This window comes from Blastococcus sp. SYSU DS0617, assembly GCF_054051075.1.
Window position 1 is genome coordinate 1 of sequence record NZ_JBJHAO010000013.1, and the last position, 53,629, is coordinate 53,629.

Below are 53,629 nucleotides of genomic sequence, written 5' to 3' on the forward strand. Positions count from 1 at the left end.
CCCCGCGCGCCCCCCCGCGCCGCGCGGGCGCCCGCCGCCGCCCCCCACCCCCCCCCCCCCCCCGCCGCTGGGGTCAGGGGGTGACGTCCTCGGCGGCGGCCAGCCAGCCCGCGAGCTCCTCCATGTAGGCGGCCTGCGCGGCGTAGTCCATCCCGATGTACTTCCACGGGTGCACCTGGTCGGCCTGGACGGCCGGCAGCAGGTTGTAGGTCGGCTGCTCGGCCATCTGCTCCGGCGGGAGCGCACCGCGCAGCGAGTACAGGAGGATGTCGCTCGGGTACTGCGGCACGTCCTCCCAGCCGGCGGTCTGCCAGTAGTACCCCTCGCCGCCCGGGTCGACGAACTGGACGCCGAGGTCGGCGTACATCCGCAGCGAGGGCTCGTCCTGGGCCTTGGCCATGTAGAAGCCCTCGTCGGCGTACGCGGCCACCGGGAGCACGGTCAGCCCCGGCGCAGCGGCCTCGGTCAGCGCCTCGCCGGCGGCCTCGAAGTCCTCGCGGGCCGCGCGGACCTCGTCGCTGTCCATGTCGGCACCCAGCGCCTCGGCCAGCTCGGCGGTCCGCTCGATGACGTCGGCGGCCGAGCCGCGCCACGCGATCGCGATGATCGGGGCGATCCTGCCGATCTGCTCCTGCTGCTCGAGGGACTCGAAGCCGTACAGGGGCTGGCTCTCGTCGAGGGTGCCCTCGGAGTCGGTCGGGTAGGCCGTCGTGACGATGACGTCGGGGGCGGCGGCCGCGAGCTGCTCCAGGTCGATCTCGCCGTAGCTCTCGCCGAGGATCTCCACGTCGGAGAGGTCACGGCCCTCGAACGCGACGTCGTCGGCGGTGGAGGTCTGACCGAAGGTGACCACCGGCTCGATGCCGTAGTTCCACAGCGAGGACATGACGTCGTTGATGCCGGCGACGCGGTCGGGGGCCTCGTCCAGCTCGACGGTGTTGCCCAGGTCGTCGGTGAACGACCAGCCCTCGCCGGAGGCGCCGGCGCCCCCGCCGCCGTCGTCGTCGTCGCCGCAGGCGCTCAGGCCGAGCACGGTGAGTGCGAGCAGGCCACCGAGCAGGCGGCGGGATGTGCGGTGCACGGCAACTCCCTCAGCTCGAGGGATGACGATCATCCCTGTCGCAGGGAAGGTTAGCCTGCCCTAACTCAACACCGTACGGGGGTCCGGCGCGGGCAAGGGGTCAGCGCAACCGGCGCACCGGGACGACCATCGGGGTGCCCGTCACCGGGTCGGGCACGATGCGGGCCTCGAGGTCGAACACGTCGGCCAGCAGTGCCGGGGTGAGCACGTCGGCGGGGGTGCCCGACGCCACGAGGACGCCGTCCTTCATGGCAACCAGCCGCTGCGCGTAGCGGGCGGCCAGGTTCAGGTCGTGCAGCACGACGACGACGGTCCGGCCGCGCTCGGCGTGCAACCGCCCGACCAGCTCCAGGACGTCGATCTGGTGGGCCAGGTCGAGGTAGGTCGTGGGCTCGTCCAGCAGCAGCAGGTCGGTGCCCTGGGCCAGCGCCATCGAGATCCAGGCCCGCTGGCGCTGGCCGCCGGACAGCTCGTCCACCGGACGGGCGGACAGCGCGGCCATGTCGGTCCACTCCAGCGCCTCCGCGACCACGGACTCGTCGTCGCGGGACCACTGCCGCACCCAGCTCTGGTGCGGGTGCCGGCCCCGGGCGACCAGGTCGGCGACGGTCAGCCCCTCGGGCGCGACCGGTGACTGGGGGAGCAGGCCCAGGACCTTGGCCACCTCGCGGGTCGGTGTCCGTGCGATCGCCCGGCCGTCCAGCAGCACCTGGCCGCCGGTCGGGCGGAGCAACCGGCCCAGCGCCCGCAGCAGGGTGGACTTCCCGCAGCCGTTCGGGCCGACGACGGCGGTGAAGGAGCCCTCGGTCAGCTCGAGGTCCAGGTCGTGGACGACGACGGTGTCGTCGTAGGCCAGGCGGACGCGCTCGGCGGCCAGCCGCACCCGGTCCGTGCCGGCCACCGGGGCGGGCGCGGTGTGGGGCCGTACCTCGGTTCCGCTGTGGATGGTGGTCATAGCGTCGATCGCCTTCCGCGGACCAGGAGCCAGAGCAGGTAGGGCGCGCCGATGACGGCGGTGAGGATGCCGACGGGCAGGGCCTCGGGGAGCGCGGTGCGGGTGACCAGGTCGGCGCTCACCACGAGGGCGGCGCCCAGCAGGCCCGAGGTCAGCAGCGGGGGCCGGGAGCCGCCGGTGAGCCGGACGGCGACCTGGGGGACGACGAGCGCCACGAAGGTGATCGGCCCGGCGGCGGAGACGGCCGCGGCGGTGAGCGCGACGGCCAGCAGTACGACCGCCGTCTGCGCAGCCGGCAGGCGCAAGCCGAGGCCGCGGGCGGTGTCGTCGCCGAACTGCATGACGCCCAGCGCCCGGCCGGTCGCCAGGGCCAGCGGCAGCAGCACGGCCAGCGCGATGGCGAGGGGCACCGCCTGATCCCAGGTGCGCGCGTTGAGCGACCCGGTGATCCAGACGTAGGCCGCGGCGGCGTCGTAGATCTGGGCGTTGGTCAGCAGCCAGTCGACCAGGGCGGTGCCCATCGACCACAGCGCGATGCCGACGAGCACCAGCCGGTACCCGTCGATGCCCGCCCGCCAGGCGAGCAGGAAGAGCAGCACGCCCGTGCCCAGGGCGCCGCACAGCGCGGCCAGGGGGACGCCGAAGCCGCCGAGCACGGCCCCGACGGAGCTGCCGCCGCTGAGCACGATGGCGGCCACGGCGCCGACCGAGGCGCCCATCGTGATGCCGAGCGTGTCCGGGGAGGCCAGCGGGTTGCGGGCGAAGGTCTGGAACAGCGCGCCGGCCACGCCGAGGGCCAGGCCGACGAGCAGCCCGACGATCACCCGCGGCGCCCGCAGCTCCAGCACGATGAAGTTCTGCGGGCCTTCGCCCAGGCCCACGAGGGTGCGCAGGACGTCGGGGATGGCGATGGGGTAGTCGCCGCGGCCGATGCTGACCGCCGAGACGAGGACCAGCACGACGAGCGCGATCAGCGGGACCAGCAGCTGCCGCCAGCGGAGCACCGCCGACACCGGGCCGATGCGGACCGCGGTCCGGCCGCGCGGTCCGCCGACCGGACGGTCGAGGGTCGCCGTCACGCGGCCTCCTCGCTGGCGCTCGTCGCCCACGTGACGGACCGTGCTGTGCTCATCTGTGAGCTCGCAAGCTCGCTCACAGCGCCATCGTCCGGCGGCGGCGCACCAGCGCGACGAAGAACGGCGCGCCGATCAGGGCGAGCACGATGCCGACCTGGAGCTCGCCGGGGCGCGCGAGCACGCGGCCCAGCACGTCGGCGACGAGCAGCAGCGCCGCGCCCAGGAGCGCCGAGCAGGGGACCAGCCAGCGGTGGTCCGGGCCGGTGAGGGCGCGCACCACGTGCGGCACGACCAGCCCCACGAAGGCGATCGGGCCGCAGGCCGCCGTGGCCGCGCCGCACAGCAGCGTGATGGCGGCCAGCCCGACGGCGCGGGCCAGCCAGATGCGCTGCCCGAGCCCCCGGGCCACGTCCTCGCCGAGGCCCAGGAGGTTCAGCGCCGGGGCGTTGGCCAGCGCCAGCACCAGCCCGACGGCCATGAACGGCGCGACCTGCCAGGCGACCTCCGCGCCCCGGCCGGCCAGCGCGCCCACCTGCCAGAACCGGAAGGAGTCCAGGGTGTCGGTGTCGCTGACCACGATGGCGCGGACCAGCGCGTAGAGCAGCGCCGAAAGCGCCGCGCCGGCCAGCGCCAGGGTGATCGGCGTCGCGCCGCCCCGGCCGGCCGAGCCGATCGCGTAGACCAGGACGGTGCCGGTCAGCGCGCCGGCGAAGGCGAACCAGACGGTGCCCGAGACCGACGTGATGTCGAGGAACGCGATCGCGAGGACGACGGCCAGCGAGGCGCCGGCGGTGACGCCGAGCAGCCCGGGGTCGCCGAGCGGGTTGCGGGTGTGGCCCTGCATGAGGGCGCCGGACATGCCCAGGGCGGCCCCCACCATCAGGCCCAGCACCGTCCGCGGCACCCGCAGCTGCTGGACGATGACGGCGGCCTCGCTGGTGGGGTCGCTGTCGAAGAGGGCGCGCCACACCTCGCCGGGCGCCAGGGACCGGGTGCCGACGGCGACGCTGGCCAGCGCAGCCGCCGCGACCAGCCCGAGCAGCGCCAGCAGCACGAGCAACCGCCGGGCGCGCGGGCCCCGGGCCGCGGGCGTGGGGACGGCCGCGCCGCTCCGCACGGGAGCGTCGGCCGTGGTGGTCACGAGCGGCTCCTGGACGACGGCGACGGTTTGCTAAGGCTTACCTTAGCTGCGCGCCTCGCCCGCTGTCCGCGCCGGGCGTTACCGCTTCTGCCGGCGACTGCCGCCGTGCCAGTCCTCCTGCCGCCCGGTCTCCCCCTTCGGCACGCCGAACGCCGGCAGCTGGGGGCGCTCCCGCAGGCTTCGCTTCAGCTCGGCGAAGCCGGGGAAGGCGGCGAGGGCGACCACGTGGTCCCAGAGCGCGACGGCGTCCGCGTCGTCGGGCAGCCGGCTGATCACCGGGCCGAAGAACGCGACGCCCTCGGGCGGCTGGAAGTGCAGGATCGGCGTCCCGACGTCCTTGCCGGTGAGCGCGAGGGCCTCGTCGGTCTCGGCCTGGATCTGCTCGTCCCAGGACGTGTCGTCCAGGGCTCCGGCCAGGTCCGCGGGCAGCCCGAGCCCGGCCAGCACCGGCGTCAGGAAGTCCTCGGTGCCACGCCGCCCGGCGCCCGGAGCGGCATCGACCTCGAAGATGCCCTCCCCGAGAGCCGCGTAGAGCGGGCCGACCGCGTCCGGGCCGTGCTCGGCGCGCACCCGCGCGGCCACCCGCAGCAGCCGCAGGCCGTCGGTGTGCCCGGCCTCGTACTCGGGCGGGAAATGGCTGGCGTAGTCGATGTGCGCGTTGAGCAGCCGCAGCGAGATGAACCGCCACTCGACGGCGTAGTCGCGCTGCGCGCTCACCTGGCGGACCCACTTGCTGGTCATCCAGGCGAACGGGCAGACCGGGTCGAACCAGAAGCGGAGGTCGGCCATGGCCCGACGGTAGGTGCTCCCGCCCGTCCCCGCCGGACGTCCTCGGCCACGCCCCGGAGCAGCGGTCCGCGCCGTCGAGGGCGCGGGCGGCTGCCACACCGCGCGGTCGAGGTCGCCGACCGCGGTCCGCTCAGCCCGGGAGGACGGACTCGATCGCGGCGCGCACCTCGGGAGCGTCGGGGCTGGTCATCGGGCGGAACCGCGCGACCACGTCGCCCTGTCCGCTGATGACCCACTTCTCGAAGTTCCACTTCGCCTCGCCGGCCTCGCCGTCGGCGTCGGGCACGGCCGTCAGCTGCTGGAACAGCGGGTGGGCGCCCTCGCCGTTGATGTCCACCTTCTCGGTCATGGGGAAGGTGACGCCGTAGGTGGCCGAGCAGAATTCCTGGATCTCCTCGGCGGTGCCCGGCTCCTGGCCCATGAACTGGTTGCACGGCACGCCGATGACGGTGAACCCGCGCGGCGAGAACTCCTCGTGCAGCGCCTCCAGCGCCGTGTACTGCGGGGTCAGGCCGCACTTGCTGGCCACGTTCACCACGAGCGCCGGCCCGCCGCCGGTCAGCTCCCGCAGCGTGGTCGCGCTGCCCTGGAGGGTGGTCACCGGCACGTCGAGGAGGTCACTCATGACGGGGGAACCCGCGGAGGGGCTCCAGGCATTCCGGCCGGGGGCGCTTCTGCGGGCGCACCGGTCCGCCTCGCACGGCCGACGCGAACCGGGGCCTACCGTGACGGCCATGGAATGGGTCCTCGTCGTGCTCGCTGTCGCGGTGGTGGTCGCCGCGACGCTGTACCTCGGCCGGCGGCGGAAGCCGGAGCGTTGGACCGACGAGCTGCCCGACGGCCGCCTCGACCGGGACCGCCTCGACGGGCCCGACGCCCGCGGCGCGGTCAACAAGAACAGCTGGATGCTCGGCGGCGGGGGCAGCGGCGGCTGACCCCGCGATCAGTCCAGCGCGCTGAGATCGTCCGGGACGTCGACCGCGAGCTGCCGCAGCGCCTCGATCGGCACGATCTCCAGCGCACGCCCGTTCGTGGCGGCCAGGACGACGCCCGCCGCGGCCCCGGCCTGGTAGGCCTGCAGCCACCGGACGGCGACGACGCACCAGCGGTCGCCGGGCCGCAGCCCGGGGAACCCGTACTCGGGGCGCGGGGTGGACAGGTCGTTGCCCAGCTCCCGCTGCATCGCCAGGAACTCGGCGGAGACGACGGCGCAGACGGTGTGCGAGCCCAGGTCCTCGGGGCCGGTGGCGCAGTGCCCGTCGCGGTAGAAGCCGGTGACCGGGTCGGTGCCGCAGGGCTCCAGGGGTCCGCCCAGCACGTTCCGCTCGCTCGATGGCACAGGCACTCCTGTTCGCCGGGGCACGCCATGGCCGGCGCCGTCCCAGGATGGCAGGGTCGGGGCGTGTCCGACGTCCTCTGGCAGCCCTCCGCCGAGAGCATCCGCGGAACCCGGATCGCGGCCTTCGCCGAATGGGTCGCGCGGCGGCGGGGGCTCTCCCTCGGTGATCCGGTCGACTACGACGCCCTGTGGCGCTGGTCGGTCGAGCACCTGGACCAGTTCTGGGGCGACCTGGCGCGCTGGGCCGGGGTGCTCGACGTGCCCGACGACCGGGTGCTGGCCGACCGCCGGATGCCGGGCGCGCAGTGGTTCCCGGGGACGACGGTGAACGTCGCCGAGCAGGTCTTCCGGCAGAGCACCGAGGCCCATCCGGCGCTGGTCGTCACGGCCGAGGACACCGATCCGATCGAGGTCTCGTGGGCGGAGCTGCGCGGGCAGGTGGGCGCGTTCGCCGCCACGCTCCGGCGGCTCGGCGTGGGCCCCGGCGACCGGGTGGCCGGCTACCTGCCCAACGTGCCCGAGGCGGTGGTCGCCTTCCTCGGCGCGGCGGCGGTCGGCGCGGTGTGGTCGGCCTGCGCGCCCGACTTCGGCACCCGCGCCGTCCTGGACCGGTTCAGCCAGATCGAGCCCACGGTGCTCGTCGCCGTCGACGGGTACCGGTTCAACGGGCGGGAGTTCGACCGGCGCGACGTCGTCGCCGAGCTGCGGGCCGCGCTGCCCAGCGTGCGGACGACGATCGCCGTCCCCCGGCTGTTCCCGGCGGAGCTGCCCGACGGCGCGCTGGCCTGGGCCGACGCCGTCGCCGACGCGCAGGAACCGGTGTTCGAGCCCACGGCGTTCGACCACCCGCTGTGGATCGTCTACTCCTCGGGCACGACCGGGCTGCCGAAGGGCATCGTGCACGGGCACGGCGGGGTGGTGCTCGAGCAGCGGAAGTCCGCCGAGCTGCACATGGACGTCGGCGTCGGCGACCGCTTCTTCTGGTACGCCTCCACCGCCTGGATCATGTGGAACATCGCCACCTCGACCCTGTTGTCGGGCTGCACGCTGGTGGTGCACGACGGCGCTCCGGCCTACCCGGGCCCCGACGCCCAGTTCGCGCTCGCTGCGCGCACCGGGATGACCTACCTGGGCACGAGCGCCGGCTACCTGAGCGCCTGCGAGAAGGCCGGGCTGCGGCCGGGGGAGCAGCACGACCTCTCCGCGCTGCGCGGCGTCGGCTCGACCGGCTCGCCGTTGCCCGCGTCGGCGTTCCGCTGGGTCTACGACGCGGTGGCCGGCGACGTGCTGCTCGGCTCGCTGTCCGGCGGTACCGACGTCGCGACCGGGTTCATCGGCAGCTCGCCGCTGCTGCCGGTGACGGCGGGGGAGCTGCAGCGCCCGATGCTCGGCGTCGCGGCGGCCGCGTGGTCACCGGACGGCGAGCCGGTGACCGGCGAGCTCGGGGAGCTGGTGATCACCGAGCCGATGCCCTCGATGCCGCTGTACTTCTGGAACGACCCGGACGGCGAGCGCTACCGCGCGGCCTACTTCGAGCCGTGGCCGGGCGTCTGGCGGCACGGCGACTGGATGGAGATCACCGAGCGCGGCACGTGCGTCATCACCGGGCGCTCGGACTCCACGCTCAACCGGGGTGGCGTGCGCATGGGGACCGCCGACATCTACGCCGCCGTCGAGTCGGTGCCGGAGGTGCTCGACTGCGTCGTCCTCGGCGTGGAGCAGGCCGACGGCGGCTACTGGATGCCGCTGTTCGTGCAGCTGGCGCCCGGCGTCGAGCTGGGTGACGGACTGGTCCGCCGCCTGCGCGAGGTGATCCGCGAGCAGGCCTCGCCCCGGCACGTGCCCGACGAGATCCTGGCCGTGCCGGCGGTGCCGCACACCCGCACCGGCAAGCGTCTCGAGGTGCCGCTCAAGCGGCTGTTCCAGGGCATCGACCCCGCGAAGGCGGTGAACGTCGGCACCGTCGACGACCCGGGCGCGGTCGAGCACTACGTGGCCCTGGCTCGCGAGCGCGCTAGCTCCTGACCGGGCCGCACCTCCGCCGCACGAGCTGACCTCTCGCCGGTGTGCACCGCGGCGGGACGTGACGCCGTCCGGCTGGAGCGTCCCGGTGAGGCTGGTCACCAGCGCGGATGAGCGCGGCGTGCGGGGGCACCGTGCAGCCACCAAGGTGAACGGAACCACCCTGCGTCGAGGAGGCCGACCGGCGATGACGTCGAGCGCCAGCACCGAAGAGACCGAGACCCTGCTTCCCCCGCCGCCGGCGCTGCTGCCCCCGTGGCACACGCCCGAGCGCGAGGAGCTCCAGCTGCAGGCGCGCCGGTTCGCGATGGACGAGGTGCTGCCGCTGGCCGACGAGCTCGACCCGCAGAAGGGCCTCATCCCGGCGTCGCTGCTGTCCCGGCTGGCCGAGCTGGGCTACTTCGGCATCACCGTGCCCGCCGAACAGGGCGGCCTGGGCCTGGGCGTCTTCGAGTACTGCATGGTCAGCGAGGAGCTGGCCCGCGCCTGGATGTCGACGGCCAGCATCCTGGCCCGCTCCCAGGGCCTGGGGACGGCGGTTCCGGATGCCGAGCGGCGCGAGGAGCTGCAGCGGCGCAGCGCCCGTGGCGAGTGGATCGGTGCGATCGCGCTGTCCGAGCCCGACGCCGGGTCCGACCTCGCGGGCGTCTCCACCCGCGCCGTCCTCGAGGGCGACGAGTGGGTCGTGACCGGGCGCAAGCGCTGGTGCGGCAACGCCGAGGCGGCCGACTTCATCCAGGTGCTGGTGCGCGAGCGCGACCCGGAGGAGGGCGAGTCCCGCTCGGCCGGACTGATCAACCTGCTGCTGGAGAAGGAGCGTGGCTCGTTCCCCGAGGGCCTCTCCGGGCACCCGATCGACAAGATCGGGTACCACGGCTTCCTGACCTGGGACCTCACCTTCGACGGCGTCCGGATCCCCAAGGACAACATCATCGACGAGGCCAAGGCGGCGCGGGAGGACAGCGGCGAGGAGGGCGAGGCGGCCAAGCAGGCCGGGTTCGCCGAGGCGCAGAAGTTCCTCAACACCGCCCGCGTGCACACCGCGGCCCGCGCCGTCGGCCTGGCCCGCGCCGCGCTGGAGGACTCGATCCTCTACCTGCAGGAGCGCGAGCAGTTCGGCCACCCGATCGGCGACTTCCAGGCGCTGCGCTTCGCCGTCGCCGAGATGGCCGCGCAGATCGAGCAGGCCCGGGCCTTCTACCGGCAGGTCGCCCACCTCATCGACCTCGGCCTGCCCGTGGCCAAGGAGGCCTCGATGGTCAAGCTCGAGGCGACCGAGATGTCGGTGCGGGTGACCAACCAGGCCATGCAGCTGCACGGCGGCAACGGCTACACCACCGAGCGGCAGGTCGAGCGGCACTGGCGCGACGCCCGGCTGACCACGATCTTCGAGGGCACCAGCGAGATCCAGAAGCGGATCATCAGCGACCGGTTGCTCCCCCGCTCGCCGCTGTCCTAGGCGGATCGCGGGCATCGACCCCCTACCGGCCGTTCCGCCCGCTGGAACGGCTGGCACGGGGACAAGGCTCGGGAGTCGGCCGGGCGACGGCGGGTAGGGGCGCGCGGTGATGATGACCGCGCACCGCTCCGGATCCGGACCACCGCTTGTGCTCGTCCACGGGCTCGGAGGGTCGTGGCGCACCTGGGAGTCGGTGCTCGACGGGCTGCGCGCGCACCGCAGCGTCGTCGCCGTCGACCTGCCCGGGTTCGCGGGGGACACCCCGCCCCTGCCCGATCCGTCCATGGCGGCGCTCACCGACGCCCTGCAGGAGTGGCTGCGCGCCGAGGGGCTGTCCGGGGCGTCGCTGGTGGGCACCTCGCTGGGCGCCCGCATGGTGCTGGAGCTCAGCCGACGCGGCATCGGTGCCGACAACGTCGCGCTCGATCCGGGTGGGTTCTGGACCGACCGGGAGGCGGCTGTCTTCCGCACCAGCATCGCGACGTCGGTGGCGCTGCTCCGCCGCATCCGCCCCGCGCTGCCCGCTCTCCTGGGCAACCCGGCCGGCCGCACCGCCCTGCTGGCGCAGTTCTCCGCCCGCCCGTGGGCCCTGGACGGCGACACGGTCCGCACCGAGCTCGAGGGATACCTCGACTCGCCGTCCTTCGGTGCGGTGCTCGACGACCTGGCCCGCGGGCCGAAGCAGCAGGGCGCCCCGGCCGGCACGCTGCCCGGGCGCCTGACCATCGGCTGGGGCCGCCGGGACCGGGTCACCCTCGCCCGACAGGCGTCCCGGGCCGCCGCGGCGTTCCCGGACGCCGAGCTGCACTGGTTCCCGCGGTCCGGCCACTTCCCGCTCTGGGACGAGCCCGCGGAGACCGTGCGGCTGGTCCTGGACCGCACCTCGCACTGATCACCCCGATGCGCGGAGACCGACCCCACGACCCCCCTCGAGGCGTCGGTTTCCGCGCAATGGCCGCGCCGGGCTCGGGATCAGGGCAGGCGGATCGGCATGAGCATGCTGACGTCGCCGGGGCGGCTCGGGTCGCGGAGCGCCAGCGGGGCGAGCGGGCCGTCGAGGTCCAGCACGAGCTGGCCGGCACCCTCGGCGTCCAGGGCCTGCAGCAGGAACTCGCGGTTCACGCCCAGTTCGACGTCGCCGACGGTCAGCACGGTGGCGGTCTCCTCCACGCCGTCGGGCCCGGTGGGCACCGTGCGCGTGGGCGCGGCGGCCAGCTCGTCGCGGAACCGGGCGACGTCGACGTCCACCTGGAGGCTGCCGGACTCGCGGACCAGCGGGCGGTAGTCGGGGAAGTCGGCGTCCACGCGCCGGCCGTGCAGCTCGCGGCCGCCCGCCTCGACGCTGACGTCCGGACCTGCCACGCGCACCGTGGCCGCCCCTGACGCAGGCAGGTCGAGCAGGTCGTCGACGAACCCGACGGGGAGGATCGCGCTGAGCGGCGGCCCGTCGACCTCGGCGGACAGGGTGCGCACCCCCAGGCGGTAGCGGTCGCTGGCCACGAGGCGGACGCCGTCGTCGCCGGCGTCGAGCAGCACGCCGGTGAGCATCGGCAGCTCCGGATCGGTGCCGACGGCGAACCGGACGGCGCGCAGCGCGTCGAGCAGGGCGGCGGTGGTGGTGTGGACGACGGTCATGGCGCTCTCCTGGGCCAGTAGGGATCGGGCGGAGAGAAGCTCGCGGCGGGCGTCGGCCAGGCCGTCCTCCAGGCGCGTGAGGTGCGCCTGCAGGACCGCGTCGACGACGGCCGGGTCGTCCCGGTGCGCGAGGACCCGGCGGATCTCGGCGAGCGGCATGCCCACCCTCCGCAGCCGGGCCACGAGCCGGGCGACGACGACCTGGTCGTCGCTGTACCAGCGGTAGGAGCTGTGCGGGTCCACGTGCGCGGGCACGAGCACGCCCGCGCCGTCGTAGAACCGCAGCGCGCTCACCGTCAGGCCCGACTCCCGGGCCAGCCGGCCGATCCCCCGCATGCGTTCCTCCACGTCCCTCACCGTCGGGCCTCGACCGGGTCGAGGGTCAAGGGTCCCCGAACGGGTGAGGGCGCCGGGGCGCGAGGGGGAATTCCTCACGCGCAGCGCCGAACCGTCGTGTCGTCGCCCGCGGCCGTGCACCGATCGGACACCTGGGCTCCCCACCCTGCGGGATGTCCGGGCCCGTCCGGGGCCCTCCGGCACGCGAGGTGTCGTCGTGACCACTGTCCTGCCACTCTCCCCGCCCGTCCCCCGCTACCGCGCCGCGCTGGCCACCAGCGCCGCCGAGGTCGAGGCCGCCCAGCGGCTGCGCCACCAGGTGTTCGCCGGGGAGTGCGGTGCCCGCCTGCTGGGACCGCGAGCCGCCGAAGGCCTCGACGACGACGGGTGGGACGAGCACTGCGACCACGTGCTCGTCCACGACGACAGCACCGGTGCCGTCGTCGGCACCTACCGGTTGCTCCCCCCGGAGCGGGCCGCGGCGCTCGGGCGCGGGTACTCCGACGGCGAGTTCGACCTCTCCCCGCACGCCGCGCTCCGGCCGGACCTGGTCGAGGTGGGCCGCAGCTGCGTCTACCCGGACCACCGCACGGGCGCCGTCGTCTCCCTGCTGTGGGCGGGCGTCGTCCGCTACGCGCTGGGGCGCGGCTACCGGTACCTGGGCGGCTGCGCGTCCATCCCGCTGGCCGACGGCGGCGCGACCGCCGCGGGGGTGTGGGACGTGGTCCGCGAGCGGCACCTCGTGCCCTCGGCGCTGCAGGTGGTCCCGCACGTCCCCTTCGACGTCGGGACGGCGGTGCGCCCCGCCCGTCCCGAGCTGCCTCCGCTGCTGCGCGCGTACCTGCGCATCGGCGCCCACGTGTGCGGCCCACCCGCGCTGGACGCCGACTTCGGCACCGCGGACCTCTACGTGCTGCTGCGCATGGTCGACATCGCCCCGTGGCTGCTGCGCCGTCTGGCCGCGCAGTCATGAGCGCCCCCGTGCACGCCTGGTTCCCGACGTCGGACTGCACTCCCGCCTGCGTGGACGCGCCGCCCCTCCCGGCCGGGCGGGCGACCCGGGCCCGGCGGTGGACCGGGCTGACGAGCGCCCTCGCCGGCGCCGCCGCCGGTGTCCCGGGTGCCCCCGCCCGCACGCTGGCCGCGCTGGGCGTCGAGCTCCGGGTGCTGCCGCCGGCGGTGCCGTGGCGGGCGCCGGGGGAGGGGCCGGCGCCGCTGGTGGTGGCCAACCACGTGTCCTGGCTGGACGACGTGGCGCTGCTGGCCGCCTTCCCGGCGCTGCGTCCGGTCGCCAAGGCGGAGGTCGGCGGCTGGCCGCTCATCGGCCCGGCGGCCCGGCGGTCGGGGGCGGTCTTCCTCGACCGCGGCAACCTGCGCCGGCTGCCGGGCACGGTCGCCGAGGTCGCCGCCCTGCTGCGCAGCGGCATCCCGGTGCTGGTCCACCCCGAGGGGACGACGAGCTGCGGCACCGCCCCCCGCCGGTTCCGCCCCGCGCTGTTCCAGGCGGCGATCGACGCCGGCGCCCCGGTCTGCCCCGTCGCGCTGCGCTACCGCACGCCCGCCGGGCCCACCGCGGTCGCCGGCTACCTCGGGAGCGACTCGCTCGGCCGCAGCCTGAGCCGGGTCGTCGCCACCCGGGGGCTGGTGCTGGAGCTGCACCAGCTCGCGCCCCTGCACCCGGGCGAGGACCGGCGCAGCCTGGCGGCCCTGGCGGAGTACGCGATCGCCACGGCGGCCGGTGTGCGCGCCAGGCCGGGGACGGCGCACCGGCCGGGTGCCGCGCCTCCGGTCGCCCCGCGTGTCGTGGCCCCGCGGGCGGCGTCCGTGGGGCCGGTCGGGCGTGCGGACCTGGTGGCCCCGTGACCGGCCGGGGGACGACGCCCCCGGGACTGCGGGTGGCCGTGGTGGCCGAGACCTTCTCCCCGGCGGTCAACGGGGTGGTCAACTCGGTGCTGCGCGCGGTGGACCATCTCGCCGTCCGGGGGCACGAGGCGGTCGTGGTCGCGCCCAGCGGCGAGTCCTACCAGTCCCGCTGCGGCGCGCACGTGGAGGTGGTGACCGTCCCCGCCATGCGGCTGCCGCGGTACCGCCGTCTGGCGCCGGCCCGGCGCGGGGCCGAGGTCACCGCGCTGCTCGCCGGCCTGGCGCCCGACGTGGTGCACCTCGCCTCGCCCGCGCTGCTGGGATCGGCTGCCGGGCAGGCCGCACGGGCGCTGGGCATCCCGTCGGTCGCGGTCTTCCAGACCGATCTGGCCGCCTACGCGCGGCGGTACCGGGTTCCCGGCAGTCCGTCGGCCGCCTGGCGGGTGCTCCGCGCGGTGCACGGGGCGGCGGATCTGACGCTGGCCCCCTCGACGGCCAGTGCGGCGCTGCTGCGGCGGAACGGCATCGCTCCGGTGGCGCTGTGGCCCCGGGGCGTGGACCTCACCCAGTTCACGCCGCGACGGCGGGACGAGGACCTGCGCCGGCAACTGGCACCCGGCGGCGAGCTCGTCGTCGGCGTGGTCGCCCGCCTGGCCGTGGAGAAGCGGCTGCACCTGCTCGCCGAGGTCGCCCGGTTGCCCGGCGTGCGGCTCGTCGTCGTCGGGGACGGGCCGCAGTCCCGGCGGCTGGCCCGGGCGATGCCCGGGGCGGTGTTCCTCGGGCAGCGCACCGGCACCGAGCTGGGCCGCATCGTCGCCTCCTTCGACCTGTTCGTGCACCCGGGCGCCGACGAGACGTTCGGCCAGGCGGTGCAGGAGGCGCTGGCCGCGGGCGTGCCGGTGGTCGCGGCGGCCTCCGGCGGGCTGCTGGACCTCGTGCGGCACGGGGAGAACGGCTGGCTGTGGGCCGGCGGGGACCCGGAGGTCCTGGCCGCCGTCGTCGCGGGCCTGCGCGACGACCGGTCCGCCCTGAGCGCCGCCGCGGCCCGGGCCCGGACGTCGGTGGCGGAGCGCACGTGGGCGCGGGTCGGCGACGAGCTGATCCGCCACTACGGCACGGTCCTCGCCCGTGAGTCGGGCCCGGTCCCGGATCCGGAGCCGGCCGCGGAACCGGATCCCGCCCCGGAATCGGAGCCGGAACCCGAGGCGCTGCCGGTGCACGCCTCGTCGCCGGGCGCTCAGAGCCGGAGCACGCGGGCCTCCCAGGGCCGCAGCACGTCCGCCGCGTCGGGCAGGTTGCCCAGCACGAGTTCCGCGCCCACCGCCTCGGGCAGGAGCGTGGCCAGCTCGTAGGGCGTGCGGGACAGGTTGCAGACGACGAGCAGCGTGTCGCCGTCCAGCGTGCGGGTGAAGGCGTACACGTGCTCGTGCTCGGGCAGCAGCATGGCGAAGTCGCCCAGCGCTACCACCGGGAGCTCGTGGCGCAGCGCGATCAGTCGGCGGTAGTGGGCGAGCACGGACGTCGCGTCGGTGCGCTGCGCCTCGGCGTTCCACTCGACGTGGTCGGGGTTGACCGCGAGCCACGGCGTGCCGGTGGTGAACCCGGCGTGGGGAGAGGCGTCCCACTGCACCGGCGTGCGGGCGTTGTCGCGGCTCATCGTCCGGAGAGCTGCCAGCACCTCGGCGGGGTCGTGCCCCGCCGACACCGCGTGCACGTGGTGGTTGAGCGACTCGACGTCGGCGAACTCCTCGAGCGAGGTGAACGGAAAGTTCGCCATCCCGATCTCCTGCCCCTGGTAGACGTACGGCGTCCCCCGGTGCAGGTGCAGCAGGGTGGCCAGGCAGGTCGCCGAGTCGCGCCGGAACTCCGGGGAGTCGTCACCGAAGCGGGAGACCGCGCGCGGCTGGTCGTGGTTGTCCCAGTAGAGCGAGTTCCACCCCACCTCGGCCAGGCCGCGCTGCCAGCGCCCGAAGGACGCCTTGAGGTCGCGCATGCGCAGCGGCTGGATGTCCCACTTCGACGTCCCGTGGTCCAGGCCGACGTGCTCGAACTGGAACACCATGTCCACCTCGGCGCGGGCCGGATCGGTGAACCGGCGGGCCTGCTCGACGGTCACGCCGGGCATCTCGCCGACGGTGAGGAACGTTCCGTCCCGCCCGGCGAACACCTCGCGGTGCATCTCCTGCAGGAACTCGTGGATCCGCGGCCCGCACAGGTAGGAGGCCGAACCGTCACCCAGCGAGGACCCGGGCAGCGGTGGCCCGTCGTGGAGGTGTCCGTCCGGGCTGCCGTCCCGACCGCGGAGGTCCTTGCTGATCATGTTGATGACGTCCATGCGGAAGCCGTCGACCCCGCGGTCCAGCCACCACCGCATCATGTCGTGGATCGCCGCCCTGACCTCGGGGTTCTCCCAGTTCAGGTCGGGCTGCCGGCGGTCGAACAGGTGCAGGTAGTACTCGCCGCTGGCCTCGTCGAGCTCCCAGGTCGGCCCGGAGAAGAACGACTGCCAGTTGGTCGGCTCCGCGCCCGGTTCGCCTGCCGCCATGCCCTCGCGCGGGGGGCGCCACCAGTACCAGTCGCGCTTGGGGCTGTCGGGCGAGGACCGGCTGTCCACGAACCAGGGATGGGCGTCGCTGGTGTGGTTGACCACGAGGTCCATCAGCAGCTTCATCCCGCGCGCGTGCAGGGCGGCGATGAGTTCGTCGAGCTGCTCCAGCGAGCCGAACAGCGGGTCGATGTCGGTGTAGTCGCTGATGTCGTAGCCGTTGTCCGCCTGCGGTGAGGGGTAGACCGGCGAGAGCCACAGCACGTCGACGCCGAGATCGGCCAGGTGGTCCAGGCGCTGGAGGATCCCGCCCAGGTCGCCGACGCCGTCGCCGTCGGAGTCCTGGAACGAGCGGGGATAGACCTGGTAGACGACGGCGCGGGTCCACCAGGGCTGCCCCTCGTCCGCGGGCTGGGGTTCGGTCATCGGCCCAGCCCAGCACGGCGCCCGCCTCCGCGCACCCGCGGGACGGCCCGGCGAGGGCCGGACCGTCCCGCGGTGCGGGTCAGTGCCAGTCGCTCTTCTCGGTCCACCAGCCGGACAGCCCGTCCAGTGTGGTGAGCGCGTCGTACACCTGCCGCGGCGAGGAGTGCTCGACGCCGACGCGGTGCCGGATGTCTGCCATCTCCGTGGTCCTCTCTAGTGCTCCTCCTCGTTCGACTGTTCGTCGTTCTCGTCCGCACGGCGCTGGATCTGCTCGGCGATGCGCCTGATGCGGTGCAGGCGGGCGTCCCAGGCCGCGCCGACGTCGGCGAGCTGGGCCACGGCCCGCGCGAGCTGCTCGGGGTCGACGCGGAACTGCTTCTCCCTGCCGATGGCGGTGGCGTGCACCAGCCCGACCCGGTCGAGGACGACGAGGTGCTTGGCCACCGCCTGGCGCGTCACCGGCAGGCGCTCGCTCAGGCTGGTCGCCGTCCCGCCGCCCTCGCTCAGCAGGAGGTCGAGCATCCGACGCCGGGTCGGGTCGCCGACGGCCGACCAGAGGTCGTCGTCCACCAGCGTGCTCATGCGTTCGCGGCGACCTTGGCGGCGTACCCCGGCAGCCGGGGCAGGTGGAAGTCCCAGCCGGTGACGTGGTCGGCGTGCTCGGCCGCGACCTTCGCCTCGTCCCAGCCGCGCTCGCGAAAGCCGGTCTCGGTCATCCGCAGCCGCGTGCCGCTGCCGGCCGGCTCGAGCTCGAAGACGACCAGCATCGAGTTGCCGGGCGCGGCGACCTCGCCGTCGGCGTGGGTCCAGCGGAAGGAGAACAGCCGGTTCGGGACGGCGTTGACCACGGTGAACCGCACCCACGTGCGGTCGCCGGCATCGCCGAAGCCGATCCGGCCCTCGCCTCCCGGTACCGCCGGGTACTCCGCCTCGTCCGGCCACCACTCGCGCACGTGCTCGGGGTTGCTCACCACGTCGAAGACGACCTCCGGTGAGGCGTCGATGTGGAGCTCCCGCTCGATGGTCCCGTGTTCCATGGCCTCCCACCTTTCTGCAACGTCTGGTTGCGGGTGACCCTAGCGCGGTGAGTCAGGGAAGCGCAACCACTTGTTGCGGGTGCGGGGCGACGCCCGATCAGGCGGGCTCGGGGAACCTGTGGTGCACGGCCTCGACGTTGTTGCCGTCGAGGTCGCGGAGGAAGACGCCGTAGTAGCCCGGGTGGTACTCCGGCCACTCGCGGGGCTCGTGCAGGATCTCGGCCCCGGCCTCCCGCGCGGCGGTGAAGACGGCGTCGACCGCGTCGCGGGACGGCGCGGCCAGCGCCAGGTGCACCGGCCGGTTGCCGGGGCCCTCCAGCGGCGACGTCCACAGCTGGGGCATCCCGTCCGGCCCGGCGAGGCCGATCACCGGCCCGTGCGGGGTGTCGTAGCGCATCATCTCGCGCACGCCGCACGACGCGAAGACCCGCTCGTAGAACGCCGCTGAAGCCGCGGCGTCGGCGCACTGCAGACCCAGGTGGTCGATCATGGCGGGACCGTAGCGACGGCCACCGACAGCCGGGACCCCTGCGCGCATGCCCCTCCGATGAGAAACGGGATGGCCGCCCGTCGTACTGCTGACGGCACGCGAGGGCGTGCCGCCCAGCCGGCCGGACGGCCGCGGACCGAGGAGACCCCCGTGCGCATGATCTTCGTCAATCTTCCCGTCGCCGACCTGGCCCGGGCGAAGGCCTTCTACGGCGGCCTGGGCTTCGGCTTCGACGAGCAGTTCAGCGACCAGAACGCGGCGTCCGTCGTCGTCAGCGAGCAGATCACCGTCATGCTGCTGACCCGTGAGCGGTTCGCCGACTTCGTGCCGGGCGGCGTCGTGGGCGACCCGGCCCAGGCCACGACGGTGCTCAACGCGCTGTCCGTCGACTCCCGCGAGGAGGCCGACGAGATGCTGGCCCGCGCCCTGGCTTCCGGCGGGAAGCCATGGCAGCCGGCGCAGGACCACGGCTTCATGTACGGCACCAGCTTCACCGACCCCGACGGGCACGTGTGGGAGACCATGTGGATGGACCCCTCCGCGGTGCAGTGACCGCCCGGGCGGCCTGCTCCGCGCGCTGATTGGATGGGGCGCGGCGCCGGGAGAGCCCCGGCGCAGGAGGGAGCACCGTGGCCGAGCTGACCCGTCCGGACGTCGAGCCGCCGACCGGACCCGCGCCCGACGACCTGGTGATCGAGGACCTCGTCGTCGGTGACGGTCCCGAGGCCAAGGCCGGCGACCTGATCAGCGCCCACTACGTCGGTGTCACCCACGACGGCGGCGAGCAGTTCGACGCCTCCTGGGACCGCGGCGACCCGCTGGAGTTCCGGCTGGGCGTCGGCATGGTCATCCAGGGCTGGGACGAGGGCATGACCGGCATGAAGGTCGGCGGTCGCCGCCGGCTGACCATCCCGCCGCACAAGGCCTACGGGGAGCGCGGTGCCGGCGGCGTCATCAAGCCCGGCGCCACCCTCGTCTTCGTCGTCGACCTCGTCGGCGTGCGGTGACATGGCGATCCTCCGGATCGCACCGCGGCCACGAGCCATTCCTCTGGTGAGCTGAGCCGTTCCGTCGTGCCTGCGCGGGACCCTTCGGGCCCCACTCGGCGCGACACCGCTCCGCGGAATCCCCCGGCGGGCGACGACGTTGGGCCGGGCATGCGCGTAGAGGTCTGGTCCGACGTCGTCTGTCCGTGGTGCTACGTCGGCAAGCGCCGGCTGGAGACCGCCCTGGAGCGGTTCCCGCACCGCGACCAGGTGGAGGTCGTCTGGCGCTCCTTCCAGCTCGACCCGACCGTCCCCGAGGGCAAGACGCACCCGACGCTCCCCGCGCTGGCCGCCAAGTACGGCACCAGCGTCGAGCAGATGCGCGAGAACATGCGCGGCCTCGAGGAGACCGCGGCCGCCGAGGGGCTGGAGTACCACCTGGCCGACGGTGTCAGCGGCAACACCCTCCTGGCCCACGAGCTGCTGCACCTGGCCGCCGAGCACGGCAAGCGGAACGAGCTCAAGGAGCGCCTGCTGCACGCCTACTTCGAGGAGCAGCGCTCGGTCTTCGACGTCGACTCGCTCGTGCCGCTCGGGGTCGAGGTGGGCCTGGACGAGGCGGAGATCCGCGAGGCCCTGACCGACCGGCGCTTCCGCTGGGCGGTCAGCGAGGACAGCGCGACGGCCATCGAGCTCGGCGCGCGGGGCGTGCCCTTCTTCGTCGTCGACCGGAAGTACGGCGCCGCCGGTGCCCAGCCGGCCGAGCAGCTGCTGCAGCTCCTCGAGCGCGCCTGGGCCGACGCGAACCCGCTGATCACGGTGCCCGCCGCCGAGGGCTGCGAGGACGGCAGCTGCGCCGTCTGACTCGGGCTTGGCCCGTCAGGCGCTCGAGCTAGCCCAGGAGTCTGGGGGACGGCGCGGAGCGCACGTGCGTCACCCACTGCACCCACGACGCCTCCGCGGTCTGGCGCCCGTCCGTATGTGCACATACCGGTCTATCGGCCGGCCCGTGACGTCGTTACCTGCACATTCGTGCGCGCTGAGCTAGCCGAGCAGTCGGGGAACCGCTCGCAGCGCCTTCTCCGCGTCGTCGCTCAGCTGCCGGACGACGTCGGCCGCGGACCGCTCCGCCGTCACCAGGCCCACCGCCTCCCCCGCGTAGAGCGGGGCGGACGCCGGATCGCCGGTGCGCCGGCCCTCGACCACGAGCTGCCGCGCGGCCTGATCGTCCACGAGCTCGTCCTCGCGGCCGTGCCAGGAGCGCGAGAAGTCGTTGACCAGTGCCCGCCCCGGCCAGCGTTCCGGCCAGGCGATGCCCTCCGCGACGTCGAAGGCGCGGGTCAGCACCGTCTCGTCACCCGTCGCTTCCCGCACGCGCTCCCGCGCTGCGGCGGCGTTCAGCCCCTCGGTGCACGACAGCAGCGCCGTGCCGACCCACACCCCTGCCGCTCCGGCCACGAGCATCGCGGCCATGGCCCGGCCTGACGCGATCCCCCCGGCGGCGACCACCGGCCGGTCGGTGAGGGCCAGCACCTCCTGCAGCAGGGGGAGCAGCGCGCGCTGACCGGTGTGCCCGCCCGCCTCGGTGCCCTGGGCGACGAGCACGTCGACGCCCGCGTCGATCGCGCGCCGCGCGTCGGCGACGGTGTTCACCTGCGCGGCCACCGCGATCCCCGCGTCGTGCAGCGGCCCCACGTAGGGCGCGGGGTCCCCGAACGACATCGACACCAGGCTCGGCTGCGCGGCGACCGTGGCGTCGAAGAGCTCGGGCCGCTCGCCCAGCGTCCAGATCATCAGCCCGACGCCGAAGGGCAGCTGGTCCCGCGCGGCGACGGCGCTCTCCGCCGTCACGAACTCCGCGCTGTGCCGGCCGCTCACGCCGATCATCCCGAGGCCGCCGGCCCGCGACACGGCGTGCGCCAGCGCACCACCCGAGACGCCGGCCATCGGCGCACCGATGACCGGCGTCGAGAGGTCGAACCAGCGGGTCAGCGGAGTCCCGATCACGGCCCCATCGTGCCCCGCGGTCCGCTCACTGCGTGGCGGGACCGCCCTGGTCGGTGCCCTGCAGCCGGCCCAGGAACTCGTGGCAGCGCTTCGCCCGCGCGGAGTCCTGCTCCATCACCTCGCGGAAGAAGGCCGCGACGTCGTCCAGGCCCGCGTTCTCGGCGTCCCGGACGTACTGGCCGTAGTCGTGCCCCGCCTTCAGCGAGTGGTACTGGACGGACACGAGGTCGTAGAAGACGTCTTCGAACCCGGTCTCACCCGTGGCCATGGGTCCTCCTCGAATGCTCGACGACAGGACTCCGGGCCTACCCGTGCCGGACCGATCCGTCACATCCGCACAGGTTCTGCGGGATCAGGAGACGCCGCCGCCCAGGACCTCGCCGGTCTCGTCGTCGGCGGACGCCAGCTCGTCCTCGCCGGCGGCCACCGGGTCGTCGGCGGCGGAGGCGAGGTCCTCGCCCTGACCCAGCGCGCCGGGGTCGGCCTGCAGGGTCCGGGGGTCGTTGAGCGGATCCGGGGTGTCGGGATCGGTGACGGTCATGCCAGGCGCATGCCCCGTCCGGCGGTGCAGGAATCGCTTCCTCTCGCGTAACCGACGTGTTACGCATACCCGGTGGACGCGCTCGCTGCCCTCGCCGACCCGGTCCGCCGGGAGCTGGTGGAGCTCCTGGCGCAGGGGGAGATGGCCGCCGGCGAGCTGGCCGACCGCTTCCCGGTGAGCCGGCCGGCGATCAGCCGGCACCTGCGGGTGCTGCGGGAGGCGGGGTTGGTCACCGTGCGCGCCGAGGGGAAGCGGCGCCTCTACGTACTCGACCCGCGGCCGCTGCGCGAGCTCGACGACTGGCTGGAGCCCTACCGCGACCTGTGGGCCCAGCGGCTGGACGCACTGGACACCGAGATCGCCCGCGGTCGGCGGGCGCGGAGGAACGGAGGACCGGCATGACCGAGCACCTGGAGACGCGGCGCGGCGTCGTGACGCGGCTGGACGACGGGCGGCAGCGGCTGGAGTTCCGCCGCTCGTGGCCCGACCCGGTCGAGGACGTCTGGGCGGCGCTCACCGAGCCCGACCGCATGGCGCGCTGGATCGGCACCTACGAGGGCGAGCGGGCCGTGGGCGGGACCGGCACCTTCACGATGACCCACGAGGAGGAGCCGGTGGGCGAGCCGATGCGCATCGTCGAGTGCGATCCGCCGCGGCGGCTGGCCGTCGAGTGGGTGCAGCAGGACACCGACGCCTGGCGGGTCGACCTCGACCTGAGCACCGAGGGCGACCGGACGGTGCTGCGCTTCGTGCAGGTCTTCGGTGCCGACGCCGACGTCACGGACTTCGTGCTGGGCTGGCACTGGTACCTGGACAGGTTCGGCGCCGAGGTGGACGGTTCGCCCGTCCCGGGGGAGTGGGACGCCTTCCTCGCCGAGGTGGGACCCGCGTACGGCCGCTCCTGAACCGGGGTCGGCTGCGGACAGGGCCCGCGATAGCGTGCCCGGGATCCGACCGCCGACAACGGCGTCGGCGGCCGGGTCGACCCACCGCGTGGCGCCCGGCTCGGCCGGTGTCCGCGCTCCCGGTCGGTTAGCGTGGGAGAGCCGCAACCCGTTCGACGGAGGCTCTTCCCCACGTGGCCAATCCCTACCTGCAGGTGCTGCGCACGCCGCACACCTTGCCCATGGTGCTGGCTGCCTTCATCGGTCGGCTGCCGCTGTCCATGGTCGGACTGGGTTGCGTCCTGCTCGTGGCGGACCAGACGGGGTCCTACGGGCTCGGCGGCGCCGTCGCCGCGGTCGGCGCGGTCACGACGGCGGTGGCCGGGCCGTTCATCGGCCGGCTTTCCGACGCCCACGGCCAGCGCCGGGTGCTGCTGCCCGTGCTGGCCGTCTTCGTCTCCGCTGGGACGCTGTTCCTGCTGGCCGTCCGCCAGGACTGGCCGCTGGTCCTGGTGTTCGCCTCGGCCGGCCTGGCCGGGGCCTGCCTGCCACCGGTCTCCTCGATGATCCGCGTGCGGTGGACCCATCTGCTCCGGGGCAGCCACCGGCTACCGACGGCGCTGGCCATGGAGTCCGTCGTCGACGAGATGGTGTTCGTGCTCGGCCCCGTGCTGGTCACCGTCCTGTCCACCACCGGCCATGCCACCTCCGGTCTGGTGACGGCGTTCGTGCTGGCGACCGTCGGCAGCCTGCTGTTCGCCGCGCAGCGCCGCACCGAACCCGTGCCGACCGCCGTCGAGAACCGGAGCATGTCCTCGGCCATGCGGTCCGACGGGCTCAAGGTGCTGTTCGTCGTGTCCGCCGCGGTGGGCACCGTCCTCGGCACGCTGCAGATCTCGCTGGTCGCCTTCGCCGACGAGCTGGACGAGAAGCCCATGACCGGCGTGCTCATCGCCGCGCTCGCCGTCGGGTCGATGATCAGCGGCATCGGCTGGGGGGCCGTCCACTGGCGGCTGCCGCTGCGCCACCGGCTGGCCGGCGTGCTCGTGCTGCTCACCCTGCTGAGCGCGCCGCTGATCCTGGTCCGGGACGCCTGGCTGATGGTCCCGTTCGTCGTGCTGGCGGGCATCGCGGTGTCGCCGGCGCTGATCAGCGCCTTCACCCTCGCCGAGCAGCTCGTGCCGCGGGCCGCCGTCACGGAGGCGTTCACCTGGATCGGCACGGCGCTGGCTCTGGGCGTGGCCCTGGGGGCCTCGGTGTCGGGCAAGATCGTCGACGTCTCCGGCGCCAACGCCGCCCTGGCGGTGGCCACCGTCGCGGCCGCCGTCGCCGCCCTCGTCGTCGCGCTGGCGCAGCGGGCGCTGCACGTCCCGGCGGAGCACGCGGCCGTGCCGGCGCTGGCCGGCTAGGTGGACGAGCGGTACGCCATCCCGGGGGCGCTGGTCCGGGACCGGACGGTGACCGTGCCGCTGCACTGGTCCGCCGACGACGGCGAGGGCATCGACGTCTTCGTCCGCGAGCTCGTGCACCCGGACAGGCGTGACCGCGAGCTGCCGCTGCTGCTGTTCCTGCAGGGCGGCCCCGGCGGGAAGTCGCCCCGGCCCACGCGGGGCGGCTGGCTGCCGCGCGCGCTGCAGGACTTCCGCGTGGTGCTCCTCGACCAGCGCGGCACCGGCCGCAGCTCCCGGATCACCGCCGCCACCGTGGCGCGCTTCCCCGACGCCCGGGCCGCGGCCGAGCACCTGCTCGCCTTCCGGGCCGATTCCATCGTGGCCGACGCCGAGCACGTGCGCGCCGCCCTGTACGGCGGCCGGCGCTGGACGACGCTGGGGCAGAGCTACGGCGGGTTCGTCACCCTGGCCTACCTCTCCACCGCGCCGCAAGCCCTCGACCGCTGCCTGATCACCGGGGGCCTGCCCGCGCTGGAGCCCGACGCGCGCGAGCTCTACCGGCGCACCTATCCCCGGGTGGCGGGCAAGGTGCGCCGCTTCTACGAGCGGTATCCGCACGACGTCGTCCGCGCCGCCGCGGTCGCCGACCGGCTCGCGGCCGCCCCGGTGCGCCTCCCCGACGGCGACGTCCTGTCCGTGCGCCGGCTGCAGACCGTCGGGCAGGTCCTGGGCACCCAGGCCGGCGCGGAGGAGCTGCACTGGCTGCTGGAGGAGGCCCTCGACGACGGCGCCCCGAGCGGCCTGTCGGACACCTTCCTCGACCAGGTCGCCCGCCGGACCTCCTTCTGGGACAACCCGCTCTACGCGGCCCTGCACGAGAGCATCTACGCCTCGGGCCCGGGCGCCACCGCCTGGGCGGCGGAGGCCGAGCGCACCCCGGCCTTCGACGGCGACGTGCGCCCCCTGCCGTTCACCGGCGAGATGATCTACCCCTGGATGTTCGACGAGGTCGCCTCGCTGCGGCCCTTCGGTCCCGCGGCGCACGCGCTCGCCGCCCGCGAGGACCTGCCGGAGCTGTACGACCCGGCCCGGCTGGCGGCCAACGCGGTGCCGGTCGACGCCGCCGTCTACTTCGACGACATGTACGTCGACGCCGAGCTGTCGCTGGAGACGGCCGCCGCCGTGGGCAACGTGCGGACGTGGGTCACCAACGAGTACGAGCACGACGGGCTGCGGACCGGCGACGTCCTGGACCGGTTGCTCGGCCTCCGCACCCGATGACCCGTCCCCGTCCGGCGCCCGGGGGCGGACGGCGGCTCGGCGTCGCCCCCGAGCGGCTGGGCAGGTGGCTGGACGGGGTCGCCGAGCGGCACGGCGCCTTCGCCGACGTGATCGCGGACGACGACGGCACGGTCCGGCTGACCTGCGCGGACACCACGACCGTCGCGCTCCGGGCGCCCTTCGGGTGGAGGCCGGAGCAACCGCTGCTCGCCGGCTTCACCGCGGCGGCCCGCGCCGACCGGACGGCGGCGGTCCTCCTGGTCCGCCGCGGCCGGTGGGCCGTCGGCGTCTTCACCGGGGAGCGGCTGGTGGTCTCCAAGGTCGACGCGCGCCAGGTCCAGGGGCGTACGGCGGCCGGCGGCTGGTCGCAGCAACGGTTCGCCCGCCGGCGCGGCCACCAGACCGACGCCGTCGTCACCGCTGCCGCCGACACCGCGGCCCGGGTCCTGCTCCCGCACCTCGCGGACGTCATCGCGGTGTTCACCGGCGGGGACAGGGGGCTGGTCGACGAGGTCCTCGCCGACCGGCGGCTGGCGGGGCTCGCCGCCCTGCGCCGGGAGCCGCACCTCGACGTGGGCGAGCCCACCAAGGCCGTGCTCCTGGAGACGCCGGCGCAGCTGCGCGCCGTCGAGGTGACGATCGTGGAGCCCGCCGACCGCGCATGATCGCGGACCGCGATCCGGCCGGAATTGTCCCGAATGGCGAATAGTGTCCGAGGCCACTCTCTCGGAGTGGCCTCGGACACTATTCACCATTCTAGTGAGCAGCATCTCAGGCTTTGCGGGTACTGATCCGCGCCTTCGGCGAGTTATCACTAAAGCAACACCCGGTGTGGCCGATGAAGAAAGCGACCACGGACCACTCGTCAGGAGACAGTCATGGGAACGCGTACCGCTCACAGGCCCAGCACGATGGGCAACATCCCGATGAGCTTCGCCCCGATGCTCTTCGCGGACCCCTCCTACCTCGAGGCCGACCGCGCCCCGATCGGCGCGTCGCAGGGTGAGGGCGTGCGGTTCATCGCTCGTCTGGGACGGATCCTCCGCACCCACAGCTGAGCCATTCGCCCGCGCTCCGGAATGGAGCGACGGCCGCGATACCGACGCGAGAACCGCCATTCACGGCGGCTCTCGCGTCGCTGTCGTTACGGGCCCTCTGTCCCGACCGTGCCGCGGGGGCCGGAGGTTCCCCGCAGGTCCGGTCGACCCGCCCGACGGCGCCGGTCAGAGCGCTCCGCGGGCGAAAGGCCCTCGACCCGCCCGGCGGTGCGGCGTAGCGTCCTCCGACCGTGTCTCCCGTCGCCCGCTCCGAGACCGTTCCCCCTCCCGATCCCGTCCTCGTCGCCGAGCGCGCCCACCTGGCGCGGGCCGAGGAATGCCTCTCCCGGATGCGGGTCGCCACCACCGCGGTGACCGACGCCGGCGTCGACGCCTGGGCATCCGAGCGACTGGGCGCCGCGCGCGCCGAACGGCTGCGCGCGCTGGCCGCCGATCCGGACGTCCCGCCGTTCTTCGGCCGCACCGACAGCACCGGCCCGCCGCCCGAGACCTTCCACATCGGCCGCCGGCACGTGCGCGACGACGCCGGCGACCCGGTGGTCATCGACTGGCGCGCCCCGATGAGCCGGCCGTTCTACCAGGCCACCGCCGCCGACCCCCAGGGCGTCGCACGCCGCCGCCGGTTCGGGTTCGCGGGCGGCGAGCTCACCGGGTACGAGGACGAGCGCCTCGAGACCGGCGACGACGGCCCGGGGGAGTTCCTGCGTGCGGAGATCGAGCGCCCGCGCAGCGGCCCGATGCGCGACATCGTGGCCACCATCCAGCCCGACCAGGACGACATCGTCCGCGCGCCGCTGAGCGAGTCGATCTGCGTGCAGGGCGCCCCGGGCACCGGCAAGACCGCCGTCGGCCTGCACCGGGCGGCCTACCTGCTGTACACCCACGGCGGTCAGCTGGCGCGCACCGGCGTCCTCGTCGTGGGGCCCAACCGCGCGTTCCTGCGCTACATCGAGCAGGTGCTGCCCACCCTGGGCGAGGTGGACGTGGCCCAGTCCACGGTCGCCGACCTCACCGGCCGGGTGCCGGTGCGCGCCGTCGACCAGCCGGCGGCCGCCGTCCTCAAGGGCGACGTCCGGATGGCCGAGGTGCTGCGCCGGGCGCTGTGGGGCGAGATCCGCAAGCCGGCCGACGACGTGATGGTGCCCCTGGCCGGACGTCGCTACCGCGTCCCGGTGGAGCGGCTCAAGCGCTCCGTCGACGACCTGCGCCGCCGTGCCCGGGGCGACGACGACCAGCAGCTGCTGCACTACGCCGCCGGGCGGGACCGGCTGGCCATGCTGCTCGCCGGGGATGCCCGGCGGCAGAAGGAGGCCGCCGGCGGCAGCCCGACCGACGCCGAGACGCGCAGGGCCGCGCGCAGCCCGGAGGTGCGCGCCTTCTGCGACCAGGTGTGGCCCGCCCGCGACGCCGCCGGTCTGGTCGCGGCGCTGTTCACCGACGCCGCCCTGCTCGCCCGCGCGGCCCGGGGCGTCCTCGACGACGCCGAGCAGGCGCTGCTGGTCTGGGCCGCGCCGCCCCGGTCGGTCCGTTCCGCACCCTGGACGGAGGCCGACGCCGTGCTGGTCGACGAGGCGGCGGGGCTGCTCGAGCGGACCCAGGGCTTCGGGCACGTCGTCGTCGACGAGGCGCAGGACCTGTCCCCGATGCAGTGCCGGGCCGTGGCACGTCGGCTGGCCGCCGGATCGCTCACCGTCCTCGGTGACCTCGCGCAGGCGACCAGTCCCTGGTCGGCGGCCGACTGGGGGCAGACCCTGGCCGGGCTGGGCCGCCCCGGCACCGTCGTCCGCCCGCTCACCCGCGGCTACCGGGTGCCTGCGGAGGTCCTCGACTACGCCAACCGCCTGCTCCCGGTCATAGCGCCCGGCCTGCCGGGCGCCACCGCCGTCCGGGGCGAGCCCGGATCACTGCGTATCCGGTCGACGGCCGATCTCGCCGGCCCGCTGGTCGGGGTGGTGGAGGAGCTGGCCGTGCAGCCGGGGTCGATCGGGGTGGTCTGCGCCGACGGCGTCGTCGACGAGGTGGTCGGCCTGCTGACCGGCGCGGGGATCCCGGCCACCGCCCTGGTCGACGACGGCGAGCCGCCGTCGCGGGTGGCGGTCGTGCCCGCCACCCTGGCCAAAGGGCTGGAGTTCGACGCGGTCGTCGTGGCCGATCCGGCGGCGATCGTGGCTGCCGAGCCGCGGGGGCTGCACCGGCTCTACGTCGTGCTCACCCGGGCGGTGAGCACGCTGGTCGTGCTGCACCGGGACGACCTGCCCGCAGAGCTGGCCGCCGTCCCCGGCTGAGGCCGACGTCAGGCCGCCGCTGCCCGGCGCCGCTCCAGCAGCTCGTCCAGCGAACCGGTGAGCAGCCAGCCGGCCAGCATCACGAGGTGCAGCAGCCACAGCCAGAAGCCGACGGCGACGACGCCGCCGACCACGGTCAGCCCGCCGAAGGGGGCGCCGAGGTCCAGCGGCAGGGACAGGAAGAGCACGAATCCCTGCAGGAAGCCGGACAGGCACGCGGCCGTGAACAGCGCGCCGCACACGAGCGCCGGCCACCGCACCCGGTCCCCGCCCACGACGCGGAAGCCCCAGGCCAACGGGAGCGTGAGGGCGGCCAGGACCGCGTAGAAGCCGACCGCCACCCGGCCGACCGTCGCCCAGACGCCCCCGCTCTCGGCGAGGCCGGCCATGGCGTCGGCGGCCAGCAGCAACGGATAGAGGAGGAAGGGGGCGAGCAGCAGGAGCGGCAGGGCGGCGAGCCGGCCCCGCCAGCTGGTCAATCCCTCCTGGCGGGTGCTGAACCGCAGCAGCGCCCGCCGGACCCCCTCGCCGTACAGCGACATGGGCAGCAGGGCGAGCAGCGCCTGCAGAGGGTTCAGGCCCACCCCCGCCTCGACCAGCCGGGCCACCGCGTCCGGCGCGCCCAGCTCGGGCGGCAGGAGACCGGCCAGCCGCTCCCCGAGTTCGTGCACCCGCTCCGGGGACCGGAGGCGGGCGGTGAGCGAGAACGAGAGCACCAGCAGCGGTACCACCGCGATGCCCGCGTAGAAGGTGAGCCCGGCCGCGATCAGCGCGAGGTCACGGCCCTGCAGGCGCCGGCGTACGCCTGCCAGGAGCGCCCTCGTCCACGAGTGCACGGAGCCGGACTCCGACGTCAGGGGTCGGCTCCGTCACTCGGGGTCGTTGAAGCCGGTCTCCTCGCAGCTGGCGTCGTGCGGGTTGCCGGCCTCCTCTCCCTGGGAGTCGCAGTTGGTCTCACCGCGCTCCAGATCCGTGTTGTCGCCACAGGCGACCAGCGATCCGGCTACGGCGAGCAGGAGGAGGGGGCGGCGGAGGTCCATGCCTTCGTAGTGCGCGAGCCGGGACGTTCCGAAACAGCTCCCCGGCGGGGTGTGCTCGCCTCACCCGCCCGACAGCGGCGAGTGAACGGGTCCGTCACAGTCCGGTCGCCGCAACCGCGCCCTGTTACCCACGCCTCACCTGGGCAAACCACATAGTTGTGATTCACCCGTTGTCACGGGTCGGTAACGGGCTTACCGTCAGTGTGCCTGCCGAGGCGTTCAGTCACCACCGGGGTGGCAGCCCGTCGCAGCAACCGAATGAAACGGAGAGCCGCCGCTCATGGCGCTTCCCCTGCAGCCCGCTCGCGGCCGCACCGTCCGACGTGCCGCCCTCTCCCTCGTCGGCGCCTTCGGCATCCTGCTGGCCACCGTGCCGGCCTCGGCCGCTCCCGGTACCCCGGGCACGGCCGCCGAGGCAGCGGAACTGGTCGCCGCCCGCGGTCACGACCTCGAGGCGCTCTCCGAGCAGTTCAACGAGGCGCGCGAGGTGCTGCGGGCGCAGCAGGCCGCGGCCCAGGCCGCCCAGGCCGAGCTGGACCGGGCCACGGCCGCGCTCGCGGTGGCGCAGCAGCGGGTGCGCGGCATCGCCCGCACCGCCTACACCGGCGAGGGGCTCAACTCCTTCCAGGCCCTGATGATCAGCGGCTCCGCCGACGAGTTCGTCAACCGGATGTCCACGCTCCAGATGGTGGCCGGGCACCAGAACGAGCTGCTCACCGTCGCGGCCGACGCGAACGCCGCGGCCGCCGCGGCGCAGGAGCAGGTCCGGACGTCGGTCGCCGAGGCGCAGCGCCAGTACGACGCCGTCCTCGCCCAGCAGACCGATCTCGAGGGCCAGATCGCCGAGTACAAGGCGATCCACCAGCGGCTCAGCGCCGCGGAGCAGCGGGCGGTCGCCGCCGCCGCGGCCCAGGCCCACGCCGACGGCTCCGCGCACTCCGGCGGTTCCACGGCCTCCTCGCGGGCCAGCCGCGGTGAGCGGACCGAGCAGCTGGCCGCCGCCTCGGCGCCCGTCGTCGCCGACAGCGGCGCCGCCCAGATCGCGATCGACACGGCCATGGCCCAGCGCGGCAAGCCCTACGTCTGGGCGGCCGACGGTCCCGGATCGTTCGACTGCTCGGGTCTCACCCAGTACGCCTTCAAGGCCGCCGGCATCAACCTGCCGCACTCCAGCCGGATGCAGGCCCAGATGGGCCAGTCCGTGCCCCGCGGCAGTCTGCGGCCCGGCGACCTGGTGTTCTTCTACAGCCCGGTCAGCCACGTGGGCATCTACATCGGCGGCGGCCAGATGGTCCACGCGCCGACGTCCGGCGACGTCGTCAAGGTCGCGCCGGTCGACGCGCTCGGCGGCTACGCCGGCGCCCGCCGCATCGCCGCCTGATCGACCCGCTGCAGCAGCCCCCACACGAAGGTCGTCCGCACGCCGCCGGGCAGGTGCACCTCCCAGCGGGTCACGACGCCGGGGTCGACGCTCCTCGCCCCGGGCAGGCCGACGACGTCGTCGAGCACGTGCTCCCACACCCCCAGGTCGCCGGCCCGTGCCGGCGGGACGGGTGATCCGGGTGCGCGGGCCAGGTGCTCGTGCAGCACCGATCCCCCGGGGCCGCTGAGCACCTCCCACCACAGGTGCGGCCACAGCGGGAGCGGCCAGCGCCGCACCTGGACGTCGAGATCGCCGAACCTGCGGTCCTCCAGCTCGTCGGCCGGGCCGAGGACGGCCGTGCGCAGCGCCAGCCCCCGGGGCGCCCGGGGCGCGTGGTGCAGGGCCTGCCACCGGGTGTGCGCGGCGTGCGCCTCGGCACGGGTCGCGCCCAGCCGGGGGATCGCCTCGGCCACCAGATCCGGCCGGACGTCGGCCATCCGGCGCAGCAGGACCAGGCAGAACTCCCGCCGCGCCAGCCCCCGCACGGGGGCGACCCTGCCACTGGCGGCAGGATCACACCGCACGTGGGGACGTCGGCCGCCGTCCGGCCGTTGAGCCCCGTGGCCGAGAAGCACGCCGACCCACCGCCGCACACCCGAGGACGTCGCCCCGATGAACCCCCGCACCGTCGCCACAGCGTTCCGCGTCGCCGCCGTCGCCGAGGCCCTCTCCTGGGTCGGCCTGCTGATCGGGATGTTCGTCAAGTACGTGCCCGAGACCAGCGAGCTCGGCGTCAAGATCTTCGGGCCCATCCACGGCGGCATCTTCGTGGCGTATGTGGTGATCACGCTCCTGGCCGCCCGGGTGCTGCGCTGGTCGGCCGGCACCACGCTGCTCGGACTGGCCGCCTCCGTGCCGCCGCTGGTGACGATCTGGTTCGAGCGCTGGGTGACGCGGACCGGACGGCTGCCCAGCACGCATCCCGTCCCCACCAGCTGATCTGGCCGGACGTGTCGGCGATACGGTCGCCGGCATGCCCGAACCCGTGCTGCCCGCGACCGCCCGCACCCTGCTCGCCCGCGTGGCCCGCGTGCAACGGGACGGGCGCGCGCCCAGCCTCGTCGCCGGCGTCGTCCGCGACGGCGGGCTGGCGTGGTCGGCGGGCCGCGGCGCCGTCGCAGAGCCGCACGCCGACGTCCAGTACCGGCTCGGGTCGATCAGCAAGACGGTCACCGCGGTCCTGGTGATGCGGCTGCGCGACGAGGGCCGGCTGTCCCTCGACGACCCGCTGGAGCGGCACCTGCCGGGGACGCCGCTGGGCGAGCGCACCGTCGGCCAGCTGCTCTCGCACCTGGCCGGCGCCTCCGCCGAGAGCCCGGGCGGCTGGTGGGAGCGCGTGCCCGGCGGCTCGCTGGCCGACCTCGGGCTGGCCGGCGACGACGTCGTCCTCGGGGCGGCCCGGCGCTTCCACTACTCGAACCTGGGGTTCGGGCTGCTCGGCGAGCTCGTGGCGCGGCAGCGCGGGACCTCGTGGGACGACGCGGTGCAGGCCGAGGTGCTGGCACCCCTGGGGATGACCCGCACCAGCCCGCGTCCCTCGGGCGCCGCGGCCGAGGGGCGGGCCGTGCACCCGTGGGCCGACGTCGTCCTCCCCGAGCCCGAGCACCACGCCGGCGTGATGGCCGCCGCCGGGCAGCTGTGGGCGACGCTGGCCGACCTGGGCCGGTTCGCCGCCTTCCTCCTCGGCGACACCGCCGACGTCCTGGACCCCGCGACGCTCGAGGAGATGACCGAGCCCGCCGGTGTGGACTCCTCCGCCGCCGGCTGGTCGGCCTACGGGCTGGGCGTGCAGGTGATGCGCGTGGACGGGCGGACGCTGGTCGGCCACGGCGGCTCGATGCCCGGCTTCCTGGCCGGCGTCTTCGTCGACCGCGACGAGCAGACCGGTGCCGTCTCGCTGGCCAACGCCACCGCGGGCGTGGAGCCGGTCGTCCTGGGCCTGCTGGCCGACCTGCGCGCCGCCGAGCCGCGGATCGTCGACGCCTGGACCCCGTCCCCGTCCCCGGTGCCGCTGGAGTCCCTCGGCGTCTGGTTCTGGGGTGTGTCCCCGTCCGTGCTGCGTGCGGTCGGGGGCGGACGGCTGCACCTGGGTCCGCTGCCCGGTCGTGGCGGGCGGGCCAGCCGGTTCGAGCGGCGTGCGGACGGCCGGTGGGTCGGGCTGGACGGCTACTACGCCGGCGAGACGCTGCGCATCGCCGAGGACCACCTGGACCTGGGCACGTTCATCTTCACCCGCACCCCGTACGACCCCGCCGCCCCCGTGCCCGGCGGCGTGGACGAGCGCGGCTGGCACGCCTGACCGTTCACGTCCCGCGCGCCCCGCGATGATCAGGGAACCTGATCATGCTGCGTCCTCCCTCACGGTGGGCGGTGAGGGAGGACACGCAACGATCAGGTCAGCTGATCGTGGCGTGCGTCAGGTGGTGGGGTAGAGGCCGGCCGAGTACGCCGCGCTGGAGTAGTAGCGCTCCAGCTCCTCGAGCGGCTCGTCCTTGCGCTCCAGGGCGTGCGCGATGCGTGCCCGGGTGGGCACGGCGTCGGGGCGCCAGCTCTCGGGGTCCCACAGCTGCGAGCGCAGGAACGCCTTGCCGCAGTGGTGGAACACCTGCTCGACGTCGACCACCACGGCCAGGACCGGGCGGTGCCCCTTGACCACCATCCGGTCCAGCAGCGCCGGCTCGGTGACCAGTCGGGCGTGGCCGTTGATCCGCAGCGTGTCGGTGCGGCCCGGCAGCAGGTAGATCAGCCCGACGTGCGGATTGCTCAGGATGTTGCGGTAGCCGTCGGCGCGGCGGTTGCCGGCCCGCTCGGGGATCGCGATCCTCCGGTCGTCCAGGACCAGCGTGAAGCCGGGCGGATCGCCCTTGGGGGAGACGTCGCACCCGCCGTCCGCACCGCTGGTTGCGATCAGGCAGAACGGCGAGGCCGCCAGCCACTCTCGGTCGACGTCGGCGAGCGCCGTCCGTTCCTTGGCCAGCGCCGCGGGCGCCGGTTCGCCGAGCAGTTCCCGCAGCTGCGCCTCGCTGGTGATCTCCTCCATGCAGGCATCATGCCCGCCGGCCGGCGGGCCGCCGTCGGGATCTGCACCCTGCTCGCGACGAGCGACGGGCGCTCCTCTCGTCGCTGGATGACGACTACCTTGCAGTGCAAGGCCGTCGCTCCTATCCTGCACCACATGGTAGCCGAGTGCTCCACTCGCTCGTGAGTGCTGACGACGACGGCCGGGCGTCGAGACTGTTGCGCGGGATCCTGGATGCGTGCCTGCTCGCACTGGTGTCCGACCGGGATCGGTACGGCTACGAGCTCGCGTCGGCGCTGCACGACGCCGGCCTGCTCGCTGTGAGCGAGGGCTCGATCTATCCGCTGCTCTCCCGGCTGGAGCGCCGTGGGCTGCTGGAGAGCTACCGGACGCCGGCAGCGGGCGGTCCACCACGGCGCTACTACCGGATCACTGCTGCCGGCGAGGGTGAACTGGCGTCGGCCCGGGCCGTGTGGCGAGAGGTGTCGGCCGGCGTCGATGCCACGATCGGACGGAGCGAACGTGAGCAACAGGACGTCGTCCATGGGTGAGCAGAGTGTCGGGGCGGACGAGATCGACAGGGTGGTCCGGCAGGCGACGGCACACTGGCGGAGGTCCGGGATCCCGCGATCGAGTTGGCGCCGCAAGGCGGACGAACTCGGCGACCACCTCAGGGCGGCGGTCGCCGATGGACGCGACGTCCGCGACGTGGTCGGCCCTGATGTCGTCGCGTTCGCCGCTGCATGGGCTGAGGCGGACCGGGAACGCAACTGGGTCGAGCCCGTCCTCGTCCTCGTCTGGCATCTCACGCTCGGGCTCGGTGTGCTCGCGCTCCTCGGGCCCGTCATCGAGGACGACCGGGAGTCCTTCGGGATGCCTGCGAGCGCTGCGTTCAGCATCGAGCTGGCGATGGTGTTCATGTTCGGCATCTGGCTCGTGCGTTGGTTCCGGGCGCAGCTCAGCAGAACGGCCGCCCGGGTGCTTCACGGCCTCATCGTCGCCACCTACGTGGTGTCGATCCTGGCCATGGCGTCTCGAATCGGACGGCGCCACGACTACATTGAGATGTCACCGGTCGTGGTCACGGCACTGATCGTCGTGGGCCTGTCGGCTGCGGCGCTCTCGAGCTGGCTGAAGCGAACCAACCGCTTGTGACCTTCATCGAGGGTGGACCTCGAGTTCGAGTCGAGCACGCACGCCGTACCGCCTGTGGTGTTCCTCGTGGGCGGCGCACAGCGGGGTCCCTCACCGGTCGAAGGCGTCCATCGTCGTCTTGACGACGGCGCCGTAGACCACGTGCGGCACGAGGTCGCTGAGCCAGTCCGTCCGCGACCAGGTGCGCGGGTCGGTGATGCCGAGGACGGTCATCGGCCCGTTCGCCGCGACCAGGACGCCGGCGGTGGTCAGCAGCGTGCCCACGGCGGGACGGGAGCGGTATCCCGCCGCCCGCACCAGTCCGACGACGACGCCGACCCCGACGCCGGCGACCAGCCCGGTGAGCGGCCCCAGGCCCTGCACCCGGTTCTGCCGCGTCTCATCGTCGCCCGGGATGGGGACGTGCGCCTTGCTCGCCAGGGTCTCCACCGTCCGTTCGGGCGTGGAGCTGCTGCCGCGGCCGCGCACGGCCATGTCCAGGTAGGTGACGGCGTTGAGCGCCGTGCTGCCCGCGGCGCCGGCGGCCGCGCCGCGCAGCGCCCAGCCCGTCGTGCTGATCCCGCGCTTCCCCTTGCCGAGGGTGCCGATCACGGTCTTCTTCGCCATGTCGCTGCTCCTACCCCGGCGGCCGGCTGCGGACTCCCTCGGCGGTGCGCTGGCAGGAGGGCGCGCCACCGCGCACGCTCGATGGATGGACGTCGACGCGCGGCTGGAGCAGGCGATCGCTGAGCTGCTCGCCCTCCGGCGCGCGGGCACCACGATCTGCCCCTCGGAGGCGGCCCGCCGGGTCGATGCCGACGGGTGGCGCGACCTCATGCCCGCCGCGCGGGCCGCGGCCGGGCGCCTGGCGGGAACCGGGCGGGTCGAGGTCACCCAGGGTGGGGAGGTCGTGGACGTCACCACCGCCCGCGGGCCGGTCCGGATCCGGCGCACGGAACGCTGATCCGCAGGCGGCGCCCCGTCGAACCATGCGAAGTGGTGGCCATCGGCCGCTGATCACCACGAGTTCGTAGGACTCGACCGCTCCCACCGGACCGCGGTGCCATGGCAGGATGTGTGAGCGGCGCCACACCCGGGCGCCGAGATGCGTCCACCTCCGCACGGCGCCGGTGACCCCGGACCGGGCGGCGAACGGCGAGGAGCGAGCGATGACCGCGGTGCGTGACGAGATCGAGGCCGACATCGGCGACGCCACGGAGGTCGTCGACCCCGTGCCCGGGGCCGGTGCGCCGCACCGGCCGCAGCAGCCGGACCTGGTGCAGCTGCTCACGCCCGAGGGCGAGCGGATCGAGCACCCCGACTACCCGCTGGACGTCACCGACGAGGAGCTGCGCGGCTTCTACCGCGACATGACGCTCGTCCGCCGGTGGGACGTCGAGGCGACGGCGCTGCAGCGCCAGGGCGAGCTGGGCATCTGGGCCTCGCTGCTCGGCCAGGAAGCCGCCCAGCTCGGCGCCGGACGGGCGCTGGAGGACGGCGACATGGCGTTCCCGACCTACCGCGAGCACGGCGTCGCCTGGGCCCGCGGGGTCGAGCCCCTGCACGTCATGAGCCTGTTCCGCGGCGTCGACAACGGCGGCTGGAACCCGGTGGAGCGGGGCTTCGGCCTGTACACGATCGTCATCGGCGCCCAGTGCCTGCACGCCACCGGCTACGCGATGGGCGTCCAGCGCGACGGTGCAGAGAACGCCGTCCTGGCCTTCCTCGGCGACGGCGCCACCAGCCAGGGCGAGGTCAACGAGGCGATGGTCTTCGCCGCCAGCTTCTCCGCACCCGTCGTCTTCTTCTGCCAGAACAACCAGTACGCGATCAGCGTGCCGCTCGAGCGCCAGTCCAAGGTCCCGCTGTACCGCCGCGCGGCCGGCTTCGGCTTCCCCGGCGTCCGGGTGGACGGCAACGACGTGCTGGCCGTCCTGGCGGTGACCCGCGCCGCGCTGCGGGCCGCCCGCGAAGGGCAGGGCCCCACCTTCATCGAGGCCTTCACCTACCGGATGGGCGCGCACACCACGTCGGACGACCCGACCCGCTACCGCCTGGCCGGCGAGGTCGAGGAGTGGAAGCTGCGCGACCCGATCGCCCGGCTCAAGGCCTACCTGTCCCGCAGCGGGCTGGCCGACGCCGCCTTCTTCGAGGGCGTGGACGCCGAGGCCGACCAGCTCGCCGCGCGCATCCGGCGCGGCACGGTCGAGATGCCCGATCCCCCGCCCACCGCCATGTTCGACGCCGTCTACGCCGAGCAGACCCCGCCCCTGGCCGCCCAGCGCGCCGAGTTCGAGGCCTACCGGGCGTCGTTCGACGGGGCCCAGGAATGAGCACCGGGCTGCTGGACGCGCCGGCGACCGAGACGATGACCATCGGCAAGGCGCTCAACCTCGGCTTGCGCCGCGCCATGGAGGACGACCCCAAGGTCGTGCTCATGGGCGAGGACATCGGCCGGCTCGGCGGCGTCTTCCGCATCACCGACGGGCTGCAGAAGGACTTCGGCGAGGACCGCGTCGTGGACACCCCGCTGGCCGAGGCGGGCATCGTCGGCACCGCGGTGGGCCTGGCGATGCGCGGCTACCGGCCGGTCTGCGAGATCCAGTTCGACGGCTTCGTCTTCCCCGCCTACAACCAGATCGTCACCCAGGTCGCCAAGATCCACGCCCGCTCGAGGGGCACGGTGCAGATGCCGATCGTCATCCGCATCCCGATGGGCGGCGGTATCGGCGCGGTGGAGCACCACAGCGAGAGCCCCGAGGCCTACTTCGCGCACACCCCGGGCCTGAAGGTCGTCGCGATCAGCAACCCGGTCGACGCCTACTGGGGCATCCAGCAGGCCATCGCACACCCCGACCCGGTCGTCTTCCTCGAACCGAAGCGGCGGTACTGGGAGAAGGCCGAGGTCGACATCTCTGCCACGCCCGAGCCGCTGTTCCGCTCCCGGGTCGTCCGTGGTGGCGACGACGTCACCGTCCTGGCCTACGGCCCGATGGTGAAGACGGCGTTGCAGGCGGCCGAGGCAGCCGCCGAGGAGGGGCGCTCGCTGGAGGTCATCGACCTGCGCACCGTCTCCCCGCTGGACCTGGACCCGGTCCACGAGTCGGTCCGCCGCACCGGCCGCTGCGTCGTCGTGCACGAGGCGGCGACGACGCTCGGGCCGGGTGCGGAGATCGCCGCCCGCGTGACCGAGACCTGTTTCCACTCCCTGGAGGCCCCGGTGCTCCGGGTCGGTGGCTACGACACTCCCTACCCGCCGTCGAAGCTGGAGGAGGAGTACCTCCCCGACCTCGACCGGGTGCTGGACGCCGTCGACCGCGCGATGGGGTTCTGAGATGACGCAGACCGCGGGTGCGCTGCGCCGGTTCACGCTGCCCGACGTCGGCGAGGGGCTGACCGAGGGGGAGATCCTCCAGTGGCTGGTGGCGGTCGGCGACACCGTCACCGTCAACCAGCCGCTGTGCGAGGTCGAGACGGCGAAGGCGGCCGTCGAACTGCCCTCGCCGTACGCCGGCCGGGTGGTCGAGCTGCTGGTCGAGGCCGGCGCGACCGTCGACGTCGGAACGCCGATCATCACCATCGACACCGGCGGTGACGGCGGTGACGGCGGCGGCGAGGAGGCGCCCGAGCCCGGCGGCACGGGGCTGACCGGCGAGACCAACGCCAACGGCCGGACGGCGGTCCTGGTCGGCTACGGCCCCCGCACCACCGAGGCCCGCCGTCGCCCCCGCCGGTCCGGCGATGCCGCCGCAGCCCGGGCCACCGAGCCGCAGGCCGTCCTGCCCGAGGCCGACTACGGGTCCGGCGCCGACCGGCCCCCGCTGCTCTCCACCGCGCCGGACGCCCGCAGCAAGCCGGTGCGCCACGGCGGCCTGGAGGTCGGACGGCAGGCCGAGGCCGCCGCGATCCGTGCGGAGTCGGCCTCCGCGTCGGCCGCCGCGCCCGGCCGGCGCGGCCCGCGGCCGCTGGCCAAGCCACCGGTCCGCAAGTACGCCAAGGACTGCGGGGTCGACCTGACGCAGCTCACCGGCAGCGGCCCGGGCGGTGTCATCACGCGGGCCGACGTCGACGCGTTCCGCGCGGCTCCCCCTACGGACGGCGCCACCACGGGCCCTCGGGACCCCCGGTCCGGGGAGCAGCGCATCCCCGTCACCGGCGTCCGCAAGCACACCGCGGCCGCCATGGTGGCCAGCGCCTTCACCGCGCCGCACGTCACGGAGTTCCTGACCGTCGACGTCACGCGGATGATGAAGCTGCGCCGCCGGCTGGCTCAGCGGCCCGAGATGGCCGGCATCGCGATGAGCCCGCTGCTGTTCGTGGCCAAGGCGGTGCTGCTGGCCGCCGAGCGCCATCCGGCGGTCAACAGCTCGTGGGACGAGGCCGCCCAGGAGATCGTCGTCCACGGGCAGGTGAACCTCGGCATCGCCGCGGCCACCCCGCGCGGCCTTCTCGTCCCGAACATCAAGGACGCCGGCCGGTTGTCCCTGGCCGAGCTCGCCGGAGCCCTGTCCGAGCTGACCGCGACCGCGCGCGCCGGGCGCACCTCTCCGGCGGACATGTCCGGGGGCACGCTGACGATCACGAACGTGGGCGTGTTCGGCGTCGACACCGGCACACCGATTCTGAACCCCGGGGAGGCGGCGATCCTGGCGTTCGGGGCGGTCCGCGAGCGGCCGTGGGTGCACAAGGGGAGAGTCCGCGTCCGGCAGGTCACGCAGCTGGCGCTCTCCTTCGACCACCGGATCATCGACGGCGAGCTCGGTTCGCGGTTCCTCGTCGACGTCGGCACGGTGCTGTCCGATCCCGGCGCGGCGCTGGCGTTCTGACCCGGGTCCCGGCAGGCAGGATGGCGCTCGTGGACCGACGCGCTCCCGCCCTCGCGGCGCTGCTCCTGTTCGCCGTCGCCACCGTCCTCGCGACGGTGCTGGACGGCCGGCTGCCCGCGAGCGAGGAGAGCGTCGCCGGCTGGACCCTGCAGGTGCTCGGGTACCTGGCGGCGCTGGCCGGCGGGGTCCTGCTGGGCACCAGCACGCACCCGCGGTCGTGGCGGACCGCCGGGTTCGTCGTCATCGGGGCGCTGGTCGTGATGGTGCTGATCGACGCCGTGGCCCTCGCCGGCGACGACGGCGGCGCGAACATCGGGCTGGGCCTCGTGCGGGTGATCGCTCTGGCCACCGTGGCGGTCGTCGCCGTCCGGCTGGCTGTCGCGCTGGCGGGTGAACGCCGGGCCGGACCGCCCGCGGCGCGGCCCTGACCAGCGCGAACCGACGTGTCGCAGCGGCCCTTCCGGGGTAGGTCGTACACGACCGAGCAAGCGACACGAGGAGCTGAGAACGTGGCCAGCGTGCAGGAATCCGTCGACGTCGACGTCCCGATCCGGGTCGCGTACGACCAGTGGACGCAGTTCGAGTCCTTCCCCCAGTTCATGGGCGGGGTCGAGAAGATCACCCAGATCGACGAGACGCACACCCACTGGGTCACCAACATCGACGGCGTGAAGCGCGAGTTCGACGCCGAGATCACCGAGCAGCACGTCGAGGAGCGGGTCGCCTGGACCAGCACCAGCGGCGAGGCGAAGCACGCCGGGGTGGTCACCTTCCACCGTCTGGACGACGCCAAGACCCGCGTGATGATCCAGATCGACTGGGAGCCCGAGGGCCTGGTCGAGAAGGCCGGGGCGGCCCTGGGCTTCGACGACCGCCAGATCAAGGCGGACGCGAAGAAGTTCAAGGAGTTCATCGAGAGCCGCGGCACCGAGACCGGTGCGTGGCGCGGGGACGTACCGCGCCCCAGCTGACGCGACACACCACGACGGCGCCCGCCCTCCCGTACGGAGGGCGGGCGCCGTCGCGTCTGCGGTGAGCAGGGTCACCCGGTGGGATGAGAGAACTTCGGTGTTTCCAGCCATTCGCCTACGGATCGTAGGAATATGGTGGCAGTTGCGCTACTTCTCTTAGACGTAGGGCTATCCACCACCGACGAAAGAGGCACCACCGATGAACAGCGTGACGTCCAGCTGGCGGCAGCGGCGCCAGGCCGCCCGTACCCGCCGCGCCATCGACGAGGCTCTGGCGCGCAGCAGCAGCCCGGCGATGCGGGACGAGCTCCTCACGATGGCGAGCGCCGGCTACCTCCGGCGCTGAGCCGCCCGCGCCGGCCTCCCCGCCGGCGCCTCCTCGCCCGACCCCGGTTTCCCTCGAGACCGGGGTCGTCCGCTGTCCGGAGGGCGCTCGCCGGTCGGCGCCTCCCCCACATGGGTGGTCATGCTCAGGTCCGTGCCGGTGGATGCCGATATTTCCTCGTGACGCGCGTACGCACGATCAGCGAAGCGGCCTGCTCTGGCGTTAGGGTCCCGCTCGCGCCGTCGGCGTGTCCCGACTCGACGAGGAGCTCGCGGTGACCCTCAGTGGAGGACGCAGCGCTGAACCAGAGGCGCGGGAGACGTCCGGTGTCACCACCGCGGGGCTGCTGACCTACGTCGAGGCACGGGGAGGCCGGGACGCGGTCGCCCGGCTCCTCGAGCGGGCGGGCGTCACCGCGACCGCCGAGGAGCTCGCCGACCAGTCACGGTGGTTCAGCTACGCCACGCGGGTGCGCCTGTTCTCGGCGGCGACCGAGGTGCTCGACGACCCGGACGTGATGTTCCACGTCGGGGCCGCCGCCATGCGCAGCGGGCTGGCCCACTCCCTGCTGCTGGTGCTGCGCGCCCTGGGAACCCCCCGCCAGGTCTTCCGGCGGCTGCCCCGTGCCGCGGCGAAGTTCACGACGGTCTCCACCATGGAGATCCTCGCGACGTCGGCGACCTCGGCCACCGCCGCCCTCCACCTGCACGAGGGCTACGAGCACTCCGCGCTGGACTGCGACTACGCCCGCGGCCTCGCCACTACGGTGCCGGAGATCTTCGGGCTGCCCACCGGCGTGATCGTCTCCTCGCGGTGCCGGGTCGACGGCGGCCGCACGTGCGTCTACGAGGTCGCGTGGGAACGCCGGTCACGGCTCCGGCGGCGTCGGCGCACCGACGGCGCAGCCGACCGGGAGCTCGCCGCGTTGCGCGGCCAGCTCCACACGCTGCAGTCCGCGGCCACCGACCTGGTCGGCAGCGACGACCTCGACACCGTGCTGCGGCGGATCGTGGCGCGGGCCGGCGAGGCCGTGCTGGCGCCTGCCCACCTGCTCGCCGTCGCGGCACCGGGCGGCGGCCCGCCGCTGGTGCACAGCACCGGCATCCCCGCCGACGAGGCACAGGACCTGGCCCGGCGGTTGCTGGCCGGCCAGGACATCGGCCCCAGCGTTGTCGTCGTCGACGTGGCGTCCGCGCGTCGCCGGCACGGCAAGCTGGCCGCCGTCTACCCCACGGGGGACGGCTCCATGGACGACGAGCAGGCCATGCTGGCCGCCTACGCGGGGCATGCGGCCGCCGCGCTCGAGCTCCTGTTCGCCCTGGACGACGCCCGCCTCGAGGCCAGCCGTGCCGGCGCGCTCCTGGCGCTGGCGCACGAGCTGGCCGCCGCCGAGGACGTGGAGGCGATCTGCTCGGTCGTCGCCGACACCCTGCCGCGCGTCGTCGGCTGCACCAGCGCGTCGGTCATGCTCTGGGATCCGGCCGCAGGGCAGCTCCGCGCGCACTCGACGGCGAACCTCTTCCGCGACGTGCGGGGCGTCTTCCTCGAGACCCCGCTCAGCCCCGAGGACACACCCGAGCTGGTGGAGCTGCTCACGACCCGCGAGCCGCGCATCATCCGGGAAGCCGAGAGCAGCCCCGGACTGCGCCGGTTGCTCGCACAGATCGACGTCACGGACGTCGTCGCGCTCCCGCTCGTGGCCGGTGGCACGTTCCTCGGCGTCGCCACCGCGAGCTGGGAGGCCGGACAGGCGCCGGCGGAACTCCACGGCGACGTGCTCGCGCGGCTCACCGGCGTCGGGGACCAGGCCACCTCGGCCCTGCAGCGCGCTCGGCTGCTGCAGACCGTGCGGCACCAGGCCACGCACGACGCTCTCACCGGCCTGCCGAACCGGGTGCTCTTCCGCGAGCGACTGGTCGCCGAGCTGACGTCGGCCGCGCACGACGCCCACCTGGCCGTGCTCTTCTGCGATCTCGACCGGTTCAAGCAGGTCAACGACACCCACGGCCACGCGGCCGGCGACGAACTGCTCCGCCAGGTCGCCGCCCGGCTGCGAGCGGCGATCCGCCCGTGCGACGTCGTCGGCCGGCTCAGCGGCGACGAGTTCGCGATCATCCTCCCGGACCTGGGGGATCCCGCCGACGCGCACGGGCTGGCCGGTCGGGTCCAGGACTGCTTCGCCGAGCCCTTCCGGCTCGAGGGCAGTGAGGTGGCGGTGGGCACCAGCGTCGGCGTGGCCGTGCACCAGCCCGGTGGCAGCGCGGAGGAGCTGCTGCGGCAGGCCGATGCCGCGATGTACCGGCACAAGCAGGAACGCTCCCCGCGACCGGCCGGCTGACCGGTCGGTCGCTCAGTCGCGCAAGCGGGCGCGGAGGGCGGCCTGCTCGTCGGCACCGAAGCCGTGCTGCTCCAGCCAGCCGATCGGGCCGCCGTACCGCTCGTCGAGCAGTTCCAGCACCCGGTCCATCGTCTCCCGGCGGGGAGCGTGGTCGGCGGTGTTCCGCTGTGCCGTGTCCCCGCCGTAGGTCGGGGTGGCCCGCAGGCGCGCGACGATCGCGTCGATCCTGTCGCCGCTGAGCCCGTAGTCGATCGCGATCTCCTCGTGCGGCACGCCGGCCACGGCGAGGGCCAGCGCCACGACCACGCCGGTGCGGTCCTTGCCGGCCGCGCAGTGGACGATCGAGGCGCCCTCGTCCTGCGCTGCCAGGGCCCGCAGGGCATCGGTGACGGCGTGCCCGCGCTGGGACAGGTAGCCGAGGTAGCTGCGCACCGGCGCCGGCTCCTTCTCGTCGTGCTCGGCCACGTGCCGGGGGAGGAGCGAGTCGAGCCAGCCGTCCGGGAGGTCGGGGACCTCGGGCTCCTCGACGGCAAACACGTCGGTGTACTGGCCGCGCTCGGGCAGCAGAGTGAAGTGCCGGTGGGTGACCTCCGGCCTGGCCCGCAGCGGCCCGCGCCCCTCGAGCAGCACCTCCGCGGAGGTGCGCAGGTCGATGACCTCGCGCAGTCCGATCTCCTCGACGAGGCGCTGCACGTCGGCGTCGCTGAGGGTCTGCAGGTTGTCGCTGCGCAGGATGCGGTTGGGCAGCGTGCGACCGCCGTCGGTGGTGGGCAGCCCACCCAGGTCGCGCGTGTTCGCGGTGCCGTCGAGCTGCAACCAGCGGGTGTCGTGGAGGGAGGTCACGGCCTGACGGTACGGCGACGAGGTGAACATCTCATCCCTGGGTCAGGGTCTCGCAGACGTCGATCAGCCGTTGCCGCAGTTCACCACCACGGCGGGCGAACTCCCGCTGGGCCGCGGCGTACTCGGCCTTCCCCTCCGGCGTCTCGATGGCGACGGCCGGGTAACCGAGGGCGTGCAGGTCGTACGGCGACGCGCGCATGTCCAGCTCGCGGACGTCGGAGGCGAGGGCGAAGCAGTCGGCGAGCAGCTCACCGGGCACGGCCGGGCCGAGCTTGTAGGCCCACTTGTAGAGGTCCATCGTCGCGTGCAGGCAGCCGGGCTGCTCCATCGCGGCCTGGGTCTCCCGGGTGGGCTGCAGCCGGTTGCGCCCCACCGCCTCCGGGGTGAAGAACCGGAAGGCGTCGTAGTGGCTGCAGCGGACGGGATGCCCCTCGACGACGGCATCGGTGCCCGCCCGGCCCAGTCGGAGCGGCAGGGCGTGCCGCCGCTCGTCGGCGCGGTAGACCATCGCCCACTCGTGCAGCCCGAAGCAGCCGGCGAAGACAGGGCGGCCCGCGGTGGCGGCGAGCAGCCCGTGCACGAAGTCCACCGTCGACCCGCGCTCGGCCAGGTAGCCCGCGCGGTCCAGCGACACGATGCCGTCGTCGTCGGTGCGGTACCAGCGCCAGGCGGCGTGCGGTGCGGGGCCGTCCGCCGTCGGCGCGAGCGCCGTGCCGACGCCCGGCTGCCACCGGCGGAGCCGCCCGGGGGCGTGCGAGTAGTACGTGAAGAGGAAGTCGTGCACCGGGTGCGTCTCGCCCCGCGTGCGCCGCTCGCGGTGCGGCACCGCCCAGCGGTCGATGCGCGCCTCGTGCGCGGCCGCCCGGGCCTGCCACTCCGGCGCCGCCAGCACGGTCAGGACAGCGGCGGGCACCTGATCAGCGTAGGCGGGTCAGTCGGACTCGTTGCCAGGGCGGGCGACCCCGTCGTCGCGCTGTGCCTCGTCGTCGGTGGTCAGCGTCGCCGACCCCTCGGCTGCGTCGTCCGGCGCGGGGGCGGTGCCGTCGGTGGTGTCGGGGGAGTCCCGGTAGCCGGTGCCCTCGGGGTCGCTCATACGTCTCGTCCTCCGGATCTTGTGGTGGGGTCGGCGACCTCGCCCGAGGCGCCGGCCCGCCGAGCCCGCGCGACGTCGCCGTCGGCCCCGGCGGGCAGGTCGTCGCCGTGAGCGGCGTCGCGCTCCAGGGCGTCCTCACGGGTGAGGGGCACGTCGTCGGAGGACGACGCCAGGTCGCTGTTGGCACCGGTGCCCGACGCCGTCGGGATGTCCTGCTGAATCCGGTCGCTGCCCTGCGGGTCGCTCACGGTGCCTCCTCGCTCGACGTAGTCGTCTCAGACCCTTGCCCGGTGCCCCTGGGCTGAAACGGCGACGCACCGCCCTCCCTCGCGGGAGGAGCGGTGCGTCGCCGTGCGGAGCGAGGCTCAGAAGCAGGCCTCGTCGACCTCCATGAGGGCGTTGTCGGTGTTCTCGACGATGATCCGCTCGGAGGCCAGCCGCGGCAGCACCTGGCTGGTGAAGAACCGGGTGGCGGCGAGCTTGCCCTCGTAGAAGAACCGGTCCTTCTCGCTGACGTCCCCGGCCAGCGCGGCCAGGGCGACCTCCGACTGGCGCACCAGCAGCCAGGCGGTGACCAGGTCGCCGACCGACAGCAGCAGGCGGCTGCTGTTCTGGCCGACCTTGTACAGCGCCTTCATGTCCTGCTGGGCCTCGGTGAGGTGGCCGAACATCGCGGTGAGCATGCCCTGCACCTCGCCCAGCGCCGCCGCGAGGGCGGCGCGCTCCTCCTTGAGCCGGCCGTTGCCCGCCTCGGACTCGACGGTGGCCTGGATCTGCCCGGCCAGCCAGGTCAGCGCGACCCCGCCGTCCTTGACGATCTTCCGGAAGAAGAAGTCCTGGCCCTGGATCGCCGTGGTGCCCTCGTAGAGGGTGTCGATCTTGGAGTCGCGGATGTACTGCTCGATCGGGTAGTCCTGGAGGAAGCCCGAACCGCCCAGGGTCTGCAGCGACTCGGCGGTGAGCAGCTGGGTGGCGCGCTCGGAGCCGAAGCCCTTCACGATCGGCAGCAGCAGGTCGTTGAGGCGGGCGGCGAGCGTCGCCTGCTCGCTGTCCGCGGTTCCCTCGGCCTCGGCGGCGGTCACCTGGTCGCGGAAGCTGGCCGTGTACAGGTAGAGCGCCCGCATGCCCTCGGCGTAGGACTTCTGCAGCATCAGCGAGCGGCGCACGTCGGGGTGGTGGGTGATCGTGACCCGCGGGGCGTCCTTGGACGTCGCCGTCAGGTCGGCACCCTGGACCCGGGTCTTCGCGTAGTCCAGCGCCACCTGGTAGCCGGCCGACAGCGTCGCGATCGCCTTGGTGCCGACGAACATCCGGGCGTACTCGATGATCTTGAACATCTGGGCGATGCCGTCGTGCACCTCGCCGACCAGCCAGCCCTTGGCGGGCACGGGGCCGTCGCCGAAGGTCACCTCGCAGGTGGTGGAGACCTTGAGGCCCATCTTCTTCTCGACGTTGGTGACGTAGGCGCCGTTGCGCTCGCCGAGCTCACCGGTCTCCAGGTCGACGTGGAACTTGGGGACGACGAACAGCGACAGTCCCTTGGTGCCGGCCTTCGCGCCCTCGGGGCGGGCCAGCACGAGGTGGATGATGTTGTCGCTGAGGTCGTGCTCGGCGGAGGTGATGAACCGCTTCACGCCGGAGATGTGCCAGGAGCCGTCGGGCTGCTGCACGGCCTTGGTCCGGCCGGCGCCGACGTCGGACCCCGCGTCGGGCTCGGTGAGCACCATCGTGGCGCCCCAGCCCTTGTCGATCATCAGGCGGGCGAGCTTCTTCTGCTCCTCGGTGCCCAGGTCGTACAGCGTCTGGGCGAAGGAGGGGCCGGAGCCGTACATGAAGACGGCGGGGTTGGCGCCGAGCACCATCTCGAAGGCGCCCCAGGTCAGCACCGCGGGCGCGCCGAAGCCGCCGAGCTCCTCGGACAGGTCCAGGCGGAACCACTCTCCGGCGTCGAGCGCGCGGACCGAGTTCTTGAACGACTCGGGGAGGGTCACCGACTTCGTGGCCGGGTCGAACACCGGCGGGTTGCGGTCGGCGTCGGTGAACGAGGCGGCGATGGGTCCCTCGGCGAGCTTCCGGATCTCCGCCAGCACACCGCGCGCGGTCTTGGCGTCCATCTGCGCGAAGGGTCCGGTGCCGAACCGGTCCTTGGTGTCGAGGAACTCGAAGAGGTTGAACTCGAGGTCCCGCAGGTTGGCGGTGTAGTGCGTCATCGCTGTAGGTGCTCCCGTGCTCCGTGCCGGTGGACGGCTGTTGCTACTCGCCAGTAACAAGGGATGTTACCGGCTGGTAGCGCGGAGCGGGCAGCCCTCCACGCGGACACGCCCCGGAGGGGTGCCCGCGTGGAGGATGGGTCAGGAGCGGTGGCGGCGGCGGGTGCGGAGCACCAGGCTCAGGAGCCAGCCGACCAGGGCGCCGAGCCCGGCCGCGATCAGCAGTGCCACGACCAGCGGCGCCTCGACGTCGGTGAAGACGAGGCTGATCGGCACCGTCTCGCCGTTGAAGACGACGAACAGCACAAGCACGACCGTGACGAAGATCAGCAGGCCGAGCGCCAGCGACGTCCCGATGGTGCGGCCTGTCTGGCGCGTGCGGCCCGGCCTCGAGGGCGTCGTGGGAGCCGGCTCGGAGGCCGGCGCCCCGGTCGTGGGGTGGTCGAGTCCGACGCTCAGCGGGTCACGGGCGCCGCCCGTCGCGCGGGGGTCGGGGGCGGTCACTGGGCGTCCGGTTCGGTGTCGGCGGGCGGGTAGGCCGGGCCGGCGATCCCGTCGGCCGGGCCCTCCACGGCCCCGAGGGAGTCGCGGTCCTCGCCGGGCGCCTTGTCGGCCCCCAGGGGCTTGGCCTCGCGGTCGGATCCTGCGTTGTTTCCGTCGGGCATCGTCACCGTCTCGTCCTTCCCGCTCGTGCAGGACGGGAAACGGGCTCAGGGCTGGTCGGCCAGCGAGGGTCCTGCCTCGTGCCGGGGATGGCCGGCCGTGCGCTCGCGCTGCTTCATGCGCGCCTCGAAGACGTGCCGGTCGCCGTCGGCGAGCTCCTCGCGGGCGCGCGCGTCGTAGCTGCGGAACGCGCCCCAGTAGCCGGCGTCGAAGTCCTCGACGATCTGGAAGGTCCACCGGTCGGCGATGACGTTGCGCCCGACGAGGTCGCGGTCGAGGTCGGCGGCCAGCTCGGTCGCGCCGGCCTGCTCGAAGAGGTCCACCGACTCCTGCAGGAGGCGGTCGGCCTTCCCGGTGAGCTGGTGGAACGCGTAGAGGAAGCCGCGGGCCTGGTCGACCGTCTCCAGGGCCTCGGAGAGCTTGCCCAGCGCCTCGACGGTCGTGTCGTCGAGATCGGGTCGGGTGCGGTCGTTGCTCACCCGCCCATCCTGCGGCGCCGGTGCGCGACGCGCAGGTCAGCCGCGGGCGACCGCCGCGTCGACCAGCTTCTCGGCCAGCCGGCGGCCGTGCGCGGCGGGGCCGTCCGGGCCGAGGAGGCCCCCGGAGAGGTACATGCCGTCGATGATCAGGTGGATCTGCGCGGCCAGGTCCTCCCCGCCACCGGGCACGATCTGGTCGGTCAGCCGCTCGAGGCGCGTGTGCAGCTCGAACTTGTAGTCGGCCGCGGCGCTGCGGGCGGGGTGCTGCGGGTCGTCGTACTCGCTGCTGACGTTGGTGAACGGGCAGCCGCGGAAGCCGACGCGGGTGACGTCCCGCTCGACGGCGTCCACGACGGACAGCAGTGCGGCGCGCGGGTCGCCCTCCAGCCGGCCGAGCTCGGCGTCGATGAAGCCGAGCACGGTCGCGGACTTGCGGGCGAGGTATGCCCCGACCAGGTCGTCCTTGCTCTTGAAGAGCCGGTAGACGGTCATCTTGCCGAGTCCGGTCTCGCGGACGAGCTCGTCCATGCCGACGCTGCGCGAGCTGCGGCTGGAGAACAGCCGCTCCGCGGTGTCGAGCACGATCGCCTGACGTTCGGCACGGCTCCGGCGGACCGGGGTCGAGATGTCGTCGACGGAGGCGAGTGGGAGGGCGGCGGTCACGGGAGGCATGCTGCCCCAGCTCGGAACGGAGGAGTCCGCGGCACGCCGGTTCTGCTCGCTCTGAGTGACGAGAGGTTTACGGGCCGTGCGAGGTGGAACGGGCTGCTGAGGCCGGTGTGATCACCGACCGTCACCGCCCCGGGGGGTGGCGGGGCGATGCCCCGCTGGGGTCAGGAGCGGCGCACGCGGCGCGGGTTGGCCAGCATCCGGGCCACCGCGGCGGCCGGCGACGTGGTCTCCCGCTCCTCGCCGGACGTGGGTCGCGTCGAGGAGTCGGCTGCTCGGGCTTCGCGCTGATCGTCGTCCATGCATGCAGCCTGCCCCTGAGTCGCGCCCGGAAACCAGGCGCGGAGGGCATGTCACCGCTCAGGAGGGGAGAGATCCGTCACGGCCCGCCGTCCGTCGCGGTCAGCCGTCCTCCGCGAGCGCCTCGGTCAGCGAGGTGAGCTGCTCCAGCTGCCACTCGACGAACGGGACGTCGTCCGGCGGGCCCTCGGTGACCGCCACGACGGGCACGTCCCCGTCGTCGGCCGCCTCGCGCAGCTGCTCCTGGACGTCTCCGTCGGCCGCGCCGTCCTCGATCAGGACCGCGACCGCCCCGTCGCGCAGCAGCGACTCGAAGGTGGCGACGTCGTCCGGCGACGGGTCGGTCCCCGACCGCACGCTGCGGAGGAACCCCCGCGGGGTCTCGTCGACCAGCCCGACGGCCTCGGCCGTGCGCCCGTACAGCGGCCGGGTCGCGGCGTAGGTGCGGCCGGACGCCTCGTCCCGGAGGACGGCGACCGTCTCGACGACGGGTTGCAGCTCGGCGGTCCAGGCCGTGTGCTGCGCGTCGAAGTACGGAGCCGCGTCGGGGGAGAGGTCGGCGAGCTCCCGGGCGATCGCCGCGCTCACCTCGGGAACGGCGGCCGGCTCGTACCAGAGGTACGGGTCGCCGCTCCGCGCCGCGCGACCGACGACCTCCGCGGCGCTCACCACGACGGGATCGCCCGACGCAGCCTCCGCGGCCTCCGTCGCGGACTCGTCGTAGCTGAGCCCGTTGACCACCACGAGGTCGGCGGCGGCGACGAGGGCCCGGTCGGCCGGGGGCAGGTCGGGCGCCGAGCCGGCGATGGTGGTGACCGTGGCGCAGTCCCCGCCCAGCCGCTGGACGACCCCGCTCCACGCCGCCACGGACACCACGACGTCGAGCACCTCGCCCGGGCAGGCGGCCGGGTCGCCGGAGACGACGGCGGCCGTGCCGTCCGGCGCGCCGTCGTCCGAGCAGGCGGGCAGCGCCAGGAGCGCCAGCGCCGACAGGCCGGCGAGGAGGGAGGCGTGCCGCACGCGTCCTCCCTCGACGACGACCTGTCTCGGCCCGAGTATGGCGGACGGGATCGTCCGCCAGGACGGCGGCGGGACGGGTGGCTCAGACGTCAGGGGTGTCGGCGCCCCCGTCGCGCTCCCTGCCCTCCGCCGGCTCGTCGGGGTGGGGCGTCGTGCCCGACCCGTCGGACTCCCGGGACGGGGTGCCGCCCTCGGGCTGGTCGACGTCGGTGGCGCGCTCGGGCTCGGTCATCGCGGGTGCTCCTCGGGACGCGGTCGGTGTCGTCGGCCCTGTGCCCGCAACCACCCCGACCGGAAACGGTCAGGCCACCTCGACGGCCGGCGGTACCCCGGGGAGCACCGCGCAGACCTCGTCGTCACCGGGCAGCCCGCCCCGTGCGCCGGCCCCGGTCGTGGACAGCGCGGCGGCGGCGACGGCGTACCGCACGGCACCGCGCAGGTCCTGCCCGCCGGCCAGGCCCTGCGCCAGCGCCCCGGTGAAGCAGTCGCCTGCACCGGTGGTGTCCACGACCGCCACGGCGGGCGGCTCCTGCAGCACGGCCGGGCCGCCGTCGGAGGGGACGACGAGAGCTCCCCGCGAGCCGAGCGTGACCACCACGGCCCGGGCCCCCAGGCCGCGGGCCAGGCCGGCCAGCTCCGCCGGTGTCCGCTCGGCGGGCGCGGCACCGGCCAGCTGCATCAGTTCGTGCTCGTTGGGCACCAGCACGTCGACGCGGTCGAGCAGCTCGCGGGGCAGCGACCGGGGCGGTGCCGGCGTGAGGACGACGGTGCCGCCCGCGGCGGTGGCCGCGGCCAGGACCGTCTCCACCGGCACCTCGAGCTGCAGCAGCAGCACCTCGGCGCGGTGCACCGGCTCGACGTCCACGTCGGCCGGGGTGAGCGCGTCGTTGGCGCCCGGCACCACGACGATCAGGTTCTCGCCGCTGTCCTCCTCCACGGGGATGGTGGCCGTGCCCGTGGGCAGGCCCGGGGTGCGGTGCACCCGGCTGACGTTGACCCGAGAGCCCGCCAGCGCCGCCAGCTGCCGGTCGCCGGCGGGGTCCTCGCCCACCCGGCCCACCATGTGCACCCCCGGCCCGAGCAGGCCCGCCGCGGCGGCCTGGTTGGCGCCCTTGCCGCCGGGCGCCCGGGTCGAGGAGCGGCCGACGACCGTCTCCCCTCGTCCGGGCAGCCGGCCCACCGTGATGAGCACGTCCTCGTTGACGCTGCCGACGACGGTCACGGACACGGGAACCTCCAGGGACGTGAGGGTCCACCAGTACCAGACCCGGTCAGGTCTCCCGGGCGCGGCGTCGGGCACGCAGCGGCAGCGCGTACCAGGCCAGGCCGCCGAGCACGACGAGGCAGGCGCAGCCGACCACGGCCTGGACGCGGCCCAGCGCCACGTCGAGGACCAGGAGCACTGCACTGGTGATGCCGACGAGGAGCAGCGCCAGACCCGCCCGGAGGGAGCGGTCGGCGTAGGCGACCAGCTCCTCCTTGCGCCGCAGCCGGAACAGCGTGCGGTGGAAGGACACCGGCGCGATCAGCAGCACGGTGGCGCTCGCGGTGGTGAGCAGGGTGACCGCGTAGACCGTCGTCCCGAACGTGCCCAGGTCCTGGAAGCGCCCGGTGAAGGCCAGGCCCAGCAGGAAGGCGAAGAGCACCTGCACCCCGGTGAGGACGACGCGGACCTCCTGCAGGACCTCGTTGACGTTGCGGTCGAGCACCTGGTCGCGGGTCTCACCCCGGGCCTGCGCGGACGCCTCGGCGTCGGTCGGTTTCCGCTCCACGGGGCTGCGGTACCGCGCGCAGGACCCGCCGACACCCAGGAGGACCCATGGCGACCGACGACCGCGACACCGTGCGGCAGGAGTTCGGCGAGGCCGTGAACATGACCGCGGCGGAACTGGAGCGCTGGCTCGACACCGACGAGTCGCAGGCCGTCGGGCAGAAGGACGGCGACGGCGAGTCCACCGGGCACGCATCCGGCCGCCGGATCGTGGAACTGCTGCGTACGAAGAAGGACGACCTCACCGACGACGACCTCGCCCACATGCGGAAGGTGCACGGCTACGTGCAGCGGCACCTGGCGCAGGAGCCGGCGAAGGAGGACGTCGAGACCTCGAAGTGGCGGTACTCCCTGATGAACTGGGGACACGATCCGCTGAGGAAGGGCTAGCCGCATGCAGCCGACGCCCCGCCCGCCGAACGACCCCGGGCAGTACGACGACCTGGTCGACCAGTGGTGGGAGACGACCGGCGGTTTCGCCGCGCTGCACTGGCTGGCCGCCTCCCGGGCCGAGCACATCCCTCCGGCGCCGGGGCCGGGATCGGTGCTGGTCGATCTCGCCTGCGGCGGCGGGTTGATGGCCCCCCACGTCGCCCGGCTCGGCTACCGGCACGTCGGCGTGGACGTGGGAGAGGCGAGCCTGCGGGTGGCCGCGGCGCACGGCGTGCTGGCGGCGGTCGGCTCGGTGCTGGCCGTGCCGCTGGCCGACGGCTGCGCCGACGTCGTCGTGGCCGGGGAGATCCTCGAGCACGTCGAGGACGACGTCGCCGTGCTGGCGGAGTGCGCCCGGTTGCTGCGCCCGGGCGGCGTCCTCGTCATCGATGCGCTGGCCGCCACCCGGATCGGCCGCTTCCTCACGGTCACCGTCGCCGAGCGGC

General features: G+C 74.2%; 66 protein-coding genes (1 of these 66 cut by a window edge). 32 read left to right on the forward strand and 34 right to left on the reverse strand.

Features of this window, described 5'->3' with window-relative positions; translation table 11 throughout:
* Window positions 1-73 precede the first annotated feature (73 nt).
* From ACI793_RS14350 to ACI793_RS14375, 6 genes are all read right to left on the reverse strand, one after another.
* Complete coding sequence (locus tag ACI793_RS14350; RefSeq protein WP_456607053.1) at window positions 74-1,081, reverse strand: ABC transporter substrate-binding protein; 1,008 nt, start codon at window positions 1,079-1,081, stop codon at window positions 74-76.
* A 100-nt stretch (window positions 1,082-1,181) separates the two neighbouring features.
* Complete coding sequence (locus ACI793_RS14355; RefSeq protein WP_456607054.1) at window positions 1,182-2,036, reverse strand: ABC transporter ATP-binding protein; 855 nt, start codon at window positions 2,034-2,036, stop codon at window positions 1,182-1,184.
* Window positions 2,033-3,115 (reverse strand): FecCD family ABC transporter permease, encoded by a 1,083-nt coding sequence (locus ACI793_RS14360; protein WP_456607055.1) that lies wholly within the window; start codon window positions 3,113-3,115, stop codon window positions 2,033-2,035. Before ACI793_RS14360 ends, ACI793_RS14355 begins: the two co-directional genes overlap by 4 nt.
* Window positions 3,116-3,188: 73 nt before the next feature.
* Window positions 3,189-4,253, reverse strand: coding sequence for a FecCD family ABC transporter permease (locus ACI793_RS14365; protein ID WP_456607056.1), 1,065 nt, complete (start codon window positions 4,251-4,253; stop codon window positions 3,189-3,191).
* A 78-nt stretch (window positions 4,254-4,331) separates the two neighbouring features.
* A complete protein-coding gene (locus ACI793_RS14370) occupies window positions 4,332-5,042 on the reverse strand; it encodes a mycothiol-dependent nitroreductase Rv2466c family protein (protein WP_456607057.1) in 711 nt (236 codons plus the stop codon).
* A gap of 130 nt (window positions 5,043-5,172) precedes the next feature.
* Window positions 5,173-5,667, reverse strand: a complete 495-nt coding sequence (locus ACI793_RS14375) for a glutathione peroxidase (protein ID WP_456607058.1) — start codon at window positions 5,665-5,667, stop codon at window positions 5,173-5,175.
* Between the two features lie 109 nt (window positions 5,668-5,776).
* Between ACI793_RS14375 and ACI793_RS14380 the strand changes: the two genes are divergently transcribed.
* Window positions 5,777-5,977, forward strand: coding sequence for a hypothetical protein (locus tag ACI793_RS14380; protein ID WP_456607059.1), 201 nt, complete (start codon window positions 5,777-5,779; stop codon window positions 5,975-5,977).
* An 8-nt stretch (window positions 5,978-5,985) separates the two neighbouring features.
* On the opposite strand, the gene ACI793_RS14385 is transcribed toward ACI793_RS14380, so the two are convergent.
* Window positions 5,986-6,381 (reverse strand): DUF2237 family protein, encoded by a 396-nt coding sequence (locus tag ACI793_RS14385; RefSeq protein ID WP_456607060.1) that lies wholly within the window; start codon window positions 6,379-6,381, stop codon window positions 5,986-5,988.
* 63 nt (window positions 6,382-6,444) lie between these two features.
* Here ACI793_RS14385 and ACI793_RS14390 point away from each other — a divergent pair, with 63 nt between their 5' ends.
* The 3 genes from ACI793_RS14390 to ACI793_RS14400 all read left to right on the forward strand — a co-directional run bounded on the left by ACI793_RS14390 (window position 6,445) and on the right by ACI793_RS14400 (window position 10,754).
* Window positions 6,445-8,406 carry an acetoacetate--CoA ligase gene (locus ACI793_RS14390; RefSeq protein WP_456607061.1) on the forward strand — a complete coding sequence of 654 codons (1,962 nt, stop codon included), beginning with the start codon at window positions 6,445-6,447 and terminating at the stop codon, window positions 8,404-8,406.
* A 184-nt stretch (window positions 8,407-8,590) separates the two neighbouring features.
* Window positions 8,591-9,862 carry an acyl-CoA dehydrogenase family protein gene (locus tag ACI793_RS14395; RefSeq protein ID WP_456607062.1) on the forward strand — a complete coding sequence of 424 codons (1,272 nt, stop codon included), beginning with the start codon at window positions 8,591-8,593 and terminating at the stop codon, window positions 9,860-9,862.
* 148 nt (window positions 9,863-10,010) lie between these two features.
* A complete protein-coding gene (locus ACI793_RS14400; RefSeq protein ID WP_456607063.1) occupies window positions 10,011-10,754 on the forward strand; it encodes an alpha/beta fold hydrolase in 744 nt (247 codons plus the stop codon).
* Between the two features lie 80 nt (window positions 10,755-10,834).
* On the opposite strand, the gene ACI793_RS14405 is transcribed toward ACI793_RS14400, so the two are convergent.
* Entirely contained in the window at window positions 10,835-11,845 is a 1,011-nt protein-coding gene (locus ACI793_RS14405) for a DNA polymerase III subunit beta family protein (RefSeq protein WP_456607064.1), read from the reverse strand.
* Window positions 11,846-12,050: 205 nt separating this feature from the next.
* On the opposite strand from ACI793_RS14405, the gene ACI793_RS14410 reads away from it, so the two are divergent.
* Genes ACI793_RS14410 through ACI793_RS14420 form a run of 3 tightly spaced genes read left to right on the forward strand, consistent with a single transcriptional unit; the run spans window position 12,051 to window position 15,048 of the window.
* Entirely contained in the window at window positions 12,051-12,806 is a 756-nt protein-coding gene (locus ACI793_RS14410; RefSeq protein WP_456607065.1) for a GNAT family N-acetyltransferase, read from the forward strand.
* Window positions 12,803-13,696 (forward strand): lysophospholipid acyltransferase family protein, encoded by an 894-nt coding sequence (locus ACI793_RS14415; protein WP_456607066.1) that lies wholly within the window; start codon window positions 12,803-12,805, stop codon window positions 13,694-13,696. Before ACI793_RS14410 ends, ACI793_RS14415 begins: the two co-directional genes overlap by 4 nt.
* Window positions 13,693-15,048 (forward strand): glycosyltransferase family 4 protein, encoded by a 1,356-nt coding sequence (locus ACI793_RS14420; protein WP_456607067.1) that lies wholly within the window; start codon window positions 13,693-13,695, stop codon window positions 15,046-15,048. Before ACI793_RS14415 ends, ACI793_RS14420 begins: the two co-directional genes overlap by 4 nt.
* Here the strand turns inward: ACI793_RS14420 and ACI793_RS14425 are convergent.
* The 4 genes from ACI793_RS14425 to ACI793_RS14440 all read right to left on the reverse strand — a co-directional run bounded on the left by ACI793_RS14425 (window position 14,934) and on the right by ACI793_RS14440 (window position 18,194).
* On the reverse strand, window positions 14,934-16,667 hold the full coding sequence (locus tag ACI793_RS14425; RefSeq protein WP_456607068.1) for a glycoside hydrolase family 13 protein: 1,734 nt from the start codon (window positions 16,665-16,667) through the stop codon (window positions 14,934-14,936). The two genes, ACI793_RS14420 and ACI793_RS14425, sit on opposite strands and share 115 nt — an antisense overlap.
* Window positions 16,668-16,880: 213 nt before the next feature.
* Window positions 16,881-17,249, reverse strand: a complete 369-nt coding sequence (locus ACI793_RS14430; protein WP_456607069.1) for an ArsR/SmtB family transcription factor — start codon at window positions 17,247-17,249, stop codon at window positions 16,881-16,883.
* Window positions 17,246-17,704, reverse strand: coding sequence for an SRPBCC domain-containing protein (locus ACI793_RS14435; protein WP_456607070.1), 459 nt, complete (start codon window positions 17,702-17,704; stop codon window positions 17,246-17,248). The genes ACI793_RS14430 and ACI793_RS14435 overlap by 4 nt, the downstream gene beginning before the upstream one ends.
* A gap of 97 nt (window positions 17,705-17,801) precedes the next feature.
* The gene (locus ACI793_RS14440; protein ID WP_456607071.1) at window positions 17,802-18,194 is read right to left on the reverse strand and encodes a VOC family protein; all 393 of its coding nucleotides are present in this window, start codon (window positions 18,192-18,194) and stop codon (window positions 17,802-17,804) included.
* Between the two features lie 156 nt (window positions 18,195-18,350).
* Here ACI793_RS14440 and ACI793_RS14445 point away from each other — a divergent pair, with 156 nt between their 5' ends.
* The 3 genes from ACI793_RS14445 (at window position 18,351) to ACI793_RS14455 (ending at window position 20,044) form a co-directional block, all read left to right on the forward strand.
* Window positions 18,351-18,746: a VOC family protein gene (locus tag ACI793_RS14445; RefSeq protein WP_456607181.1), complete on the forward strand. Its 396-nt coding sequence runs from the start codon at window positions 18,351-18,353 to the stop codon at window positions 18,744-18,746.
* Between the two features lie 77 nt (window positions 18,747-18,823).
* On the forward strand, window positions 18,824-19,201 hold the full coding sequence (locus tag ACI793_RS14450; protein ID WP_456607072.1) for an FKBP-type peptidyl-prolyl cis-trans isomerase: 378 nt from the start codon (window positions 18,824-18,826) through the stop codon (window positions 19,199-19,201).
* Window positions 19,202-19,351: 150 nt separating this feature from the next.
* Window positions 19,352-20,044 (forward strand): DsbA family oxidoreductase, encoded by a 693-nt coding sequence (locus tag ACI793_RS14455; protein WP_456607073.1) that lies wholly within the window; start codon window positions 19,352-19,354, stop codon window positions 20,042-20,044.
* 180 nt (window positions 20,045-20,224) lie between these two features.
* Here ACI793_RS14455 and ACI793_RS14460 read toward each other — a convergent pair whose 3' ends face one another.
* From ACI793_RS14460 to ACI793_RS14470, 3 genes are all read right to left on the reverse strand, one after another.
* Window positions 20,225-21,187: an NAD(P)H-dependent flavin oxidoreductase gene (locus tag ACI793_RS14460; protein WP_456607074.1), complete on the reverse strand. Its 963-nt coding sequence runs from the start codon at window positions 21,185-21,187 to the stop codon at window positions 20,225-20,227.
* Between the two features lie 25 nt (window positions 21,188-21,212).
* Window positions 21,213-21,455, reverse strand: a complete 243-nt coding sequence (locus ACI793_RS14465) for an acyl carrier protein (protein ID WP_456607075.1) — start codon at window positions 21,453-21,455, stop codon at window positions 21,213-21,215.
* An 84-nt stretch (window positions 21,456-21,539) separates the two neighbouring features.
* Window positions 21,540-21,728, reverse strand: a complete 189-nt coding sequence (locus ACI793_RS14470) for a hypothetical protein (protein WP_456607076.1) — start codon at window positions 21,726-21,728, stop codon at window positions 21,540-21,542.
* Window positions 21,729-21,800: 72 nt separating this feature from the next.
* On the opposite strand from ACI793_RS14470, the gene ACI793_RS14475 reads away from it, so the two are divergent.
* The 7 genes from ACI793_RS14475 (at window position 21,801) to ACI793_RS14505 (ending at window position 28,627) form a co-directional block, all read left to right on the forward strand.
* Window positions 21,801-22,130 (forward strand): ArsR/SmtB family transcription factor, encoded by a 330-nt coding sequence (locus ACI793_RS14475; RefSeq protein ID WP_456607077.1) that lies wholly within the window; start codon window positions 21,801-21,803, stop codon window positions 22,128-22,130.
* Window positions 22,127-22,633 carry an SRPBCC family protein gene (locus tag ACI793_RS14480; protein WP_456607078.1) on the forward strand — a complete coding sequence of 169 codons (507 nt, stop codon included), beginning with the start codon at window positions 22,127-22,129 and terminating at the stop codon, window positions 22,631-22,633. Before ACI793_RS14475 ends, ACI793_RS14480 begins: the two co-directional genes overlap by 4 nt.
* A gap of 173 nt (window positions 22,634-22,806) precedes the next feature.
* Window positions 22,807-24,021 (forward strand): MFS transporter, encoded by a 1,215-nt coding sequence (locus ACI793_RS14485; RefSeq protein WP_456607079.1) that lies wholly within the window; start codon window positions 22,807-22,809, stop codon window positions 24,019-24,021.
* Window positions 24,022-25,284 carry an alpha/beta fold hydrolase gene (locus ACI793_RS14490; protein WP_456607080.1) on the forward strand — a complete coding sequence of 421 codons (1,263 nt, stop codon included), beginning with the start codon at window positions 24,022-24,024 and terminating at the stop codon, window positions 25,282-25,284.
* Window positions 25,281-25,949, forward strand: a complete 669-nt coding sequence (locus tag ACI793_RS14495) for an acVLRF1 family peptidyl-tRNA hydrolase (protein WP_456607081.1) — start codon at window positions 25,281-25,283, stop codon at window positions 25,947-25,949. The genes ACI793_RS14490 and ACI793_RS14495 overlap by 4 nt, the downstream gene beginning before the upstream one ends.
* 246 nt (window positions 25,950-26,195) lie before the next feature.
* A complete protein-coding gene (locus ACI793_RS14500; protein WP_456607082.1) occupies window positions 26,196-26,342 on the forward strand; it encodes a hypothetical protein in 147 nt (48 codons plus the stop codon).
* A gap of 230 nt (window positions 26,343-26,572) precedes the next feature.
* On the forward strand, window positions 26,573-28,627 hold the full coding sequence (locus ACI793_RS14505; RefSeq protein ID WP_456607083.1) for a HelD family protein: 2,055 nt from the start codon (window positions 26,573-26,575) through the stop codon (window positions 28,625-28,627).
* Between the two features lie 8 nt (window positions 28,628-28,635).
* On the opposite strand, the gene ACI793_RS14510 is transcribed toward ACI793_RS14505, so the two are convergent.
* Window positions 28,636-29,463 (reverse strand): YhjD/YihY/BrkB family envelope integrity protein, encoded by an 828-nt coding sequence (locus ACI793_RS14510; RefSeq protein WP_456607084.1) that lies wholly within the window; start codon window positions 29,461-29,463, stop codon window positions 28,636-28,638.
* 33 nt (window positions 29,464-29,496) lie between these two features.
* On the reverse strand, window positions 29,497-29,667 hold the full coding sequence (locus ACI793_RS14515; RefSeq protein WP_456607085.1) for a hypothetical protein: 171 nt from the start codon (window positions 29,665-29,667) through the stop codon (window positions 29,497-29,499).
* A gap of 280 nt (window positions 29,668-29,947) precedes the next feature.
* Here ACI793_RS14515 and ACI793_RS14520 point away from each other — a divergent pair, with 280 nt between their 5' ends.
* On the forward strand, window positions 29,948-31,048 hold the full coding sequence (locus tag ACI793_RS14520; protein WP_456607086.1) for a C40 family peptidase: 1,101 nt from the start codon (window positions 29,948-29,950) through the stop codon (window positions 31,046-31,048).
* On the opposite strand, the gene ACI793_RS14525 is transcribed toward ACI793_RS14520, so the two are convergent.
* Window positions 31,018-31,575, reverse strand: a complete 558-nt coding sequence (locus ACI793_RS14525) for a hypothetical protein (protein WP_456607087.1) — start codon at window positions 31,573-31,575, stop codon at window positions 31,018-31,020. The genes ACI793_RS14520 and ACI793_RS14525 overlap by 31 nt on opposite strands.
* A 127-nt stretch (window positions 31,576-31,702) precedes the next feature.
* Here ACI793_RS14525 and ACI793_RS14530 point away from each other — a divergent pair, with 127 nt between their 5' ends.
* Together ACI793_RS14530 and ACI793_RS14535 are read left to right on the forward strand one after the other, a co-directional pair.
* Window positions 31,703-32,029 carry a DUF3817 domain-containing protein gene (locus tag ACI793_RS14530; RefSeq protein ID WP_456607088.1) on the forward strand — a complete coding sequence of 109 codons (327 nt, stop codon included), beginning with the start codon at window positions 31,703-31,705 and terminating at the stop codon, window positions 32,027-32,029.
* Window positions 32,030-32,063: 34 nt separating this feature from the next.
* Window positions 32,064-33,389: a serine hydrolase domain-containing protein gene (locus ACI793_RS14535; RefSeq protein ID WP_456607089.1), complete on the forward strand. Its 1,326-nt coding sequence runs from the start codon at window positions 32,064-32,066 to the stop codon at window positions 33,387-33,389.
* Window positions 33,390-33,506: 117 nt separating this feature from the next.
* Here the strand turns inward: ACI793_RS14535 and ACI793_RS14540 are convergent, their stop codons facing one another.
* Window positions 33,507-34,130: a pyridoxamine 5'-phosphate oxidase family protein gene (locus ACI793_RS14540; protein ID WP_456607090.1), complete on the reverse strand. Its 624-nt coding sequence runs from the start codon at window positions 34,128-34,130 to the stop codon at window positions 33,507-33,509.
* A gap of 233 nt (window positions 34,131-34,363) precedes the next feature.
* Here ACI793_RS14540 and ACI793_RS14545 point away from each other — a divergent pair, with 233 nt between their 5' ends.
* The gene (locus ACI793_RS14545) at window positions 34,364-34,660 is read left to right on the forward strand and encodes a PadR family transcriptional regulator (RefSeq protein WP_456607091.1); all 297 of its coding nucleotides are present in this window, start codon (window positions 34,364-34,366) and stop codon (window positions 34,658-34,660) included.
* Entirely contained in the window at window positions 34,653-35,264 is a 612-nt protein-coding gene (locus tag ACI793_RS14550) for a hypothetical protein (RefSeq protein WP_456607092.1), read from the forward strand. Before ACI793_RS14545 ends, ACI793_RS14550 begins: the two co-directional genes overlap by 8 nt.
* A gap of 90 nt (window positions 35,265-35,354) precedes the next feature.
* Here the strand turns inward: ACI793_RS14550 and ACI793_RS14555 are convergent, their stop codons facing one another.
* Complete coding sequence (locus ACI793_RS14555) at window positions 35,355-35,870, reverse strand: hypothetical protein (protein WP_456607093.1); 516 nt, start codon at window positions 35,868-35,870, stop codon at window positions 35,355-35,357.
* Between the two features lie 85 nt (window positions 35,871-35,955).
* Here ACI793_RS14555 and ACI793_RS14560 point away from each other — a divergent pair, with 85 nt between their 5' ends.
* The 8 genes from ACI793_RS14560 (at window position 35,956) to ACI793_RS14595 (ending at window position 43,703) form a co-directional block, all read left to right on the forward strand.
* Window positions 35,956-36,207: a DUF3253 domain-containing protein gene (locus tag ACI793_RS14560; protein ID WP_456607094.1), complete on the forward strand. Its 252-nt coding sequence runs from the start codon at window positions 35,956-35,958 to the stop codon at window positions 36,205-36,207.
* A 205-nt stretch (window positions 36,208-36,412) separates the two neighbouring features.
* Window positions 36,413-37,576, forward strand: coding sequence for a pyruvate dehydrogenase (acetyl-transferring) E1 component subunit alpha (pdhA, locus tag ACI793_RS14565; RefSeq protein WP_456607095.1), 1,164 nt, complete (start codon window positions 36,413-36,415; stop codon window positions 37,574-37,576).
* A complete protein-coding gene (locus ACI793_RS14570; protein WP_456607096.1) occupies window positions 37,573-38,577 on the forward strand; it encodes an alpha-ketoacid dehydrogenase subunit beta in 1,005 nt (334 codons plus the stop codon). The genes pdhA and ACI793_RS14570 overlap by 4 nt, the downstream gene beginning before the upstream one ends.
* A gap of 1 nt (window position 38,578) precedes the next feature.
* Window positions 38,579-40,069, forward strand: coding sequence for a dihydrolipoamide acetyltransferase family protein (locus tag ACI793_RS14575; RefSeq protein ID WP_456607097.1), 1,491 nt, complete (start codon window positions 38,579-38,581; stop codon window positions 40,067-40,069).
* A gap of 29 nt (window positions 40,070-40,098) precedes the next feature.
* On the forward strand, window positions 40,099-40,497 hold the full coding sequence (locus ACI793_RS14580) for a hypothetical protein (protein WP_456607098.1): 399 nt from the start codon (window positions 40,099-40,101) through the stop codon (window positions 40,495-40,497).
* 81 nt (window positions 40,498-40,578) lie between these two features.
* Entirely contained in the window at window positions 40,579-41,040 is a 462-nt protein-coding gene (locus ACI793_RS14585; protein ID WP_456607099.1) for an SRPBCC family protein, read from the forward strand.
* Window positions 41,041-41,239: 199 nt separating this feature from the next.
* On the forward strand, window positions 41,240-41,386 hold the full coding sequence (locus tag ACI793_RS14590; RefSeq protein WP_456607100.1) for a hypothetical protein: 147 nt from the start codon (window positions 41,240-41,242) through the stop codon (window positions 41,384-41,386).
* 253 nt (window positions 41,387-41,639) lie between these two features.
* The gene (locus tag ACI793_RS14595; protein ID WP_456607101.1) at window positions 41,640-43,703 is read left to right on the forward strand and encodes a diguanylate cyclase domain-containing protein; all 2,064 of its coding nucleotides are present in this window, start codon (window positions 41,640-41,642) and stop codon (window positions 43,701-43,703) included.
* Between the two features lie 12 nt (window positions 43,704-43,715).
* Here the strand turns inward: ACI793_RS14595 and ACI793_RS14600 are convergent, their stop codons facing one another.
* The 14 genes from ACI793_RS14600 to ACI793_RS14665 form a co-directional block, all read right to left on the reverse strand.
* Complete coding sequence (locus ACI793_RS14600; RefSeq protein ID WP_456607102.1) at window positions 43,716-44,546, reverse strand: tyrosine-protein phosphatase; 831 nt, start codon at window positions 44,544-44,546, stop codon at window positions 43,716-43,718.
* A gap of 31 nt (window positions 44,547-44,577) precedes the next feature.
* A complete protein-coding gene (locus ACI793_RS14605) occupies window positions 44,578-45,459 on the reverse strand; it encodes a 3-methyladenine DNA glycosylase (RefSeq protein ID WP_456607103.1) in 882 nt (293 codons plus the stop codon).
* 18 nt (window positions 45,460-45,477) lie between these two features.
* The gene (locus ACI793_RS14610) at window positions 45,478-45,639 is read right to left on the reverse strand and encodes a hypothetical protein (RefSeq protein WP_456607104.1); all 162 of its coding nucleotides are present in this window, start codon (window positions 45,637-45,639) and stop codon (window positions 45,478-45,480) included.
* Complete coding sequence (locus ACI793_RS14615) at window positions 45,636-45,887, reverse strand: hypothetical protein (RefSeq protein ID WP_456607105.1); 252 nt, start codon at window positions 45,885-45,887, stop codon at window positions 45,636-45,638. Before ACI793_RS14615 ends, ACI793_RS14610 begins: the two co-directional genes overlap by 4 nt.
* 117 nt (window positions 45,888-46,004) lie before the next feature.
* On the reverse strand, window positions 46,005-47,849 hold the full coding sequence (locus ACI793_RS14620) for an acyl-CoA dehydrogenase (RefSeq protein ID WP_456607106.1): 1,845 nt from the start codon (window positions 47,847-47,849) through the stop codon (window positions 46,005-46,007).
* A 141-nt stretch (window positions 47,850-47,990) separates the two neighbouring features.
* The gene (locus ACI793_RS14625; RefSeq protein ID WP_456607107.1) at window positions 47,991-48,353 is read right to left on the reverse strand and encodes a LapA family protein; all 363 of its coding nucleotides are present in this window, start codon (window positions 48,351-48,353) and stop codon (window positions 47,991-47,993) included.
* The gene (locus ACI793_RS14630) at window positions 48,350-48,520 is read right to left on the reverse strand and encodes a hypothetical protein (RefSeq protein ID WP_311344034.1); all 171 of its coding nucleotides are present in this window, start codon (window positions 48,518-48,520) and stop codon (window positions 48,350-48,352) included. The genes ACI793_RS14625 and ACI793_RS14630 overlap by 4 nt, the downstream gene beginning before the upstream one ends.
* Window positions 48,521-48,559: 39 nt before the next feature.
* Window positions 48,560-48,991, reverse strand: a complete 432-nt coding sequence (locus tag ACI793_RS14635; protein WP_456607108.1) for a hypothetical protein — start codon at window positions 48,989-48,991, stop codon at window positions 48,560-48,562.
* Window positions 48,992-49,027: 36 nt separating this feature from the next.
* Complete coding sequence (locus ACI793_RS14640; protein WP_456607109.1) at window positions 49,028-49,654, reverse strand: TetR/AcrR family transcriptional regulator; 627 nt, start codon at window positions 49,652-49,654, stop codon at window positions 49,028-49,030.
* A 170-nt stretch (window positions 49,655-49,824) separates the two neighbouring features.
* Entirely contained in the window at window positions 49,825-49,962 is a 138-nt protein-coding gene (locus ACI793_RS14645) for a hypothetical protein (RefSeq protein WP_456607110.1), read from the reverse strand.
* 100 nt (window positions 49,963-50,062) lie between these two features.
* Window positions 50,063-50,980 (reverse strand): metal ABC transporter solute-binding protein, Zn/Mn family, encoded by a 918-nt coding sequence (locus tag ACI793_RS14650; protein WP_456607111.1) that lies wholly within the window; start codon window positions 50,978-50,980, stop codon window positions 50,063-50,065.
* 82 nt (window positions 50,981-51,062) lie between these two features.
* Window positions 51,063-51,212, reverse strand: a complete 150-nt coding sequence (locus ACI793_RS14655; protein WP_456607112.1) for a hypothetical protein — start codon at window positions 51,210-51,212, stop codon at window positions 51,063-51,065.
* A 69-nt stretch (window positions 51,213-51,281) separates the two neighbouring features.
* A complete protein-coding gene (locus ACI793_RS14660; protein WP_456607113.1) occupies window positions 51,282-52,208 on the reverse strand; it encodes a ribokinase in 927 nt (308 codons plus the stop codon).
* A 43-nt stretch (window positions 52,209-52,251) separates the two neighbouring features.
* Window positions 52,252-52,752, reverse strand: a complete 501-nt coding sequence (locus tag ACI793_RS14665) for a DUF6328 family protein (protein ID WP_456607114.1) — start codon at window positions 52,750-52,752, stop codon at window positions 52,252-52,254.
* Between the two features lie 47 nt (window positions 52,753-52,799).
* On the opposite strand from ACI793_RS14665, the gene ACI793_RS14670 reads away from it, so the two are divergent.
* Window positions 52,800-53,141: a DUF3140 domain-containing protein gene (locus ACI793_RS14670; protein ID WP_456607115.1), complete on the forward strand. Its 342-nt coding sequence runs from the start codon at window positions 52,800-52,802 to the stop codon at window positions 53,139-53,141.
* A 4-nt stretch (window positions 53,142-53,145) separates the two neighbouring features.
* A protein-coding gene (locus ACI793_RS14675) for a methyltransferase domain-containing protein (protein WP_456607116.1) crosses the window boundary here: on the forward strand, window positions 53,146-53,629 show its 5' portion. Its footprint extends 224 nt past the window's final position; 484 of the gene's 708 nt are visible here — the first part of the coding sequence; the start codon lies at window positions 53,146-53,148; its stop codon lies off the right edge, out of view.

What these genes read in the sequence shown, in the direction of transcription:
- ACI793_RS14535 (WP_456607089.1), top strand. Translation starts at nt 32,064, where the DNA reads ATGCCCGAACCCGTGCTGCCCGCGACCGCCCGCACCCTGCTCGCCCGC.
- ACI793_RS14455 (WP_456607073.1), top strand. Translation starts at nt 19,352, where the DNA reads ATGCGCGTAGAGGTCTGGTCCGACGTCGTCTGTCCGTGGTGCTACGTC.
- ACI793_RS14465 (WP_456607075.1), bottom strand. Translation starts at nt 21,455, where the DNA reads ATGGCCACGGGTGAGACCGGGTTCGAAGACGTCTTCTACGACCTCGTG.
- ACI793_RS14415 (WP_456607066.1), top strand. Translation starts at nt 12,803, where the DNA reads ATGAGCGCCCCCGTGCACGCCTGGTTCCCGACGTCGGACTGCACTCCC.
- ACI793_RS14575 (WP_456607097.1), top strand. Translation starts at nt 38,579, where the DNA reads ATGACGCAGACCGCGGGTGCGCTGCGCCGGTTCACGCTGCCCGACGTC.
- ACI793_RS14355 (WP_456607054.1), bottom strand. Translation starts at nt 2,036, where the DNA reads ATGACCACCATCCACAGCGGAACCGAGGTACGGCCCCACACCGCGCCC.
- ACI793_RS14560 (WP_456607094.1), top strand. Translation starts at nt 35,956, where the DNA reads ATGGACGTCGACGCGCGGCTGGAGCAGGCGATCGCTGAGCTGCTCGCC.
- ACI793_RS14550 (WP_456607092.1), top strand. Translation starts at nt 34,653, where the DNA reads ATGGGTGAGCAGAGTGTCGGGGCGGACGAGATCGACAGGGTGGTCCGG.
- ACI793_RS14435 (WP_456607070.1), bottom strand. Translation starts at nt 17,704, where the DNA reads ATGGAACACGGGACCATCGAGCGGGAGCTCCACATCGACGCCTCACCG.
- ACI793_RS14655 (WP_456607112.1), bottom strand. Translation starts at nt 51,212, where the DNA reads ATGACCGAGCCCGAGCGCGCCACCGACGTCGACCAGCCCGAGGGCGGC.
- ACI793_RS14375 (WP_456607058.1), bottom strand. Translation starts at nt 5,667, where the DNA reads ATGAGTGACCTCCTCGACGTGCCGGTGACCACCCTCCAGGGCAGCGCG.
- ACI793_RS14530 (WP_456607088.1), top strand. Translation starts at nt 31,703, where the DNA reads ATGAACCCCCGCACCGTCGCCACAGCGTTCCGCGTCGCCGCCGTCGCC.
- ACI793_RS14620 (WP_456607106.1), bottom strand. Translation starts at nt 47,849, where the DNA reads ATGACGCACTACACCGCCAACCTGCGGGACCTCGAGTTCAACCTCTTC.
- ACI793_RS14430 (WP_456607069.1), bottom strand. Translation starts at nt 17,249, where the DNA reads ATGAGCACGCTGGTGGACGACGACCTCTGGTCGGCCGTCGGCGACCCG.
- ACI793_RS14555 (WP_456607093.1), bottom strand. Translation starts at nt 35,870, where the DNA reads ATGGCGAAGAAGACCGTGATCGGCACCCTCGGCAAGGGGAAGCGCGGG.
- ACI793_RS14380 (WP_456607059.1), top strand. Translation starts at nt 5,777, where the DNA reads ATGGAATGGGTCCTCGTCGTGCTCGCTGTCGCGGTGGTGGTCGCCGCG.
- ACI793_RS14445 (WP_456607181.1), top strand. Translation starts at nt 18,351, where the DNA reads ATGATCTTCGTCAATCTTCCCGTCGCCGACCTGGCCCGGGCGAAGGCC.
- ACI793_RS14480 (WP_456607078.1), top strand. Translation starts at nt 22,127, where the DNA reads ATGACCGAGCACCTGGAGACGCGGCGCGGCGTCGTGACGCGGCTGGAC.
- ACI793_RS14515 (WP_456607085.1), bottom strand. Translation starts at nt 29,667, where the DNA reads ATGGACCTCCGCCGCCCCCTCCTCCTGCTCGCCGTAGCCGGATCGCTG.
- ACI793_RS14590 (WP_456607100.1), top strand. Translation starts at nt 41,240, where the DNA reads ATGAACAGCGTGACGTCCAGCTGGCGGCAGCGGCGCCAGGCCGCCCGT.
- ACI793_RS14395 (WP_456607062.1), top strand. Translation starts at nt 8,591, where the DNA reads ATGACGTCGAGCGCCAGCACCGAAGAGACCGAGACCCTGCTTCCCCCG.
- ACI793_RS14370 (WP_456607057.1), bottom strand. Translation starts at nt 5,042, where the DNA reads ATGGCCGACCTCCGCTTCTGGTTCGACCCGGTCTGCCCGTTCGCCTGG.
- ACI793_RS14570 (WP_456607096.1), top strand. Translation starts at nt 37,573, where the DNA reads ATGAGCACCGGGCTGCTGGACGCGCCGGCGACCGAGACGATGACCATC.
- ACI793_RS14645 (WP_456607110.1), bottom strand. Translation starts at nt 49,962, where the DNA reads ATGGACGACGATCAGCGCGAAGCCCGAGCAGCCGACTCCTCGACGCGA.
- ACI793_RS14470 (WP_456607076.1), bottom strand. Translation starts at nt 21,728, where the DNA reads ATGACCGTCACCGATCCCGACACCCCGGATCCGCTCAACGACCCCCGG.
- ACI793_RS14495 (WP_456607081.1), top strand. Translation starts at nt 25,281, where the DNA reads ATGACCCGTCCCCGTCCGGCGCCCGGGGGCGGACGGCGGCTCGGCGTC.
- ACI793_RS14540 (WP_456607090.1), bottom strand. Translation starts at nt 34,130, where the DNA reads ATGGAGGAGATCACCAGCGAGGCGCAGCTGCGGGAACTGCTCGGCGAA.
- ACI793_RS14520 (WP_456607086.1), top strand. Translation starts at nt 29,948, where the DNA reads ATGGCGCTTCCCCTGCAGCCCGCTCGCGGCCGCACCGTCCGACGTGCC.
- ACI793_RS14425 (WP_456607068.1), bottom strand. Translation starts at nt 16,667, where the DNA reads ATGACCGAACCCCAGCCCGCGGACGAGGGGCAGCCCTGGTGGACCCGC.
- pdhA (WP_456607095.1), top strand. Translation starts at nt 36,413, where the DNA reads ATGACCGCGGTGCGTGACGAGATCGAGGCCGACATCGGCGACGCCACG.
- ACI793_RS14670 (WP_456607115.1), top strand. Translation starts at nt 52,800, where the DNA reads ATGGCGACCGACGACCGCGACACCGTGCGGCAGGAGTTCGGCGAGGCC.
- ACI793_RS14610 (WP_456607104.1), bottom strand. Translation starts at nt 45,639, where the DNA reads ATGAGCGACCCCGAGGGCACCGGCTACCGGGACTCCCCCGACACCACC.
- ACI793_RS14500 (WP_456607082.1), top strand. Translation starts at nt 26,196, where the DNA reads ATGGGCAACATCCCGATGAGCTTCGCCCCGATGCTCTTCGCGGACCCC.
- ACI793_RS14440 (WP_456607071.1), bottom strand. Translation starts at nt 18,194, where the DNA reads ATGATCGACCACCTGGGTCTGCAGTGCGCCGACGCCGCGGCTTCAGCG.